At 64.7% G+C, this 55,654-nt stretch carries 57 protein-coding genes and 1 pseudogene (2 of these 58 only partly in view); 28 read left to right on the forward strand and 30 right to left on the reverse strand.

What is annotated here, in order from left to right:
- The 3 genes from P0R31_RS13970 to P0R31_RS13980 all read left to right on the forward strand — a co-directional run.
- Nucleotides 1-2,562: the 3' portion of a PAS domain S-box protein gene (locus P0R31_RS13970; RefSeq protein WP_275514565.1), read on the forward strand. It extends 252 nt beyond the left edge of the window; the window shows 2,562 of its 2,814 coding nt (coding positions 253-2,814); its start codon lies beyond the left edge, outside the window; its stop codon occupies nt 2,560-2,562.
- A 54-nt stretch (nt 2,563-2,616) separates the two neighbouring features.
- On the forward strand, nt 2,617-3,615 hold the full coding sequence (locus P0R31_RS13975; RefSeq protein WP_275514566.1) for a P1 family peptidase: 999 nt from the start codon (nt 2,617-2,619) through the stop codon (nt 3,613-3,615).
- A 154-nt stretch (nt 3,616-3,769) separates the two neighbouring features.
- The gene (locus P0R31_RS13980; protein WP_275514567.1) at nt 3,770-3,982 is read left to right on the forward strand and encodes a KTSC domain-containing protein; all 213 of its coding nucleotides are present in this window, start codon (nt 3,770-3,772) and stop codon (nt 3,980-3,982) included.
- 13 nt (nt 3,983-3,995) lie between these two features.
- Here P0R31_RS13980 and P0R31_RS13985 read toward each other — a convergent pair whose 3' ends face one another.
- A complete protein-coding gene (locus P0R31_RS13985; RefSeq protein ID WP_275514568.1) occupies nt 3,996-4,760 on the reverse strand; it encodes an EF-hand domain-containing protein in 765 nt (254 codons plus the stop codon).
- A 254-nt stretch (nt 4,761-5,014) separates the two neighbouring features.
- Here P0R31_RS13985 and rpe point away from each other — a divergent pair, with 254 nt between their 5' ends.
- From rpe to P0R31_RS14010, 5 genes are all read left to right on the forward strand, one after another.
- A complete protein-coding gene (gene rpe, locus P0R31_RS13990; RefSeq protein ID WP_275514569.1) occupies nt 5,015-5,716 on the forward strand; it encodes a ribulose-phosphate 3-epimerase in 702 nt (233 codons plus the stop codon).
- 47 nt (nt 5,717-5,763) lie between these two features.
- A complete protein-coding gene (locus P0R31_RS13995) occupies nt 5,764-6,363 on the forward strand; it encodes a hypothetical protein (RefSeq protein WP_275514570.1) in 600 nt (199 codons plus the stop codon).
- 90 nt (nt 6,364-6,453) lie between these two features.
- Nucleotides 6,454-6,594 (forward strand): hypothetical protein, encoded by a 141-nt coding sequence (locus tag P0R31_RS14000; protein WP_275514571.1) that lies wholly within the window; start codon nt 6,454-6,456, stop codon nt 6,592-6,594.
- Between the two features lie 5 nt (nt 6,595-6,599).
- Complete coding sequence (locus P0R31_RS14005) at nt 6,600-6,779, forward strand: hypothetical protein (protein WP_275514572.1); 180 nt, start codon at nt 6,600-6,602, stop codon at nt 6,777-6,779.
- A 21-nt stretch (nt 6,780-6,800) separates the two neighbouring features.
- Complete coding sequence (locus P0R31_RS14010; RefSeq protein ID WP_275514573.1) at nt 6,801-6,989, forward strand: hypothetical protein; 189 nt, start codon at nt 6,801-6,803, stop codon at nt 6,987-6,989.
- 26 nt (nt 6,990-7,015) lie between these two features.
- Here the strand turns inward: P0R31_RS14010 and P0R31_RS14015 are convergent, their stop codons facing one another.
- From P0R31_RS14015 to P0R31_RS14035, 5 genes are all read right to left on the reverse strand, one after another.
- The gene (locus tag P0R31_RS14015; RefSeq protein ID WP_275514574.1) at nt 7,016-8,449 is read right to left on the reverse strand and encodes a serine/threonine protein kinase; all 1,434 of its coding nucleotides are present in this window, start codon (nt 8,447-8,449) and stop codon (nt 7,016-7,018) included.
- Between the two features lie 6 nt (nt 8,450-8,455).
- Nucleotides 8,456-9,196, reverse strand: coding sequence for a metallophosphoesterase family protein (locus P0R31_RS14020; protein ID WP_275514575.1), 741 nt, complete (start codon nt 9,194-9,196; stop codon nt 8,456-8,458).
- Nucleotides 9,197-9,313: 117 nt separating this feature from the next.
- Nucleotides 9,314-9,919 (reverse strand): hypothetical protein, encoded by a 606-nt coding sequence (locus tag P0R31_RS14025; protein ID WP_275514576.1) that lies wholly within the window; start codon nt 9,917-9,919, stop codon nt 9,314-9,316.
- Complete coding sequence (locus P0R31_RS14030; RefSeq protein WP_275514577.1) at nt 9,912-10,598, reverse strand: hypothetical protein; 687 nt, start codon at nt 10,596-10,598, stop codon at nt 9,912-9,914. The genes P0R31_RS14025 and P0R31_RS14030 overlap by 8 nt, the downstream gene beginning before the upstream one ends.
- Nucleotides 10,595-11,365 (reverse strand): MotA/TolQ/ExbB proton channel family protein, encoded by a 771-nt coding sequence (locus tag P0R31_RS14035; RefSeq protein WP_275514578.1) that lies wholly within the window; start codon nt 11,363-11,365, stop codon nt 10,595-10,597. Before P0R31_RS14035 ends, P0R31_RS14030 begins: the two co-directional genes overlap by 4 nt.
- Nucleotides 11,366-11,565: 200 nt before the next feature.
- Here P0R31_RS14035 and P0R31_RS14040 point away from each other — a divergent pair, with 200 nt between their 5' ends.
- Together P0R31_RS14040 and P0R31_RS14045 are read left to right on the forward strand one after the other, a co-directional pair.
- Entirely contained in the window at nt 11,566-12,936 is a 1,371-nt protein-coding gene (locus P0R31_RS14040; protein WP_275514579.1) for a sensor histidine kinase, read from the forward strand.
- A gap of 7 nt (nt 12,937-12,943) precedes the next feature.
- The gene (locus P0R31_RS14045; RefSeq protein WP_275514580.1) at nt 12,944-13,597 is read left to right on the forward strand and encodes a response regulator transcription factor; all 654 of its coding nucleotides are present in this window, start codon (nt 12,944-12,946) and stop codon (nt 13,595-13,597) included.
- Between the two features lie 450 nt (nt 13,598-14,047).
- On the opposite strand, the gene P0R31_RS14050 is transcribed toward P0R31_RS14045, so the two are convergent.
- The gene (locus tag P0R31_RS14050; protein ID WP_275514581.1) at nt 14,048-14,635 is read right to left on the reverse strand and encodes a TetR family transcriptional regulator; all 588 of its coding nucleotides are present in this window, start codon (nt 14,633-14,635) and stop codon (nt 14,048-14,050) included.
- Between the two features lie 560 nt (nt 14,636-15,195).
- Between P0R31_RS14050 and purB the strand changes: the two genes are divergently transcribed.
- Nucleotides 15,196-16,503, forward strand: coding sequence for an adenylosuccinate lyase (gene purB, locus P0R31_RS14055; protein WP_275514582.1), 1,308 nt, complete (start codon nt 15,196-15,198; stop codon nt 16,501-16,503).
- A gap of 115 nt (nt 16,504-16,618) precedes the next feature.
- The gene (locus P0R31_RS14060; protein WP_275514583.1) at nt 16,619-17,791 is read left to right on the forward strand and encodes a M20 aminoacylase family protein; all 1,173 of its coding nucleotides are present in this window, start codon (nt 16,619-16,621) and stop codon (nt 17,789-17,791) included.
- A 19-nt stretch (nt 17,792-17,810) separates the two neighbouring features.
- On the opposite strand, the pseudogene P0R31_RS14065 reads toward P0R31_RS14060, so the two are convergent.
- A pseudogene (locus P0R31_RS14065) lies at nt 17,811-19,663 on the reverse strand (caspase family protein).
- 172 nt (nt 19,664-19,835) lie between these two features.
- Nucleotides 19,836-21,743 (reverse strand): acyl-CoA synthetase, encoded by a 1,908-nt coding sequence (locus tag P0R31_RS14070; RefSeq protein ID WP_275514584.1) that lies wholly within the window; start codon nt 21,741-21,743, stop codon nt 19,836-19,838.
- Between the two features lie 219 nt (nt 21,744-21,962).
- Here P0R31_RS14070 and P0R31_RS14075 point away from each other — a divergent pair, with 219 nt between their 5' ends.
- From P0R31_RS14075 to P0R31_RS14105, 7 genes are all read left to right on the forward strand, one after another.
- Nucleotides 21,963-23,042 (forward strand): SecDF P1 head subdomain-containing protein, encoded by a 1,080-nt coding sequence (locus P0R31_RS14075; protein ID WP_275514585.1) that lies wholly within the window; start codon nt 21,963-21,965, stop codon nt 23,040-23,042.
- Between the two features lie 234 nt (nt 23,043-23,276).
- The gene (locus P0R31_RS14080) at nt 23,277-24,083 is read left to right on the forward strand and encodes a Crp/Fnr family transcriptional regulator (RefSeq protein WP_225114210.1); all 807 of its coding nucleotides are present in this window, start codon (nt 23,277-23,279) and stop codon (nt 24,081-24,083) included.
- 187 nt (nt 24,084-24,270) lie between these two features.
- Entirely contained in the window at nt 24,271-25,068 is a 798-nt protein-coding gene (gene murI / locus P0R31_RS14085; RefSeq protein ID WP_275514586.1) for a glutamate racemase, read from the forward strand.
- Nucleotides 25,069-25,128: 60 nt separating this feature from the next.
- Entirely contained in the window at nt 25,129-25,902 is a 774-nt protein-coding gene (locus tag P0R31_RS14090; RefSeq protein ID WP_275514587.1) for an HpcH/HpaI aldolase family protein, read from the forward strand.
- Nucleotides 25,903-26,121: 219 nt separating this feature from the next.
- A complete protein-coding gene (locus tag P0R31_RS14095; protein WP_275514588.1) occupies nt 26,122-26,889 on the forward strand; it encodes an acyltransferase in 768 nt (255 codons plus the stop codon).
- 223 nt (nt 26,890-27,112) lie between these two features.
- A complete protein-coding gene (rpsD, locus tag P0R31_RS14100; protein WP_100231254.1) occupies nt 27,113-27,730 on the forward strand; it encodes a 30S ribosomal protein S4 in 618 nt (205 codons plus the stop codon).
- A gap of 87 nt (nt 27,731-27,817) precedes the next feature.
- Nucleotides 27,818-28,885: a threonine aldolase family protein gene (locus tag P0R31_RS14105; RefSeq protein ID WP_275514589.1), complete on the forward strand. Its 1,068-nt coding sequence runs from the start codon at nt 27,818-27,820 to the stop codon at nt 28,883-28,885.
- Nucleotides 28,886-28,948: 63 nt separating this feature from the next.
- On the opposite strand, the gene P0R31_RS14110 is transcribed toward P0R31_RS14105, so the two are convergent.
- The 4 genes from P0R31_RS14110 to grxD are packed head-to-tail and all read right to left on the reverse strand — an operon-like array spanning nt 28,949 to nt 32,424.
- Complete coding sequence (locus P0R31_RS14110) at nt 28,949-30,208, reverse strand: serine hydrolase domain-containing protein (RefSeq protein WP_275514590.1); 1,260 nt, start codon at nt 30,206-30,208, stop codon at nt 28,949-28,951.
- Nucleotide 30,209: 1 nt separating this feature from the next.
- Entirely contained in the window at nt 30,210-31,496 is a 1,287-nt protein-coding gene (locus P0R31_RS14115; protein WP_275514591.1) for a serine hydrolase domain-containing protein, read from the reverse strand.
- A 43-nt stretch (nt 31,497-31,539) separates the two neighbouring features.
- Nucleotides 31,540-32,094 carry an O-acetyl-ADP-ribose deacetylase gene (locus P0R31_RS14120; protein WP_275514592.1) on the reverse strand — a complete coding sequence of 185 codons (555 nt, stop codon included), beginning with the start codon at nt 32,092-32,094 and terminating at the stop codon, nt 31,540-31,542.
- A 3-nt stretch (nt 32,095-32,097) separates the two neighbouring features.
- Nucleotides 32,098-32,424, reverse strand: a complete 327-nt coding sequence (gene grxD / locus P0R31_RS14125; protein ID WP_126260869.1) for a Grx4 family monothiol glutaredoxin — start codon at nt 32,422-32,424, stop codon at nt 32,098-32,100.
- A 239-nt stretch (nt 32,425-32,663) separates the two neighbouring features.
- On the opposite strand from grxD, the gene egtB reads away from it, so the two are divergent.
- Together egtB and egtD are read left to right on the forward strand one after the other, a co-directional pair.
- Nucleotides 32,664-33,959 (forward strand): ergothioneine biosynthesis protein EgtB, encoded by a 1,296-nt coding sequence (egtB, locus tag P0R31_RS14130; RefSeq protein ID WP_275514593.1) that lies wholly within the window; start codon nt 32,664-32,666, stop codon nt 33,957-33,959.
- Nucleotides 33,960-34,007: 48 nt separating this feature from the next.
- Nucleotides 34,008-34,979, forward strand: coding sequence for an L-histidine N(alpha)-methyltransferase (egtD, locus tag P0R31_RS14135; RefSeq protein ID WP_275514594.1), 972 nt, complete (start codon nt 34,008-34,010; stop codon nt 34,977-34,979).
- Between the two features lie 25 nt (nt 34,980-35,004).
- On the opposite strand, the gene P0R31_RS14140 is transcribed toward egtD, so the two are convergent.
- From P0R31_RS14140 to P0R31_RS14150, 3 genes are read right to left on the reverse strand one after another with little or no spacing between them, the layout of a single operon-like run.
- Nucleotides 35,005-35,382, reverse strand: coding sequence for a hypothetical protein (locus tag P0R31_RS14140; protein ID WP_275514595.1), 378 nt, complete (start codon nt 35,380-35,382; stop codon nt 35,005-35,007).
- A 6-nt stretch (nt 35,383-35,388) separates the two neighbouring features.
- Nucleotides 35,389-36,558 (reverse strand): low temperature requirement protein A, encoded by a 1,170-nt coding sequence (locus tag P0R31_RS14145; RefSeq protein WP_275514596.1) that lies wholly within the window; start codon nt 36,556-36,558, stop codon nt 35,389-35,391.
- A gap of 41 nt (nt 36,559-36,599) precedes the next feature.
- Nucleotides 36,600-36,836: a BolA family protein gene (locus tag P0R31_RS14150; RefSeq protein WP_036012929.1), complete on the reverse strand. Its 237-nt coding sequence runs from the start codon at nt 36,834-36,836 to the stop codon at nt 36,600-36,602.
- Nucleotides 36,837-37,032: 196 nt separating this feature from the next.
- Here P0R31_RS14150 and P0R31_RS14155 point away from each other — a divergent pair, with 196 nt between their 5' ends.
- On the forward strand, nt 37,033-37,392 hold the full coding sequence (locus P0R31_RS14155) for a DUF427 domain-containing protein (protein WP_275514597.1): 360 nt from the start codon (nt 37,033-37,035) through the stop codon (nt 37,390-37,392).
- 106 nt (nt 37,393-37,498) lie between these two features.
- Here P0R31_RS14155 and P0R31_RS14160 read toward each other — a convergent pair whose 3' ends face one another.
- Complete coding sequence (locus tag P0R31_RS14160; protein ID WP_157333785.1) at nt 37,499-37,672, reverse strand: DUF1328 domain-containing protein; 174 nt, start codon at nt 37,670-37,672, stop codon at nt 37,499-37,501.
- Nucleotides 37,673-37,853: 181 nt separating this feature from the next.
- On the opposite strand from P0R31_RS14160, the gene P0R31_RS14165 reads away from it, so the two are divergent.
- On the forward strand, nt 37,854-39,041 hold the full coding sequence (locus tag P0R31_RS14165) for an acyltransferase family protein (protein ID WP_275514598.1): 1,188 nt from the start codon (nt 37,854-37,856) through the stop codon (nt 39,039-39,041).
- Nucleotides 39,042-39,197: 156 nt separating this feature from the next.
- Here the strand turns inward: P0R31_RS14165 and purL are convergent, their stop codons facing one another.
- Entirely contained in the window at nt 39,198-41,408 is a 2,211-nt protein-coding gene (purL, locus tag P0R31_RS14170) for a phosphoribosylformylglycinamidine synthase subunit PurL (protein WP_275514599.1), read from the reverse strand.
- Nucleotides 41,409-41,594: 186 nt separating this feature from the next.
- Between purL and P0R31_RS14175 the strand changes: the two genes are divergently transcribed.
- Both P0R31_RS14175 and P0R31_RS14180 read left to right on the forward strand, forming a co-directional pair.
- Nucleotides 41,595-42,074, forward strand: a complete 480-nt coding sequence (locus P0R31_RS14175; protein ID WP_025037294.1) for a PaaI family thioesterase — start codon at nt 41,595-41,597, stop codon at nt 42,072-42,074.
- Between the two features lie 76 nt (nt 42,075-42,150).
- Nucleotides 42,151-43,113: a DMT family transporter gene (locus tag P0R31_RS14180; RefSeq protein WP_275514600.1), complete on the forward strand. Its 963-nt coding sequence runs from the start codon at nt 42,151-42,153 to the stop codon at nt 43,111-43,113.
- 13 nt (nt 43,114-43,126) lie between these two features.
- Here the strand turns inward: P0R31_RS14180 and P0R31_RS14185 are convergent, their stop codons facing one another.
- Nucleotides 43,127-43,552: a GFA family protein gene (locus tag P0R31_RS14185; RefSeq protein WP_275514601.1), complete on the reverse strand. Its 426-nt coding sequence runs from the start codon at nt 43,550-43,552 to the stop codon at nt 43,127-43,129.
- 167 nt (nt 43,553-43,719) lie between these two features.
- On the reverse strand, nt 43,720-44,325 hold the full coding sequence (locus P0R31_RS14190; protein WP_275514602.1) for a TetR/AcrR family transcriptional regulator: 606 nt from the start codon (nt 44,323-44,325) through the stop codon (nt 43,720-43,722).
- A gap of 137 nt (nt 44,326-44,462) precedes the next feature.
- Between P0R31_RS14190 and P0R31_RS14195 the strand changes: the two genes are divergently transcribed.
- Nucleotides 44,463-44,861 carry a RidA family protein gene (locus P0R31_RS14195; protein ID WP_275514603.1) on the forward strand — a complete coding sequence of 133 codons (399 nt, stop codon included), beginning with the start codon at nt 44,463-44,465 and terminating at the stop codon, nt 44,859-44,861.
- Nucleotides 44,862-45,008: 147 nt separating this feature from the next.
- Here the strand turns inward: P0R31_RS14195 and P0R31_RS14200 are convergent, their stop codons facing one another.
- The 3 genes from P0R31_RS14200 to purQ form a co-directional block, all read right to left on the reverse strand.
- Complete coding sequence (locus P0R31_RS14200; RefSeq protein WP_275514604.1) at nt 45,009-47,057, reverse strand: FG-GAP-like repeat-containing protein; 2,049 nt, start codon at nt 47,055-47,057, stop codon at nt 45,009-45,011.
- A 192-nt stretch (nt 47,058-47,249) separates the two neighbouring features.
- Nucleotides 47,250-48,239: a tripartite tricarboxylate transporter substrate binding protein BugD gene (locus tag P0R31_RS14205; RefSeq protein ID WP_275514605.1), complete on the reverse strand. Its 990-nt coding sequence runs from the start codon at nt 48,237-48,239 to the stop codon at nt 47,250-47,252.
- Complete coding sequence (gene purQ, locus P0R31_RS14210; protein ID WP_275514606.1) at nt 48,236-48,937, reverse strand: phosphoribosylformylglycinamidine synthase subunit PurQ; 702 nt, start codon at nt 48,935-48,937, stop codon at nt 48,236-48,238. Before purQ ends, P0R31_RS14205 begins: the two co-directional genes overlap by 4 nt.
- A 167-nt stretch (nt 48,938-49,104) precedes the next feature.
- Here purQ and P0R31_RS14215 point away from each other — a divergent pair, with 167 nt between their 5' ends.
- Complete coding sequence (locus P0R31_RS14215) at nt 49,105-50,121, forward strand: magnesium and cobalt transport protein CorA (RefSeq protein ID WP_275514607.1); 1,017 nt, start codon at nt 49,105-49,107, stop codon at nt 50,119-50,121.
- A gap of 16 nt (nt 50,122-50,137) precedes the next feature.
- On the opposite strand, the gene P0R31_RS14220 is transcribed toward P0R31_RS14215, so the two are convergent.
- The 3 genes from P0R31_RS14220 to purC form a co-directional block, all read right to left on the reverse strand.
- Entirely contained in the window at nt 50,138-50,524 is a 387-nt protein-coding gene (locus P0R31_RS14220) for a hypothetical protein (protein ID WP_275514608.1), read from the reverse strand.
- Between the two features lie 280 nt (nt 50,525-50,804).
- On the reverse strand, nt 50,805-51,047 hold the full coding sequence (gene purS, locus P0R31_RS14225; protein ID WP_063682443.1) for a phosphoribosylformylglycinamidine synthase subunit PurS: 243 nt from the start codon (nt 51,045-51,047) through the stop codon (nt 50,805-50,807).
- Between the two features lie 14 nt (nt 51,048-51,061).
- Nucleotides 51,062-51,829: a phosphoribosylaminoimidazolesuccinocarboxamide synthase gene (gene purC, locus P0R31_RS14230; protein WP_172782948.1), complete on the reverse strand. Its 768-nt coding sequence runs from the start codon at nt 51,827-51,829 to the stop codon at nt 51,062-51,064.
- Nucleotides 51,830-52,149: 320 nt separating this feature from the next.
- Between purC and P0R31_RS14235 the strand changes: the two genes are divergently transcribed.
- A complete protein-coding gene (locus P0R31_RS14235; protein ID WP_057029475.1) occupies nt 52,150-52,473 on the forward strand; it encodes a DUF1476 domain-containing protein in 324 nt (107 codons plus the stop codon).
- Nucleotides 52,474-52,586: 113 nt separating this feature from the next.
- Here P0R31_RS14235 and cynS read toward each other — a convergent pair whose 3' ends face one another.
- The 4 genes from cynS to P0R31_RS14255 all read right to left on the reverse strand — a co-directional run.
- Nucleotides 52,587-53,075 carry a cyanase gene (gene cynS, locus P0R31_RS14240; RefSeq protein ID WP_275514609.1) on the reverse strand — a complete coding sequence of 163 codons (489 nt, stop codon included), beginning with the start codon at nt 53,073-53,075 and terminating at the stop codon, nt 52,587-52,589.
- A 98-nt stretch (nt 53,076-53,173) separates the two neighbouring features.
- Nucleotides 53,174-54,106, reverse strand: coding sequence for an ABC transporter ATP-binding protein (locus P0R31_RS14245; protein WP_275514610.1), 933 nt, complete (start codon nt 54,104-54,106; stop codon nt 53,174-53,176).
- Between the two features lie 5 nt (nt 54,107-54,111).
- A complete protein-coding gene (ntrB, locus tag P0R31_RS14250; protein WP_275514611.1) occupies nt 54,112-54,951 on the reverse strand; it encodes a nitrate ABC transporter permease in 840 nt (279 codons plus the stop codon).
- Between the two features lie 148 nt (nt 54,952-55,099).
- Nucleotides 55,100-55,654 carry the final stretch of a CmpA/NrtA family ABC transporter substrate-binding protein gene (locus P0R31_RS14255; protein WP_275514612.1) on the reverse strand. 825 nt of this gene lie beyond the right edge of the window, so the window shows 555 of its 1,380 coding nt (coding positions 826-1,380); its start codon lies beyond the right edge, outside the window; the stop codon is at nt 55,100-55,102.

Here is a 55,654-nt window from a genome sequence, read left to right on the forward strand (position 1 = left end):
CAATTTGCGATCCTGCGCACCCGCGCGCTGCTGTGGCTCGCGGGCGGCTATCTCTTCACTGCCGCGGCGGCGCTGGTTCATGCCCTCACCTTCCCAGGGCTGTTCACCCCGACCGGCCTCCTGGGCGCGGGCCGGCAGACCACGGTGTGGCTCTACATGATCTGGCACGCCGGCTTTCCGCTCTGCGTGATGGCATATGCCTGGCTGAAGGAAAAGGACGGTGGGCCCCGGATCCGCGGCGCGGCAAGCAACGCGATTTATGCCTGCGGGCTCGGCGTCGTCGCCGCGATGGCGGTCTTCGCCTGGATCGTCACCGCGCAGCACGATCTGTTGCCGGTCCTGTTGAGCGAGGGCCGGTACACGGCGACCATGATCGGCGTCGTGTCCTTCGTGTGGTCGCTGAGCTTTGCCGCACTGGTCTCGCTCTGGTTCCGCAGGCCGCATACGGTGATCGACATCTGGCTCATGGTGGTCATGTGCGCCTGGCTGTTCGACATCGCGCTGTCGGCGATCGTCAACGTCGCGCGCTTCGATCTCGGATTCTATGCCGGCCGGCTCTACGGCCTCGCCGCGGCGACCTTCGTGCTCGCGGTGCTTCTGATCGAGAATGTCCGCCTCCAGGTGCATACAGCGGGCCTCGTCGGAAGGCTGCGGCAGCAATCGGCCTCGGAACGCGACTATTTCGGCAAGCGCCTCGCGCTGTACGGCGCCGTGGTCGAATCCTCCAATGACGCGATCATCACCAAGTCGCTCGACGGCATCATCACCGGCTGGAACAAGGCCGCCGAAAATCTGTTCGGCTACTCCGCCGCCGAGGCCGTCGGCAAGCCCATCGACATCATCGTGCCGCCGGATCGCAAGGGCGAGATCAGAAGCACCCTCAACCAGATCGCCAGCAACGAGTCGATCGCCCAGCACGAGACGGTCCGCATCCGCAAAGACGGCCGCCCGCTCGACGTCGTCCTGAACATCTCACCGCTGCGGACCGACGATGGAGAGATCATCGGCGCTTCCAAGATCGCCCACGACATCACCGAAGAAAAGCAGGCCAGAGAGAAGCTGCGCCGCGAGACCGAGGAACGCCAGCGCATCTTCGAGACATCGCAGGACCTGATCCTAGTCACCGACGGCTATGGCAATTTCATCCAGGTCAGCCCGAGCGTGCGGAACATTCTCGGCTACGGCCCCGAGGACATGGTCGGGCACAGCGCGATCGAGTTCATCCATCCGGACGATCTCGAGAAGACGCGGAGCGAGATGCGCGCGGCCCGTCGCGGCGCGGTCAAGCGCAGCTTCGAGGCGCGCTACTACCATTACGACGGTCACGAGGTCACGCTGAACTGGATGGGCACGTGGTCGGAGCCGGTGAAACGCCACTTCTTCATCGGCCGCGACCTCACCGACAAGCAGGCGGCCGAAGCCCAGCTCAGGCAGGTCCAGAAAATGGACTCGATCGGCCAATTGACCGGCGGCGTCGCCCACGACTTCAACAACGTGCTGACCGTGATCACGGGCACGATCGGCATTCTGAGCGATGCGGTCGCCGACCGGCCCGAGCTTGCCGCGATCACCAAGCTGATCGACGACGCCGCCGAGCGCGGCGCGCAGCTGACCAAGCACCTGCTGGCCTTCGCCCGCAAGCAACCGCTGCAGCCGCGCGAGATCGACGTCAACGCACTGGCGCTCGAAGCCGCCAAGCTCTTGCATCCGACGCTCGGCGAGCAGATCACCATCATGCCGCAGCTCACCGAGGATGCCTGGCCGACGCTGGTCGACCCGGGCCAGCTCTCCACCGCGATCCTCAATCTCGCGCTGAACGCGCGCGACGCCATGCCCGAGGGCGGCACCCTGGTGCTGGAGACCCGCAACATCTTCCTCGACGACGGCTATGCCAGCATGAACCCCGACGTCGTCGCCGGCAATTACGTGATGATCGCGGTCAGCGACACCGGCACCGGAATTCCTGCCGAGCTGATCGACCGGGTGTTCGATCCCTTCTTCACGACCAAGGAGGTCGGCAAGGGCACTGGCCTCGGCCTCAGCATGGTGTTCGGCTTCGTCAAGCAGTCGGGCGGGCACATCAAGATCTACAGCGAGGAAGGCCACGGCACGAGCGTGAAGATCTATCTGCCGCGCTCGACCGGGGTGCAGGAGACCGAGTTCGAATCGCTCCAGAATGCGCCAATCACCGGCGGTAGCGAGAAGATCCTGATCGTCGAGGACGATGCCTTGGTGCGGCAGTATGTCGTGACGCAGGTCAAGAGCCTCGGCTATACCGCGCTCGAGGCCGCCAACGGCGCCGAAGCGCTCAATATCATCGACAGCGACGAGACCATCGACCTGCTATTCACCGACATCATCATGCCCGGCAACATGAACGGCCGCCAGCTGGCGGACGAAGCGCACAAGCGCCGCCCCGACCTGAAGACGCTGTTCACCTCGGGCTACACCGAGAACGCCATCGTCCATCACGGCCGGCTCGATTCCGGCGTGCTGCTGCTGGCCAAGCCCTACCGCAAGTCCGAGCTCGCCAAGATGCTGAGGACCGCGCTCGCCGGTTGAGCCTGCGGCATTGCTGCGCTATCGCAGATCGTGAATTCTCACCACGAGGCCGCCTTGAAGAATCTTCTCACCGATATCGCCGGCATCCGGGTCGGCCACGCCGAAGATCCGAAAGTCGGTTCCGGCGCGACCGCGATCATCTTCGATTCTCCTGCGATCGCCGCGATCGACGTGCGCGGCGGCGGCCCCGGCACGCGCGAGGATGCCCTGCTCGATCTCGCCAACACGGTCGAGCGGGTCGACGCCATCGCGCTGTCGGGCGGCTCGGCCTTCGGCCTCGACACCGGCGGCGGCGTGCAGGCCTGGCTCGCCGAGCAGGGCCGCGGCCACCGGGTTCGCGAAGCGCTGATCCCGATCGTGCCGGGGGCGATCCTGTTCGACCTGCTCAATGGCGGCGACAAGGCCTGGGGACGCTTCTCGCCCTATCGCGACCTCGGCTATGCCGCGGCGACCGTCGCCACCAACGCGGATTTCGCGCTTGGCAGCGCCGGCGCCGGCTTCGGCGCCACCACCGCGACGTTCAAGGGCGGGCTCGGCTCGGCATCGGCCGTGACGCCGAGCGGAATCAAGGTCGCGGCGATCGTCGCCGTCAACGCGGTGGGCAGCGTCACCGTCGGCAATGGTCCGTGGTTCTGGGCGGCGCCATTCGAGGTGGACGACGAATTCGGTGGACGCGGCCTGCCGGACAAGTTCACCGAGGACATGCTCCGCATGCGCATCAAGGGCGGTCCTGCCGCGAGCGCGCGCGAGAACACCACCATCGGCGCCGTCGTGACCAACGCGGTGCTGACCAAGCCCCAGGCCAAGCGGCTGGCGATGATCGCGCATACCGGCTTCGCCCGCGCGATCTATCCGGTGCACGCGCCGACCGACGGCGACGTGCTGTTCGCCGCCGCTACGTGCGAAAAGCCGATCGAGCCGCTGGTTGGCCTCACCGAGCTCGGCACGATCGCCGCGAACGTGGTCGCCCGCGCGATCGCTCGCGGCGTCTACAGTGCGACGGCCTTGCCGTTTCCGGGCGCGCAGGCTGCCTGGATGGACCGGTTCGGCTAGAGCATGATCCGGAAAAGTGTGTAGCGGTTTTCCGAAAAGATCATGCTCAAACAATAACCTAAAACGCGATGATGATTCATCCTGATCGCATCGCGCTTTAGACGAGAAACGAAACGGCTCCCAAAGCGTTACCCGGCGGACAAGGTGCGCGGCCATGCCCTCTTCCGTGATCCGCTTCTTTCGCTATTCGCCAGAGAAACGCGAGCTGAAGGTGACGTTCGTCAGCGGGCGCCTCTATGTTTATGCGAATGTTCCGCCCGAGGTCGCTGCCGCGTTCGGGGATTCGCGCTCAAAGGGTACGTTCTTCAATCGCGAGATCCGCGACCGCTATGCCTGTCGTGACGTCACGCACGAACTTGCCGGGTAACTTCGGGATGCGCTCACACGCTGATCGACATCGATGAAGTTGCTGATCCCGCGCTGGCCTGCGCCTGGCGCTGCATCATCTGCCCGAACCAATCATAAGGTGAATTGCCGCCGCCTTTCGCATTCGACGAGCTGGAGGCGCCCGGCACCGTGGTCGACATCTTGAAGCCGTCGGCATAGGTGACGGTGGTGGTGGTCGAGCCGTCGGCGTTGGTCGTCGTGGTCGACGTCGAGCCGCGGCTGGATTGCGACGAGGAATCCGAGCCATCGCCCGCGCCTTCCGCGTGATGACGGCCGCCCCTCAACGCCTTCGTCATCTCGCCGAGATTGACGCTGCCGTCCGCATTCGCGTCCATCTTCGAGAACACGTCGTCGGCCTGGGCGAGGTTAGTGCCGCCTGCGCCGAGCGCGTCCTCGAACTCGGACTTGGTGATCTTGCCGTCGCCGTCCCCGTCGATCTGCGAGAACAGATCCTTCAGCGCAGCCTCGCGGCCCTTCGACGTCGAGGATGTCGAGCTCGATGAGGATGTGCCGTCGGCGGACTGGCTCTGCGCCGCGAACAGCGCGTTCATCGTCTCCGCCGAGATCTGCGGATATTTGCCTGCATTGACCGACGAGGTCGCGCCGGTCGTGCTGTTGCTGCCGCTGTCGATCGCGAACGGATTGGTCGGCGCGCTCTGCGAGGGGCCCGTCTTGTGCGCCGCCGACGACGATTTCGCGTTCGTCAGCGACTGGATCGCGTCGAGCGCGCTCGATACCGCACCAAGGGCTAACAACATTGCACAACTCCAACGGGATGCGGCATGCCGCGACCAATGTTCTGCGGCTGAAGTCAGCAAGCGCCATGCCATCGTGAAAAGCTCAACGAAATCCGCATCCGTCGGGTCGTGCAGGCCGCGGGAACATCGGCAATTCATGCCGCCGGCGGCAGAAATTTCCGCCCACAGGAAGCCCGCCCCTCCTGCATTGCCCGCCACAAGAGCCCATGTTAGGCGAGGCCATTCGTCGTCCGTCCGCCCCGGGAAAACGCGCCATGACCCAAGCTTTCGTCCCCCGCCCCCTGGCCATCGCGCCCTCGATCCTGGCCTCGGACTTCTCGAAGCTCGGCGAGGAGGTGCGCAGCGTCGACGCCGCCGGCGCCGACTGGATCCATCTCGACGTGATGGACGGGCACTTCGTTCCGAACATCTCCTACGGTCCTGACGTCATCAGGGCGATGCGCCCGCACACCAAGAAGATCTTCGACGCGCATCTGATGATCTCGCCCTGCGATCCCTATCTGGAGGCCTTCGCGAAGGCCGGCTGCGACCACATCACCGTGCACGCGGAGGCAGGTCCCCATTTGCACCGCTCGCTCCAGGCCATCCGCGCGCTCGGCAAGAAGGCCGGCGTCTCGCTCAATCCGGCGACGCCGATCAGCGCGCTCGAATACGTTCTCGACCTCGTCGACCTCGTGCTGGTGATGTCGGTCAATCCCGGCTTCGGCGGCCAGGCGTTCATCCCCTCCGCGATCGGCAAGATCCGGGACATCCGCGCGATGGTTGCGGGCCGCCCGATCGACATCGAGGTCGACGGCGGCGTCGGCCCCGATGTTGCGGGCGCACTCGCCGCAGCCGGCGCCAACGCTTTCGTCGCCGGCACGTCGGTGTTCAAGGGCGGCACGCAGGACGCTTACAAGGCCAACATCGCCGCGATCCGCAACGCGGCACTTGGGGCGCGCGGCGAGGCGATCTGAGACCATCGCTATCCGAACCGGAGCTGCGGCCGCCGCGACCAAGTGGAATGGATGAACTCCGCGCCACTCCGTTTTCTGCCGGCCTGCTTCGCCTTCTCGCCGAGTCCCTTCAGGACGGCGAGCAAGTGGTCTGGCAGGGGCAGCCCGACGGCATCGCCCGCGCGGCAATGTGGCGATTTCTCTGGTGGATCGGATGTCCCTGGTTGTTGCTGACCGTCATCGCCGCCAGGAACGATTGGATCGACCAAGCGACCCAACCTCTGGCGATGCTTGGAGTTGGGATGATTGCAGCTCCGTTCGTGATGCTGCTGCAAGACCTGCAGACGCTTTATGTCATCACCGACCGCCGCGCGCTGATCGTGCGCACGGCCTGGAGCAGACGCAGCGTGACCGCTACTTCGTTCGACGCCATGGATGAAGTGTTCGAAATCCTCGACATCGGCGGCGGCGTCGGCCACCTCAACTTTGCGTCAGGGCGCTCGACCCGTTCGCCCGATACCGACTACACCGGGCGCTATGGGTTTCGCTGTGTTCGAGACGCAAGGCGCATCCGGGATATCCTCGATCATGCGCGCACTGGCAAATTACGTCGGTCGCAGGCGGGAAGAACTGCGGCTTCTGCGGGTTCTGCGACACGCAAAGCTTAAAATTGTAGCCTTGGTCCGTACTCATCCGGACTTCCCTGATTCGCGCAAATCACTGCAAGTGATTCCTGCCTGTTTTCGCGGGAGCACATCATGACGACGACCCTGGTTTGGACTGGCGTGGCGTTGTGGATTGGTTTCAGTGCGTTTGTGGTGTTCGGTCCCTCGGCCGGACCGGTCGAGGCCCCGGCACGTTCGGCCCGCAACATCCGTCGCGACCGCCACAGGGGCTGACGTCCATGCAGATCGCCCTCGTGAAGCGCCAGCCGAAGCGCAGGTGCCGTATTCCACGGCGCCCGCATCCGAGCCTCGATTATTTCTTCGGCCGCCTCGAGCGCGCCGATGGCACGCTGGACGACAATGCCGGGCTCGACAATTCGGACCTCGACCGTTCGCTTGGCTCGCCGCGCCGACACTGAGACCTCTTTTCCGGACCGCCCATGAAACCGCATTGCCCGAACTGCCTGAAGGAAATGACGAAGGCGTCCGCGTCGCGTAACCTGTTCAATTGCGAGCCCTGCCGCGAGATCATCCAGTATTTCGGCGGCGGCGCGGACCACGGCGAGCCGGGCCCGCAATTCTCCTGGCCGATCCGCCGCAAGCGCGCCACGACCATCCACGCGGCCTGATCCAGCCCGTAAATCGCCCCGCCGGCCTAACCTTCGCCGGCCTCCGGCCCGCCGCCGTCCCCAGCCATCCGCGGCGGCCGCACCACGGTGACGGTGCAGCTCGCCTCCGAGGCCACCTTGGCCGACACGCTGCCAAGCAGGGTGCGGCGGAACGAGCTCTGCCGCGCGCCGATGATGACGTGGTCGACCTGATTGGCCTCGGCAAATTCCAGGATCGCGGCTGCGGGATCGACCGCCTCCAGCACATGAGCCGACAGCCGGCTCTCATCCAGCTTGAGCGGCGTTGCCCAATGCCTGAGCGCGACCAGGCGATCGATATGCTTGTTGGAGCCCTGCTCGTCCAATGTCCGGTCGATCGCGATCCGGTTCAGCTTGAGCACGTTGACGCAGGCAAGCCGCGCCGAGGGCAAGGTGGCGAGGATGCGCTCGGTGGTCACGCGCAGCGCCTCGTTCAGCTCCGGAGCGCCCTCCGCCGTGTCGAGCGCAACGGCGAGGATCGGGCTCGACGCGATCTGGGCTGCGACATCGGATTTCGCGCGCGGCGCCATAGCGCCCTGGTTGAAGCGCCGGCGCCAGACGATGCCGAGGGAATCACGTTTCACCCGCTCCGAGCGCGCGGTGAGCTTGACCTGGTCCGGATAAGCGAGATCGAAGGCGAGCTGGGACGCGGTCGGATAGCGCCACACCGGCTCGATCTCCAGACAGCGCAACACCACCTCCTGAAGCCAGGGCGGATAATCCGCACGAAGCTTCCGCGGCGGATGCGGATCACGCCATAGCCGGCGCCGCATCGCCCGCAACGTCTCGCCTTCGCCGAACGGCCGCTCGCCGGTGGTGAAGAAGTAGAGCAGCACGCCGAGCGAAAACAGATCGCTGCGCGGATCGTCGCGCACCCCGAGCAGCCGCTCGGGTGCCATATAGGGCGCGGTGCCGTAAGGCAGGCGGAATTCCTCCTGCAACAGGTCCGGCAGGTGGTTGTGATGCGACAGGCCGTAGTCGATCAGCACCGCCTCGCCGCTCTCACGGAACATGATGCTGCTCGGCTTGATATCGTGGTGGATCACGTTCTGCCGGTGCAGATCCGCAAGCGCCGTTGCGATCCTGGCGACGAGCTGCCGCGCCTCGTCATAGGGCAGCGGCAGGTCGGGGAGCCGCTTGTACAGCGTGGCACCCGGAATGCGCTCGATCACGACATAGGCTTGGCGGGCGAAATCACCCGTGCCGAAGCAGGCCGGCACGTGCGGCCCCGCCAGCCGCGGCAGGATCATCATCTCCATCTCGAAGGAAACGATCGCGGCGGGGTCCTCGCCCTCCGATACCCGCGGGATCTTCATCAGCAAGGGCACGTCGATATCGGGATGGGTGACGGTCCACAGCGTCGCCATGCCGCCAGCATGAACGCATTCGCCGATCGTAAAACCGTCGATCTCCGCGCCTGATTTGATCAGAGGTTTGGGCATCGGCCTCTAGCGCCCCTGCGAAAGCCGGTCGGCCAGCCAGGACGGCAGCCCGTTGTCGCGGATCCTGCCAGCTGCGGTCGCGATGTCATAGGGCGCGCGGCAATAGGTGATCTGGCACGACTCGGTGTCGAACAGTGCGAAGGCCGCCGACGGATCGCCGTCGCGGGGCTGGCCGACCGAGCCGAGCACGGCGAGCCATTGCCGTCCGCGCAGCAGCTGCACGGGGACGTCGGTCTTCGGCACGAAGCTCGTCATCTTCGCCGTCACCGACATCGAATAGAGCGCCGGCCTGTGGATGTGGCCGCAGAAGGTGACGTGGGCCTGGGTCGCGATCAGGCTCTTGGCGGCGTCCACGGTCGAGCGGACATAGTGCCAGCGCTGGGGATGCGAGGCTTCGGCATGCACGAACAGGCGGCCATCGTCCTCCACCTGCATCGGCAATTCGGCCAGGAAACGCCGCTGCGCGGTGTCGAGGCGGCCGCGGGTCCATTCGATCGCGATCTGCGCCTCGGCGTTCATCGTCTCGGCCGTGGAATTGATCGCCTGGTCATGATTGCCGCGCACTGCGACGGCGCCCTGCGCGACCAGCTCCATCGCGGTGTCCACCACCCATTCCGGATCGGCGCCATAGCCGACGAAGTCGCCGAGCAGGACGAAGCCCTCCGCGCCCTTCGCACGCGCGATCTTCAGGCAGGCCTCGAACGCCTGCCTGTTGCCATGGATATCCGAGAAGACAGCGAGAAGCACGCACCCTCCACCCTCAGATTCTTATTGGAAGCCGATAAGGCCAAATTGAGGGAGGTCAACAGGATGCGCCAGCACTGGGCCGTTTGCCAGCGCTGCTCTGCGGTGATGGTGAAGGGCCTATTGCTCGTCCTTCGGCGGCATCCGGGGCGGCGGAATCGGGGTGAACACCGCGCCTTCCGCGCCGGCCGGCGGGGCATTGAACTCGCCGGTCGAGGAATCGCCGCCGCTGGTCTCCAGGATGGTCTTCGGCGTCACATATTCCCGAACCAGGTCGATCAGGCTGCCGTCGCCGCCGCCGAAATCCGCCGCGCGCCCTCCTTGCGGATGTCCGGCCGCGATCTCGTTCTCGGCGGCGTGGGTCTTGTCGGCCAGCCGGTCATTGTACGGCACACGAAATGCGCGCGGGATGCCGCTCGGGCGATTGTCCTCGTCCAGCGCCTCGACCCAGAGATAGATCGAGCCGGGATCGCCCTCAAGCGAATGCGGCTCGACGATGCGGGCCTTCAGGAGCTTGAACGTGGTCGGCAGCCGGTCCGTGCTGGCCCAACCGAGCAGGCCGCGCATTTCCGTGAAGCTGACGATGTAGAAGGTGCTGGTCACGACCACGGCGACCGCCTTCAGCGACCAGTGCAGTCGCGCATAGACCAGAACGACCAGCAGCAGCGCGCCGATGACTGCATACGCGACCGACAGCGTCAGGATGACCGTTTGCAGGCTAGTCACGGCGGACCCTCGTAGCGTTCCTGCTCACGCCGGTCCTGGGATCGAGATCGCCGCCGTTGCGCCAGCTGCTGCGGAACGTCTCCAGCAGCGATTTCGGCCGCTGATCGACATCGACGACCTTGCCTTCCGCATCGATCCGGAATCGGACCGCGGTCTTCTCGTCGCCGGTGTGGTCGAGCGTGAACTTGTTGTCGAAGATCACCTGCGCGGTCGGATTGAGCTTCTGCACCTTCACACTGGCGGTCACAGGCTCGCCGGTGGTGGCGACGAAATGCGAGACGTTCACGACGTACTCGCCGGCGAGGATGCCACGCACGGTGACGATCTCCTCGCGGATCGGCGAGGCGATCTTCTTGCCGTTGACGATGATGAAATTGTTGGCCCCGCCGCGGTCGTCGCGGTCGAGCGTGAGGAAGCCGGCCTCGCGGTGGCGATACCAGGCGATGTTGCCGGCGGGATCCTGCACGAACAGGTCGAGGTCGTCGGGGTGGTTGTCCGGCCAGTCCAGCGTGATCATGAACTCCGCCTTGGAATCGATCTTGCCGTCCTTGGCGTCGGGGGAGACCGCCAGCAGCGCCAGGAAGAACAGGAAGGCGATCACCTGGAGCGCCTTGAACAGCATCACGCCCAGCGGGTCGAACGGCTCCTCGCGCGGATAGAGACCGAAATCATCCATCATGACGGCGTTCCAGAACCCTTGCGCTCCAGCACCGGCGTCACATAGGTCTCGGTCAGCACCACCGCGTCCGAGAACACCCGCTGGGTCGCGGCGTCGAGCATGTAGTACTGGATGCGGATCAGGATCGAGCCGACAAGGCCGGCCAGCGTCGTGTACATCGCGATCGCCATGCCGTCGCTCATCAAGCCCATCGAAGAGCGCATCGCGACCTTGTCGGCGGCGTCCAGCCCCGCGATCGGCGCCAGCATGATGATGAAGCCGATGATGGTGCCGAGCAGACCTAGCTTCATCAGCGTATCGGAGACGAAGGCCCCGAAGCCATTGGAGCCGCGCAAGCGATCGGCGAGATTACGTAGCAGCAGCGTCTGGTCGACCGGCCGGTAGTCCTGCGCCGCGGCTTTCGTCACCAGGCTCTGGATATGGTCGCGCACCAATCCGCGCGGCAGCACCGCCGCGCTCGCATCCAGCGCCTTGCTGCCGTCCGGTGCCGCCAGCACGGCGCGGCAGCGCCGCGCCGCGGCCCCTTCCCGCGCGATCGCCCGGGTCCGCAGGAAGCAGTGGCCGCAGGTGAGGACGTAGAGCGCCGCGATCACCGCTGAAATGTAGGTGCGGTCCGAGGTCAGCATCAGATGAATCAGGCCGAAGCGCCACAGCAGCACGACGGCGAAGATCGACAGCCCGGTGAAGATCATCCAGAACAGCAGCGCGCTGCGCTCGGATGGATCGGCAGCCTGGCTCGCAATTGGTCCAATCGTTATCGAACTCATGCTGCACCGCTCCTGGCTTGCAGGCACCGGCCTGCAACGTGTCCTCACCGATTAGATCAAAGCCGCCGTTTCAGGTCCAAAGACCCATGCCCAATCCGGCTTGGGAAATTTGCCCGAGCTGCAATCCCTGGCGTTCCCTGCGATTGGCAAGGCACGGCGGCGTTGTTAGGCTGACCTTAGCAAACGTCGGGGGTGATCGCATGCGCCTCGTGCTTCAGCTTGTAGCCCGCCTGCTTCTGATCGTAGCGCTGTGCCTGGGAGCCGCGACCGTGTGGGCCACGTTCGATGCCTATCGCAGCGTCGATCGGGCGACGGCGGCGTCGGCGCAGCGGGTCGCGCAGGCGCTTCAGGCGCTGTATTGGCGCGAGCTGTTGTTGCGCAGCAGCAGGGCGCGCGAGCATCTCCTGCCGGTTCCGGACTGGCGCACGCTGGAGACGATGAAGCTGATCTCGCCCGGCGTCTGCGTCGAGTTCCAGCCCGCGGCGGCCTTCGAGAAGCCGCTCTGCGGCCAGAGCGAGGGGCTGGGCAAGACGCCGCCGCGCTGGTTCGCCGCCATCGTGCCGACCTTCCTCGGCAGCCATGCCGAGGTGGTGCGGCCCGTCAGTCCTCGCGCCGCAGCCGCCGGCACCGTCGTTGCGACGCCCGATGCAACCGCCGCGATCGCGCTCGCCTGGGACTACATCCTCAACGTCATCGACGTCGCGCTGCTGATGGCGGCGGCGATCGCCCTGCTCGCCTCGCTCGCCATCGCGCACGCGCTGGCGCCGGCGCGCGCGATCGTCACCGCGCTTCAGCGCATGGCACGCGGTCAATATCGCACCAGGCTGCCGCGGTTCCGCTCGATGGAGCTGGCGATGATCGGCAGCGCCGTCGGCGAGCTCGGCGGCCGGCTGGAGGAAGCGACCGAGCAGCGCGCCGCGCTGACGCGCCGCCTGATCGAGATCCGCGAGGACGAGCGCCGCGCGCTCGCCCGCGAGTTGCACGACGAGTTCGGGCAGAATCTGTCCGCCATTCTCGCCTTCGCCAACACGATCGAGACGGCGAGCACGAAGCGGCACAAGGATGATGGGATCGCGCAAGACGCGCGCATGATCTCGCAGGCGACACACCATCTGATGGCCTCGCTGCGCGACGCGCTGAACCGGCTGCGCAATCCGCTGCCGGAGGAGCTCGGGCTCGAGGCGAGCCTCGTCAATCTCGTCGACAGCTGGCGCTCGCACAGCGCGGCGCGGCCGGCGATCCAGCTCGATCTCAGGGGCGACCTCACCGACATCAGCGGCCCGGCCGCCACCACCGCCTATCGGGTCGCACAGGAATGCCTGACCAACGCGCTGCGCCACAGTGCAGCGCGCGAGATCTCGCTCCGCGTCGAGCGGCGCGCCGGCGAGGACGATGCGCTGCTGATCCGCGTCGAGGACGACGGCGGCGGCGATGCCGAGCGCGTCGCGCAATCGGCCGGCTTCGGCCTCACCGGAATCCGCGAGCGCGTCACGGCGGCCGGCGGATCGCTGTCGATCCTGCCCGCTCGCGGCGGCCTCAGCGTTGCCGCGACCATCCCGCTCGCTGCGTGAGGCGGGAATGAGCGAGGTTACAGCAACAGGCATCTCCGTGCTGCTGGTCGACGACCATCCGATCGTGCGGCAAGGCTATCGGCGCGTGCTGGAGAGCCAGGGCGATCTGCATGTCGTGGCGGAAGCCGACAACGCCGCCGACGCCTACGGCGCGTTCAAGGCGCATGACCCCGACGTGGTGGTGCTCGACATTTCGATGCCCGGCGCGAGCGGGCTGGAGGCGATCCGCAACATCCGCGCCCGCAGCCCGCGGGCGCGCATTCTCGTCTTCACCATGCACAACGAGGCCGTGCTGGTGAAGTCCGCCTTCGGCGCCGGCGCCTCCGGCTTCGTCACCAAGAGCAGCGAGCCGTCCGCGGTCGTGAACGCCATCCGCAGCGTCGCCCGCGGCGAGCGCGCCATGAGCGATGACATCGCGCACGTGCTAGCGGAGGACAGCCTGTCGCCGACCGGCTCGGTGCTGGATCAGCTCGGTGAGCGCGAGATCGAGATCTTGCGCCAGTTCGCCGGCGGCTCCACCACCGAAGAGATCGCGGCGCATCTCAATCTCAGCGTCAAGACCGTGCAGAACTATCACTACCTGATCAAATCGAAGACCGGCGCGCGCACCGATGCGCAGCTGGTGCGGCTCGCCGCGACCTGCGGTCTGACGAGGATCTAGCAGCAAAGCTGCCGCACAGCCTCATTCATCGAGGTCCTCAAACTGCCGAACGAATTGGAACGGTTCCGATCCGGCTCCGGTTAGTACGTCAGACAAGGAGTAAAGGGTCATGAGTAAGGGTCACCCCAAAGCAGTCGACCATCCCCCCATCATCACAGTAGGCGAGCTCATCGACGAACTTTGCCGCCTGCCGGACACCGCCATCGTCCACTTTCGCTGTCCGATGTTCGATCAGGAGCTGACATTCTACCGGCTTCGAAGGCGGTCGAAGGACGCCGTCGAAATCGCGGTCAACGCTTATCCGGATAGTCCGCCGGTCGTGCCATCGTCCGATCCTGCCTTCCACACGCGAAGACATTCGGCATCCGCACCCTTGCCCCGCGACGGCGCCGCTCTCCAGAAAACGCGAGGTTGATTGACAGCACCCAGGGCTGAACGGGTTCTGCGGCCTTAGGCCGCCTTCAACCCACGCAGCAGCAGCGCCAGCGTCGCATCGAGGCGCGCGGGGAGATCGGCGTCCTTCCATTCCTCGGCATGGGCCGGATGGTGGAAGCGGACGGTCGCATCGAAGATCGCGCGCGCGGTCACCTTGACGTCGCCAACGGCAAACTCGCCCCGCTTCACGCCGTCGGTCAGGATCGCGGCGATCTGGTCGATCATCGTGTCCTTGTGGCATTTGACCGCCGCACAGGCCTCGCGTGCCAGGGTCAGATAGGTCTCGAACATCTCGGGGTCGTCGAGCACACGCGAACGCTTGGCCGCGAACAGCGTACGCAGCCAGCGGTCGAGCCTGTCGGGCGCCGAGCCCTGCTCCTTGGCGATCGCCAGCAGCGGGGCGTCGATGCGGTCCAGCCAGCGCTTGGCAACGGCCTCGCGCAGCGAGGCCTTGCTGGGGAAATGGCGGTAGACGCTACCGTGGCTCACATCGAGCGCACGGGCAACGTCAACCACGGTGGCCTTGGCAAGCCCGTAACGCCTGAGCACGTCCTCGGTGACCTCGAGGATCCGCTCCGGCGTCAAGACAATTGCTTCATTCATGCCAGCACCATGTTCCCGTTAGGGGCTCAGTTACCCGGCACTAGGGCTGCTTCCGAAGCGCCCTGGCCGGTCGTTCGGAAAGCCTATGCCCTAATGAGGCAGTTTTGCAGCTTGCGCCGCGATCTGGCGCGCCACCAGCAAATTGAGCCAATGCCCAATCACGCCGGTGAAATTGAGGATTTCGGTCGTCATTGTCTAAGTCTCCATTCGTCCGCGGTCCCCGCTCTTCAATCCGCCCTCCGATCCGAGCGTGGCTCGGATGTCGGGCTCCCCGGGGCTTGTCGCGGGACGCCCAATCGGAGCGTCCGAGAACGGATATACATGTCTCGCTGACAGATTTCAATATCTGTCAGTCAATGATCCGTGATTGACAGTTAATATCTGCGGCCAGGCGCCGCCATCCCGGCCGGCCGGTGTGGTGGAAAGGTCGGCGATGCCCTTCTTCCGGAGCCCAGACCGTTTGTTTCGCCCTGCCTGCTCTGTTACATCACGGCGTAAAAAGCATTTTGGCCGGCGCCGCCGTTCTCGGGACCGCCCGCCCACCTTCCTGGAGCCGCCCCATGATCCCCCGCTACACCCGCCCGGAAATGGCCTCGATCTGGGAGCCGCAGACCCGGTTCAAGATCTGGTTCGAGATCGAGGCGCATGCGGCGGACGCCCTCGCCGAGCTCGGGACCATCCCCAAGGAGGCCGCCCGGACGGTCTGGGCCAAGGCCAAGGACGCCATCTTCGACGTCGCCCGCATCGACGAGATCGAGCGCGAGACCAAGCACGACGTCATCGCCTTCCTCACCCACCTTGCCGAGATCGTCGGTCCAGAGGCGCGCTTCGTGCACCAGGGCATGACCTCCTCCGACGTGCTTGATACCTGCCTCAACGTCCAGCTCACCCGCGCCGCCGACCTCCTGCTCGCCGACCTCGACAAGGTGCTGGCCGCGCTGAAGAAGCGCGCCTTCGAGCACAAGATGACGCCGACCATCGGCCGCAGCCATGGCATCCATGCCGAGCCCGTGACCTTCGGCCTCAAGCTCGCTTATGCCTATGCCGAATTCACGCGTGCCAAGGAACGTCTGATCGCGGCGCGCAAGGAGGTCGCGACCTGCGCGATCTCCGGCGCCGTCGGCACCTTCGCGCAGATCGATCCGCGCGTCGAAGAGCATGTCGCCAAGGCCATGGGACTCGTGCCGGAGCCGATCTCGACCCAGGTGATCCCGCGCGACCGTCACGCCATGTATTTCTCGACCCTCGGCGTGCTCGCCTCCTCGATCGAGCGCATTGCCGTGGAGATCCGCCACATGCAGCGCACCGAGGTGCTCGAGGCCGAAGAGTTCTTCTCGGAGGGCCAGAAGGGCTCCTCCGCCATGCCGCACAAGCGCAACCCGGTGCTGTCGGAGAACCTCACCGGCCTGTCCCGCATGGTGCGCGCCTATGTGACCCCGGCGCTGGAGAACGTCGTGCTCTGGCACGAGCGCGACATCTCGCACTCCTCGGCCGAACGCATGATGGGCCCGGACGCGACCGTGACGCTCGACTTCGCGCTGGTGCGCCTCGCCGGCCTGATCGACAAGCTGCTGGTCTACCCCGCCAACATGCAGAAGAACCTCGATCGCCTCGGCGGCCTCGTGCATTCGCAGCGCGTGCTGCTGGCGCTGACGCAGAAGGGCGCCAGCCGCGAGGACGCCTACAAGCTGGTGCAGCGCAACGCCATGCCGGTCTGGCGCGGCGAAGGCGACTTCCTTCAGCTGCTGAAGAAGGATGCCGAGGTGAAGACATATCTCACCGACGCCGAGATCGAGGAGCAGTTCGACCTCGGCTATCACCTCAAGCACGTCGACACGATCTTCAAGCGGGTGTTCGGGGAGAGCTGATATCCTCGTCATTCCGGGGCACGCGAAGCGTGAACCCGGAATCTCGAGATTCCGGATTTCGATGCTCCGCATCGCCCTGGAATGACGACAAAACCCACGAGAAACGGATTCCCTCATGCCCATCGTCAATCGCGTTGCCGCCCTCTCCGACGAAATGGCCGCCTGGCGCCATGACTTCCACGAGAACCCCGAGCTGCTCTACGAAGTCCACCGCACCGCCGGCATCGTCGCCGATCGCTTGCGCGAATTCGGCTGCGACGAGGTGGTGACGGGCATCGGCCGCACCGGCGTGGTCGGCGTGATCCGCGGCCGCAAGTCGGCCTCCGGCAAGACCATCGGCCTGCGCGCCGACATGGATGCGCTGCCGATCATGGAGACGTCGGGCGTACCTTATGCCTCAAAGGTCCCGGGCAAGATGCACGCCTGCGGCCATGACGGCCACACCGCGATGCTGCTCGGCGCGGCCAAATATCTCGCCGAGACGCGCAATTTCGACGGCACGGCCGTGATGATCTTCCAGCCCGCCGAGGAAGGCGGTGGCGGCGGCAAGGCCATGGTCGAGGACGGGCTGATGACGCGCTGGAACATCCAGGAGGTCTACGGCATGCACAACATGCCGAACCTGCCCGAGGGCCATTTCGCCACCACGCCCGGGCCGATGCTCGCCTCCTCCGACAACATCCAGATCACCGTCCGCGGCAAGGGTGGCCACGCCGGCGCCGGCCCGCACAAGTCGGTCGACAGCGTGCTGATCGGCTCGCAGATCGTCAACGCGCTGCAATCGATCGTGGCGCGCAACGTCGATCCGCTGAAATCGGCGGTGATCTCGATCACGCAATTCCACTCGGGCACCGCCTTCAACATCATCCCGGAGGTCGCCGAGCTCGCCGGCACCGTGCGCACGCTCGACCCCGAAGTGCGCGATCTCGTCGAACGCCGCATCGGCGAAGTCGCCGACAGCATCGCCCGCGCCTATGGCGGCTCGGCCGAAACGAAATACACGCGGATGTATCCGGTGACGATGAACCATGCCCGCGAGGCCGGTCTTGCCGCCGACGTCGCCCGCGACATCGTCGGCGCCGATCGGGTCAACGACAAGTTCGTCCCCATGATGGGCGCCGAGGACTTCTCGTTCATGCTGGAAGCACGCCCCGGCGCGATGGTGCTGGTCGGCATGGGCGACGGCAACGAGTGCCACCACCCGGCCTACGTCTTCAACGACAACATTCTGGGTCACGGCGCCTCGTTCTGGGCGCGCCTGGTCGAGACGCGGATGCCGGTGGGGTAGCGGGCGGGCACTCGCCGGTTCAGTTGCAGACTTCGACCATGCTGGTACCGCCGCCGGCCGTCATGCCATGAGTCCTGTTGCCCCACGTCTCGAGCCGGCAACCCTGACGGACCGGCCGGCACCCTGCACTGTTGCAGAAGACCTGACCGGTCGCCTGCGGCTTTGACGGCGCGGACTCGCTTGCCTTCCGCTCATCGTCTCGCGGTCTGGAATTGTCGCGCGTCGCAACCGGCTTCTTCTCCTGCGCCTTTTCGCATTCGTTATCGTCGTTGACGCGATACCCGGTCCGGCACGTGATCTTCACGCATTGGTCGCCGTCGGCCTTGAATCCGAAATTGCACACCAGCGGGCAGACCCGTCCCGGCTTGGCCTTCAGCGCGTCGAGTGCGTCGACGCTGGCCAGTTTCACGTCGAACTTGGTGCCGGAATATTTGTTGAACAACGTCAGCGAGCGTTGCGCGGCCGAGCCCCACTCGCTCTCCGCAGACGAGGTCAGGCAGCCAACGCGGCGCAATTCGCTCTGCACCGATTTGGAAAGCTCGGCTGCCGATAATGTGGATGTGGGTCCGGGCGAGAGCGCAGCCACTTTCTGGTTCTCGACTTCGGGCATCTGCCGATCGGCGGCCGGCTTGGCGGCCTGCTCCGCTTTCTCCGAGGCCTGCTTGGCCGCCAACTCGGCCTTGGCCTTCTCCGCCGCCTGTTTCTCGGCCAGCGCTTTCGCGGCCGCCGCCTCGGCGGCCTTGCGCTGCTGCTCGGCCGCTTCCGCCCTGGCCTGTTCGATCTGCTTTTGCTTCTCCGCAGCGATTCGCGCCTCTTCGGCGGCCTTGGCCGCAGCAGCCGCCTTCTCCTGCTCGGCTTTCTGGGCGCGCTCGGCGATCAGCCTTGCCTTTTCCTGCTCGGCCGCCTTGGCCTTTTGCTCGGCAGCCACGCGCGTCTCTTCGGCGCCGATCTTGTTCAACTGTCCCTTGGCGAGGCTGGCATAGAAGCCGTCCGGATAGGTCGCCAAAAAGGCTTCCCAGGCATCGCGCGTCGCGAGCTGGAGCGCGAGCTCGTAGTCCCTGCGAACCGCGTCCTGCGGGTTGGCCTGGGGTCCGGTTGCGGCCGGCTTTACAACGAGCGGCACGTCGTCGCCGCCGAGCGAGCCATAGACATAGGGCTCCTGCTTGTAGCCGGTGGTCTTGAGCACGTCGTCGCGCACGAAGCCGAACGCCTTGCGCAGATCGAGGCCCGGCTTCGGCAGGTGCTCGACGAGCGCGGCGGCGAACGGACTGTTGCGAGAATCGCCGTCGGATGCGGTCGAGCCGGCCTTCGCGGCGAAGGCAATCATCGTATTCGGGCTGGTTGGCTCGACCTTGGCGAGGCCCCGTCCGATCGCTCGCGAGGCCAGCGTGCGCTTCATCGTCTTCGCAAAGGGGTTATCGCGGCAGGCATCGAGAATGATCAGGCGCAGCTGCTTGGCCGGCTCGACTGCGAACAATGCGCGCTCGACAGGGATGGTCTCGTCGAGGACGTCGCCATCCGTCTCCAGCGTCGCGTCGGTCGGAATGAGATAGTTGTTGCCGTCGAGCTCGATGCCGTGGCCGGCATAGTAGATCACCGCCATGTCCGCATCGCGTGACCTGCCGGCGAACTCGCGCAACATGCGCCGCATCTCGCTCGCACTGAGATCCAGCCTGACGTCGACGGAATCGAAGCCCGCCTTCTTGAACATGCCGCCAATCAGCGTGGCTCGTTCGCGGGATTGGTGAGCTTGGGCGCGCTCTTGTAGGCGGAATTGCCGATGACGAGCGCGACCCGCCGATCGGCGTGCGCCGATCCGCAGGCCAGCAAGGTCGCAAAAATCAATAAACCAAACAGCCGAAACGGAATCACTGCAGCCCCCTCGGATGCAATTCCCTGAGACTATTCGGAGCGTCGATGAAAGCCAAATTTTTCTATGTGATGCCTATCACACAAGCTCCTCGATCGCGACTTATAGCTAATGCAGTCAACCCAAGCCCCTCACACGCGGCGCGAGCTTGGTCGATCCGACGTGCCATTACACCTACCCGTGCACCACCTCGTGGCGCATCACGAAGGGTGCGAGCAGTGCGTGCACCTCCCCCTCCACCGCTTCGCGCTGCCCTGCCGGCAGGCCCGTCAGCGTCACGGTCGCGATCGAGCCGTGGCTGCCATGCGGGCCGACCTTCACCTTGCAATCGATGCCGCGCTCGACCAACGGCGCCAGCACCTTGGTGAACACGCGCTGCGCCGCGTCCCAGCGCAGCTGCGGCTTGAACACCTTGCCGACGCCCGTCACCGGCATCGGATCGATCGGGATGACCTGCACCGGGACGGCGGCGCGTTCCGGCGTGCGTTCGCGCACCCAGGCTTCCAGCTCGCCCGGCTCGACCTTTGCGCCGGGCTTCAACTGCACGTAGCCTACCGGCAATTCGCCGGCGTAAGCATCGGGCTGGCCGACTACCGCGGCGAAGCCGACGGCGGGATGGCGGAACATGATCTCCTCGATCGGTGCCGGATCGATGTTGTGGCCGCCGCGGATCACGAGATCCTTGGCGCGGCCGGTGATCCACAGATAGCCGTCGGCATCGAGCCGGCCGAGATCGCCGGAATTGACCCAGACCCCGTCGATGAAGGCACCTTTGTTGTGCTCGTCGTTGAGATAGCCGCCGAACACGCCGGGCCCGGCCATGATGACGACGCCGATCTCGTCCGGCTTGCAGTCGCGGATCAGGCGGCCATCGGCGTCGAGCTGCACTATGCGCACCCGCGCATAGGGCATGGGAAGGCCGACCGAGCCGAGCCGGATCGGCCGGCCAGGATAAGCGAGCGTGTGCACGCTCGAGGTCTCGGTCATGCCGTAGACCTCGACCACCGGCAGCTTCAGCTTCTCCTGAATCGCCGAGCCGACCGCGACCGGAATCGCCGAGCCGCCGCCGGCCGCATATTTCAGGCTCGAGATATCCGCATTCCCCGGCGGCACCGCGAGCGTCGCTGCGAGCACGGTCGGCACGCTCGACAGCGCTTCGGGCTTGAAGCGCGCGACCAGTTGCCAGATGTTCTTCACCGCATTCGGGTTGCGCCAGCCGCTCGGCGACAGCACGACCAGCGAGCCTCCGCCCGACAAAGTCGTCAGCACCTGTGTCAGCGATCCACCGACGTGAAACAGCGGCATGCCGAACAGCAGATTGGCGCCGGGCTTGCCCTTCAGCAGCAGATTGAGCGCCCAGGCCTGGTAGACCTGGTTGGCATGGGTGTGCCGCACCAGCTTCGGCGTGCCCGTGGTGCCGCCGGTGTGGAAATAGGCGGCGATGTCGCTGCCGCGAATCTTGCGTCCGCTGACGAGCCGATCCGACGGCTGCTGCTTGATCAGGTCGCTGAAGGCGAAGATGCCATTGGCCGGATCGCCGCCGCCGAACACCTGCACGATGGCTTTCAGATGCTTCAGCTGCGGGCGGAGCTGCTCCACCTTCTGCCAGATGTCGGTGCCCGGCATCGGCCCGAGCGCCACCAGGATCTTGGTGTTCGCAGCTTCCAGGATTTCGGCGATCTGGTGCGGCTCGAGCAGCGGATTGACCGGGTTGGCGATGCCGGCGGCCTCGGCGCCGAACAGAGTGACGAATGCATCCGGCACCAAGGGCAGCATGAAGCTGATGACGTCGCCCTTCTCGGCGCCGAGCGCGTGAAACATGTTGGCGGCCTGGGTGACGCGCGCGATGAAATCTCGGTGCGTGACGACCAGCGGCGTGTCGGCGGGATCGGCATTTTGCAGGAACTGGATCGCCGCCCCGTCGGGATTGCGTTCGGCACCAAGCCTGATGGCGTCATAGGTGCTCTCGGCCGCGACGCGGTCGGCGTAGGGGACCTGCTCGAATGCCCGGACCTCCTCGTCCGTCAACAGTTCCGGATAGTCGTTGCCAATCAACCGATCGAGCGCGTGGATGCCCGCCATGAATTCCGTCCTCCCTCAGATGCATGTCCCCGCCCAATATCTTTTGACGTTTTGGTTCGGCGGGACTTCGGCCGATGGCCGGCCGAGCACACATACAATGGTGGATGATTTGGCTTTCGTCCATTGCCCCGAAAGGGCGCTTGAACCTCTGCGCCTGATCCGGGGACCAAGAACTGCCACTTCACTCGCCAGCGTCCTGCCGCAAGACAAGAGGTCATCATGACGACGCCCCTGCGGAACCGGATCACGCGGCTGGTCGCTGCGTTCACAATGGTATCCGCGATCGCCCTGCCCGGTGCCTCGCTTGCCGACAGCCAGCTCGATAAGGTTCGCGTTAAGGTCGCGGCCTTCATTGCCGACAAGATGGAGAAGCTGGGCGGATCGCGTATCGTCTACAGGGTGGACACCGATGCCTTGCGGGCGGCGGTCGTCACGGATGTGCGCGACGACGTCTACAAGACCCTGCGCGAGGGCCGCATCGCGTTCTCCGGACTTGCGATCCGCGACGGGGGCGTCGACGTGAAGATCGCTGACGCCAAAGGCCGCGAACAGCTCACGCGCAAGCTCGCCGCGGCGGCGGAGGGGTTGCCGACACACGCGCTCAACGTCACCGACGCCGGCGACGGGCTGCTCAGGCTCGCGCCGACCGATGCCGCATCCGCCGCGCGGCTGCGCGATCTCGTCGAAGATTCCATCGCCATGATCGAGCAACGCCTCAAGGACGCCGGCGTCAAGCTCGCCAGCGTCCAGCCCGAGGGGACGGACCGTATCCGCATCTTCCTGCCTGGATTGATGGAGCCCGAGCAAATCACCGCGATCTTCGCCAGGAAGGTCAAGGTCGGCTTCCGCTTGATCGACCTCTCGATGTCCGCAGAGCAGGCGCAATCGGGCACGCCGCCGGCGGGCACGGAAGTCCTGCTCGGCTTCAAGGACAAGCTTCCTTATCTCGTCGCCAAGGACAGCGCGCTCGAGGGCGGCGATATCAGCTATGCCGGCCCGGGATTGACCGGCGACAGCAAGGAGCCGATCGCATCGTTCCGCTTCAACGGCCGCGGCACGCGGCGCTTCGCCCACATCACGGCAGAGAACGTCGGAAAGCCTTTTGCCATCGTGCTCGACGACAAGGTGATCTCCGCTCCCGTGATCCGCGAGCCCATCACCGGCGGCTCAGGGCAGATTTCCGGCAATTTCACCATGGAAGAGGCCAACAGCGTCGCCATGCTGATGCGCGCCGGCTCGCTGCCGGGCCGCCTTGGCCTGGTCGAACAGCAGGTCGTGCAGCCCGCCACCAAGCCGTAAGCGACGGCCGCTCCCGCCGCCTCCTGGTCCGCGGCGCCGAAACCCGCAAGGCTGCCCGAATCACGGCCGCTTGCGGCCAGGCACGCAACCAACGGGCAATTGCCGAAACGCCCGATCAGGCTAAAATTTGCCCCTTGCGGCACGATGGCCGGAAGCGTCATTCAAGCGGTCGTCATTCGATTTCGGCTATACGGGTGCCGACCAGGACTGAATGCCTTACGTGGGGTTAGTACCATGCCGTCCGGCAGCGCAGACATTTCGTCGATCCTCGACCGCATCCTCGAAGCGGCCACGGACAACCTCAGGATCGCGAAAATCCTGGTCCAGATGGGCCTCGATCCCGACAGCGTCACCTACGAGGCGATCTTCAACCGGCTCTTGGAGATCTTCGTCCACAATATCACGCTCGCCAATCTGTTCGCCGTGGTCGGGGCGGTCTTCTTCGTCGCCACCCTCTTGATGCGGACAATGGTGCCGCTGCGCGTCGCCAACATGATCGGCTGCGCGTTCTTTGCTCTCTTCGGCGCGCTCTCCGCCAACGTCGCGACGTTCCTGCTCTATCTCCTGATGCTTCCGATCAACGCGCTGCGCCTGCGGCAGATGCTGAAGCTGGTCAAGAAGGCGCGGCATGCGGCCGAAGGCGACATGTCGATCGAATGGCTCAAGCCATTCATGACCGAGCGCAGATACCGGCGCGGCGACATCCTCTTCAAGATGCGTGACCCCGCCAACGAAATGTTCCTCACCGTCACCGGCAAGTTCCTGGTCAAGGAGATCAACGTCGAGATCGGGCCCGGGGCGCTGATGGGCGAGCTCGGCTTCCTCACGCCGGACAACCGGCGCACGGGGACGGTCGAATGCATCGAGGACGGCCAGGTGCTGACCATCACCTATGACCGGCTGCTCGAGATCTACTTCCAGGATCCGCAGTTCGGCTATTACTTCCTGGTGCTGACCAGCCAGCGCCTGTTGCAGAACATCGACCGCCTGCAGAAGCAGCTGGCAACCGAGCGCGGGACCACCACCAACAGGATCGCGTGAGCGCCGCGCGGCCCAGGTAAGGTCGCATATCACGACGTGATGTGCGGCATGGGTTCCGGCTCTGCGCAGCAGCGCCGAGAGGCGACGCAGCGCGTCCGGGACACGAGACGCCCCCAGGTCTTTGCGGGATCCGCCGCAAAATCGCCCTAAAAACCGAATGGTAACCATGCCGGGCTAGGGTGGCGACGTGACCAATTCTCCGACGATCCTGGTGTTCGATTCCGGCCTTGGCGGGCTCACGGTGCTCCGTGAGGTCGTGGCGGCGCGGCCCGACGCGCATTACGTCTACGTCGCCGACGATGCCTTCTTCCCCTATGGCCACCACAGCGAGGACGAGATCATCGCCCGCGTCGTGCCGCTGATGGGGGAGCTGATCGGCCGGCATAGTCCAGACCTCGTCGTCATCGCCTGCAACACGGCGTCCACCCTGGTCCTGTCTCACTTGCGCGCCGCCTATTCCGTAGCCTTCGTCGGCACGGTGCCGGCGATCAAGCCGGCCTGTGCGCAGTCCAGGACCCGCCGCGTTTCGGTGCTCGGCACCAAGGGCACGGTGAAGCGCGAGTACACCAAGGCGCTGATCCGCGATTTCGCGCAAGGATGCGAGGTGACACTGGTCGGCTCGCCCGAGCTCGCTTCGCTGGCCGAAGCGGAGCTCAGCGGAGCTCCGATCAGCGACGAAGCCATCCTCGCCGAGCTCGCTCCCTGCTTCGTCGGCGACGCCTCGGATGCGAGCGCGCGCACCGACACTGTGGTGCTCGCCTGCACGCACTACCCGCTTCTGCTCGACCGGATGAAGAAGCTCGCGCCCTGGCGGGTAGACTGGATCGATCCGGCGCCCGCGATCGCCCGCCGCGTCTCCGACCTGCTCGGCCCGCCGACCGGCGGCATCGCGCAGTCCGGCGCCGAGATGATTTTTACATCGAACCGCGTGCATGGTCTCAGCGCCACGCTGACGCCGTTCTTCGGCGGACGCGCGGTGGCCTGAGCTTGCGCCTGGGCGGCGCGCTGCTAGGCTTTGCCGTCGCCATCGTCCCGCAGGTTTTCCATGTCGGTCCCGACTCCGCCGCTCAACCGTCTCCGCCAGCTCTGGCGCGAGGGTCGCCCCGCCTTCGGTGCGATCGCGACCATCCCGAGCGTGCAGATGGTGCAGATCATGGCGCGCTCGCTCGACTGGATCATCGTCGATCTCGAGCACGGCCCGATCGGATTGACCGAAGCCCACGCGATGATCGCCGCGACCACGGGCACGCCGTGCACGCCTCTGGTGCGGATCGCCGCCAACGAGCCGTGGCTGGCGAAAGCGCCGATGGACATCGGTGCCTTCGGCATCAACTTCCCGATGATCACGAGCCGCGCGGATGCCGAGAAAGCGGTGCGCAGCGTGCGCTACCCGCCGCGCGGCGATCGGCTCTGGGGTCCCTTCCACGCGCCGTTCCGCTGGGGCCAGTCGATGCCCGATTACATGGCCTCTGCCGACGACGAGATGATCTGCATGATCACGATCGAGCACGTCGACGCGGTCGATCGCATCGACGAGATCATGGCAACGCCCGGTATCGACGTCGCGGTGATCGGTCCCGGCGATCTCGCCACCTCCATCAACAAGCGCGGCCGGATGGACGATCCGCAATTGCTGGACCTGATCGCGCGCGCCGAGGCCGGCATCCTCAAGAGCGGCGTGCCGATCGGCGGGGTGGCGCGCACCGCCGACCAGGCCAACGCGCTGATCGACCGCGGCTACCGCGCGATCGCGCTGGGCTTCGACTGGTCGCTGTTCCAGCGCGGCATCATGGCGGCCTACGAGGGAGTCAGGCGCTGAACAAGCCGATTGACGCATGACGACCGGCGCCGCCAGGACCGCCAGATCTAGATATAAACAATTGAAAATAGATGATTTTTTGGTCTAAGGAGGTTCATCTTCCGCGATGCCTGCTGCGGCGAACCGACCGGCCCCAAGCGGGTGGGTTCGTGCTAGAGCGAGCGGGCGGGCCCCGCTCGCTGCACATATTTTGATCTTTTGATTTGGAACCGGAGGCCTATGCGCGGGACGCCCAAGACCATTTCGCTGCGGCGCCGTCTGATCTGCGACCTCATGCACGCCTCGATGGGCGTACCTTTCGTTTCGCTGGCCCGTTCGCTCAATATCCGCCCCCTGCTGGAGGCCCGTGCGGACGCAGCCGCGCCCGCCGGCTGGGCCGCGATGTTCGTCAAGGCTTTCGCCCTGGTTGCAAAGGACGAGCCGATCCTGCGCACCGTTTACGTCAAATGGCCCTGGCCGGCCCTTTATGAGCTGCCCAAGAGCGTGGCGACGGTCGCGATCGCGCGCGTCGATGATGGCGAGGAATGCGTTCTGCCGCAGCGGATCGCAGGTCCCGAGGACCTTTCGCTGGCAGCCATCGATGCGGAGATCCGACGCGGCAAGACGGCCCCGATCGAGGACGTCCCGATGTTCCGAAAGATCATGCGGGCGACGCGCCTGCCGCTGCCATTGCGGCGCCTGTCCTGGGCCGTCGGTCTGAATCTCGGCCGTCAGCGCGGCAATTGGTTCGGCAGCTTCGGGGTGAGCTCGGTGGCTGCCTATGGCGGCGGCGAGCTCCACCCGATCACGCCGGGCCCCTTTGTCCTGAGCTATGGGCTGGTCGAGTCGGACCAGACCATCCATGTCGTGATCCGCTGGGACCACCGCGTCACCGACGCCGCCCCGATCGCGAGAGTCCTGACCCGGCTGGAACAGGTCCTGAACACTGAAATTGCTGCGGAATTGCGGGCGGCGGGGTCAAAGCCGGTCCGGGTGGTCAGGACGTGAGAATACCGTCGTCGCACGCCCCGGACTGATAAGCTAAAGATTTGACAGGCAACCCCAAAGTCCCCTAAAAGCCGCCTGCTCGCGGGCCGGTTTCGGCCCGCGAAGCGTTTCGCGACCCGTGGTCCTCTTCCCTTAAGCTTTGGGGATCGGACCTGTCGGTGCCGGGATCATCCCGTCACACAGGAGGGCGCGTTTCCTCAAACCATGACCTGAAGAGGACGCGATGACTAAGCGCAGTGAGGCGAAGTACAAGATCGATCGCCGTATGGGCCAGAACATCTGGGGCCGCCCGAAGAGCCCCGTCAACCGCAGGGAGTACGGCCCCGGCCAACATGGCCAGCGCCGCAAGGGCAAGCTCTCCGACTTCGGCGTCCAGCTCCGCGCCAAGCAGAAGCTGAAGGGCTATTACGCCAACATCAGCGAGCGCCAGTTCCACGGTATCTATGTCGAGGCGAGCCGCCTCAAGGGTGACACCGGCGAGAACCTGATCGGCCTGCTGGAGCGTCGTCTCGACGCGGTCGTGTATCGCGCCAAGTTCGTCTCCACGATCTTTGCCGCACGCCAGTTCATCAACCACGGCCACGTCAAGGTGAACGGCCGCAAGGTCAACATCTCGAGCTATCAGCTCAAGGTCGGCGACGTGGTCGAGGTCAAGGAAGCCTCCAAGCAGCTCGCCCACGTGCTCGAAGCCAGCCAGCTTCCCGAGCGCGAGGTCCCCGACTATCTCGAAGTCGACCACGGCAAGATGACCGCGAAGTACGCCCGCATCCCCGGCCTCTCCGACGTGCCGTTCCCGGTGCAGATGGAGCCGCATCTGGTCGTCGAATTCTATTCGCGCTAAGATCTGAAGATCGAAAGGCCCCGGTTCGCCGGGGCCTTTTTGCTTAAGAGCCACACTTCAGTGGCCGCACTGCTTAGGAGCCGTCGCATGCTCTACACCCCTCCCCCGATCGATCCCAAGGCGCCGCCGGTGCGCATCAATCTGCTCTCGGACACGCAGACCAAGCCGACGGCGGGGATGCGCGAGGCGATGGCGCGGGCGGAGGTTGGCGACGAGCAGGTCGGCGACGATCCGACCGTGAACGCCCTGTGCGAACGTGTGGCCGATCTGCTCGGCAAGGAGGCTGCGGTCTACATGCCCTCCGGCACCATGTGCAACGTCACCGCGACGCTGGTGCATTGCCGCCCCGGCGACGAGATCCTCGCCCATGAGACCGCGCATATCATCGCGCGCGAAGGCGGCGCGCATGCCGCAATCGGCGGCTTCCAGGTCACCCAGCTCAAGGGCCCCGATGGCCAGTTTACGCCGGAGACCCTTCGCAAGGCGCTGCATCCGCGCACGCGCTACCAGCCGCCGCAGACCGTCGTCAGCGTCGAGCAGACCGCCAATATCGGCGGCGGCACGATCTGGAAGAAGGCGGTTCTCGACGAGATCGTCGCGATCGCCAGGCAGCACGGCCTCGTCACCCATATGGACGGTGCGCGCCTGCTCAACGCCACCGTTGCGAGCGGCATCTCGCCGCGCGACATGACCGCGGGCTGGGACTCGGCCTGGATCGATTTTTCCAAGGGCCTGGGCGCACCGATCGGCGGCGTGCTCGCAGGTTCTCGTACGTTCATTGACGCGGTCTGGCAGTGGAAGCAGCGGCTCGGCGGCTCGATGCGGCAGGCTGGCATCTGCGCCGCCGCCTGCATCTACGCGCTCGATCATCACGTCGAGCGCCTGGCCGACGACCACGCCAATGCGCGCGCGCTCGCCCGCGGCCTGTCGCAGATCTCAGGCATCGAGGTGCAGGAGCCCGAGACCAATCTCGTGTTCTTCAAGCCCGACGGCGCCGGCATTCCCGGCGACAAGATGATCTCAGCGCTGCGCCAGCGCGGCGTGACGCTCGCGATGATGGACGGCCGCATCCGCGCCTGCACACATCTGGACGTCAATGCGGGCCAGATCGAAGAGACGATCGGATACGTGCGCGAGATCGTGCGCGGGGCGTAGTCAGAGCGTTTTCGAGCGAAGTGGATACCGGTTCGCGTAAGGAAAACGCGTCAAAGCGAGAGTCTACCGCCCCATCGCCTGATAGATCAGCGTCTTCAGCTCGCGCTGGATCCGGCCGCGCTGCGACGGGGTCTGCACCATGAAGATTCCGAACAGATCGTCTTCAGGATCGATGAAGAAGAAGGTGCCGCCAACGCCGTCCCAGCGATATTCGCCGAGCGGCCATTTCGTGCCCGGCGGCACCGCGATACGCACGGCGAAGCCGAGGCCGTAGCCGCTGGTCTCACCCGGATAGTAGTTCTTGTCGCGCTCGACGCGGGTTTCGGGACCGATATGATCCGACGCCATCAAGGCGATGGTTTCCGGCTTCAGGTAGCGTCGACCTTCAAGCGTCCCGCCGTTGAGCAGCATTTGCGAGAAGCGCGCATAGTCGCCGACCGTGCCGACGAGGCCGCCGCCGCCCGACTCCCATCGCAGCGGCTTCCTGATATCGCGAACCTGCGTGATCGGGCTGATCGCCCGATCCTGCGGCATCGGCTCGGCGATCCGCGGCCATTTGGCGGGGTCGGCGACGTCAAACGCCGTGTCCTTCATCCCGAGCGGGTCGAGCAGCCGCGTCTTCGCGAACTCGAACAGCGATTCCCCCGAGATCACCTCGATGATGCGCCCGAGCACGTCGGTGGAGTGGCCGTAGTCCCAGATCGTACCGGGCTGTTCGGCGAGCGGCAGCGCGGTAATCTTCGCGACGAATTCGGCATTGGTCGAATTCCTGTCGAACAGTCCGGCGTCGGCATAGAGCTTGTTCACCATGTCCCCGCCATAATAGCCGTAAGGGATCCCGGCGGTATGCCGCATCAAATCCTCGATCGTCACCGGGCGTTTGAGCGGCTCCAGCTCCAGCGAGACCTTGTCGTCCTCGGCCTTCTTCTCGACGCCGACCTTCATGCCGGCAAAGGCCGGAATGTATTTCGAGACGGGATCGCTGATCGCAAGCTTGCCCTCCTCGACCAGCATCATCGCCAGCACCGAGGTGATCGGCTTGGTCATCGAATAGAGGCGGAAGATCGTGTCCGCGCTCATCGAAAGTTGGGTCGCGACGTCGCGGACGCCGAAATTCTCGCAGTAGACCGGCTTGCCGTGTTGCTGGAGCAGCAATATCGCCCCCGGAAATTTGCCGGTCGCGATCTCGTTCCTGATGTAGTCGGACACTCTTGCCAAGCCTTCGGGCGTGAATCTGTGCGCGCGGGCCTCCGAGCCTGCCCGCGCAGTTACGGCGCCGAACAAAAGAACGAGCGCCGCGAACAGCGCGCGGCGCCCGTTCATCTCACTTCTCCATGGCTTCATAGACCAGCTGCTTCAACGTCCGCTGCACGCGCTGGCGCTCGCTCGGGGTCTGCTCCAGCAGCACGAAGAACATGTCCTGCTTGGGGTCGATCACGAAATAGCAGCCGGAGGCGCCGTCCCACTTGAGTTCGCCGAGGTTGCCGGGCGGCGGCGGCTTGGCGTTGCCGGGCTCGGTACGGACCGCAAGCCCGAGGCCGAAGCCAAAGCCGTCGCCGGGGAAATAGAAATAGTCGCGCTCGACGCCGGAGCCGGGGCCGACCTGATCGGTCGCCATCAGCTTGAACGTCTCGGGCTTGAGGATGGTCTTGCCGTCGAGACTGCCGCCATTGAGCAGCATCTGCGAAAAGCGCTTGTAATCCGCCATGGTCGTGACCATGCCGCCGCTGGCGAACTGGATCTTCTTGACGACCGTCGGATCATTGATGCGGCCGACGCGGAAATCGGCATCGTTCGGCACTGGCTGGGCCAGAAGCTTCTGCTTCGCGGGGTCCGTGACCAAGAAGCCGGTATCGACCATGCCGAGAGGATCGAGCAGCTTCTCGCGCATGATGTCGATCAGGGGCTTGCCGGCGGCGACCTCCATCACACGCGCCAATACGTCGGTCGAGTGGCCGTATTGCCACAGCGCGCCCGGCTGGTTGTGCAACGGCAGCCTGGCGATGCGTTCAGCGAACTCGGCCAGATCGAAATCGCCGGCATAGATGTTGGCCTCGCGATAGGCCTTGCGGACCAGGCTGTCGCCGTAGAAGCCGTAGGTGATGCCCGAGGTGTGCGTCATCAGATCGTGCACGGTCATTGCCCGCTTCGGCGGCACCAGCTCGAGCGCCTTCGTGCCGTCCTCGGCCTTCTTCTCGACACCGACCTTCACGTTGGCGAAGGACGGGATGTATTTCGAGACGGGATCATCCAGCTTGATCTTGCCCTCCTCGACCAATTGCATCGCGACCACCGCTGTGATCGCCTTGGTCATCGAGAACAGGCGGAAGATGGTCTTGTCCGTGATCGGGGCCTTGCTGACCACGTCCTGAACGCCGAAGACTTCGTGATAGACCGGCTTGCCATGCTGCTGGATCAGCACGTTTGCACCGGCGATCTTGCCGGTCGCGACCTCGTTCTTGAAGAACTCGGTGATCCGGCCGAGCTTCTCCTGATTGAAACGCGCCCCGGCCGGAATCTCGTAAGTGCCCTGCGCGCGCGCCGGCGACATCGCGGCAAGCGACACCAGCGCGCCGCAGGCGAGCGCACGCAATCCAAATCGTGAAATCATATCCCCTCCCCGGAACATGGCGCCTCGGAGTGTACCGACCAGCTCAATCGGCACAAGGGCCGCCCTGTCGCGCAAGCGCCTCGGCATGAAGCCTGGCGCTCGGCTCGGAGAAGCAGCAGAACACGACGCGAGCGGCGGTCGGCGCCAAAGCCAGCCCTTCGATCGTCGTGCGCACGGCGATATCGGCCGCCCGGTCGGCAGGAAAACGGTAGATGCCGGTCGAAATCGCGGGAAATGCCACCGAGGTCAGCTTGTGCTTGCCGCAAAGCTCCATGGACCGCCGGTAGCAGGAGGCGAGCAGATCGTCCTCGCCGAGCGTGCCGCCATTCCACACCGGACCGACGGTGTGGATCACATGCGCGGCCTTGAGTCGATAGCCCCTGGTGATCTTCGCGTCGCCCGTCTTGCAACCGTGGAGCATGCGGCATTCGGCGACGAGCTCGGGCCCGGCTGCCCGGTGGATCGCGCCATCCACGCCGCCCCCGCCAAGGAGCGACGTGTTCGCGGCATTGACGATGGCGTCGACGCCGAGCGTGGTGATATCGGCGACGATGACCTCGAGCTCCGCGCCGCCAATCCGGCGCGTCAGCAGGGCCACGTGTCAGGCCGCGACGACGACGCCCTTCTCGGAGAGGAGCTGCTGCAATTCGCCGGCCTGGAACATCTCACGGACGATGTCGCAGCCGCCGACGAACTCGCCCTTGACGTAGAGCTGCGGGATGGTCGGCCAGTTCGAATATTCCTTGATGCCATTGCGCAGCTCGGCGGATTCGAGAACGTTGAGGCCCTTATAGCCGACACCGATATGGTCGAGGATCTGGACCACCTGGCCGGAGAAACCGCACTGCGGAAATTGCGGCGTCCCCTTCATGAACAGAACCACGTCGTTCGACTTCACTTCATTGTCGATGAATTCCGCGATGCTCATATCCGTGTCCTTCTGGGGCAGAGCCCTCACCAATTGCTTCGGGCCGGCTCAGCCGATTTAACCCGATACCTACCCATATATGTAGCCCAAACCGTTGTGCATCCAAAGTAAAATGGCGGCGACGGGTCCCCGGCGGGCCGGATTGACCCAGCCCGGTCCATAGGCTGATGACATCAATATCATCGCCGCGGAGGACTTTCATACCGTAACGGAGCCCCTATCTAGGACGAACCCTGTTCATGGAACCGGGTCGTGCGAACAACGTTCTCTTGTCCTGTCTGGAGAAAAACGTGACGAAACAAGCCTCAGCCACGGCCTCCCTGCGTTCGTCACCGTCCTCCCGCGAGGACGACCTCGCCCAGCGGCTGGAAGCGGCGTTCTCGACTGTCCGCAATGAGACCGAACGCCGGGCAGCACCGCTGTCGCCCGAGGACCAGCAGATCCAGTCCATGCCGGATGCCAGCCCGACCAAATGGCACCGGGCCCATACGACCTGGTTCTGGGAGCAATTCCTGCTCGGCGAGCACGCCCGCGGCTACCGGCCCTTCCACCCCGATTTCGCGTTCCTGTTCAATTCCTATTACGTCAGCGCCGGGCCGCGACATGCCCGCAATCATCGCGGCGACATCACTCGTCCCAGCGCCGACGAGGTCGGCGCCTACCGCAAATACGTCGATGCGGCCGTCGGCAAATTCTTCCGCGAGGCGGGCGCGGACAAGCTCCGCGCAATCGCGCCGCTGGTCGAGGTGGGGCTCAATCACGAGCAGCAGCATCAGGAGCTGATGTTCACCGACATCCTGCATGCCTTTGCGCAGAACCCGATCTATCCGGCCTATGACCCGGCCTGGCGCTTTCCGACTGCGGCGCGCGGCGGCGATGACTGGCTGACGCTGAACGAAGGCATCCATACCGTCGGCCATGTCGACGACGGCTTTCATTTCGACAACGAGAAGCCGGCGCACCGCGCCCTGGTCGGCCCGGTCAGGATCGCCCGCAATCTGGTCACCAATGCCGAGTGGCTCGCCTTCATGCAGGACGGCGGCTACCGGACCGCAACCCTATGGCTGATGGACGGCTTTGCCGCGGCTAGCAAGGAAGATTGGCAAGCCCCCGGCTACTGGCGCGAGGTCGACGGCGCATGGCAGGTCATGACGCTCGCCGGCCTCATGCCGGTCGATCCGGACGCGCCGGTCTGTCACGTCAGCTATTACGAGGCGGATGCGTTCGCGCGCTGGTCCGGCAAACACCTGCCGACCGAGATGGAATGGGAGGTCGCGGCGCGCACCGGCCAGCTCAACGACGCCTTCGGCCTCGTCTGGCAATGGACCCGCAGCTCGTACGCGCCCTACCCCGGCTATCGCGCCGTCGAGGGCGCGCTCGGCGAGTACAACGGCAAGTTCATGGTCAACCAGCTGGTGCTGCGCGGCTCGTCGCTTGCAACTCCGCAAGGCCACAGCCGTATCACCTATCGCAACTTCTTCTATCCGCACCACCGCTGGCAGTTCACCGGACTGCGGCTTGCCGATTACGACTAAAAATTCCGACGACAGATGCGCGCCGGACAGCGCGTTCAGGAGAGTATCATGAATGTGCACGCCAGCGCTTTGGCCGAGGCCCATCTTCCCGACGAGCAGACCACCGCTTTTGCCCGCGAGGCCATCGAGGACCTCTCGCAGCAGCCGAAAAAGCTGTCGCCCAAATATTTCTATGACGCGACCGGATCGGAGCTGTTCGAGGCGATCACCAAGCTGCCGGAATATTATCCGACGCGCACCGAGCTATCGATCCTGAAGCAGCGCGGCAGCGAGATCGCGAAGATCATTCCGGAGCACGCCGCGCTGGTCGAGTTCGGTGCCGGCGCGACCACGAAGGTGCGCCTGCTGCTCGATCATTGCAAATTCGCAGCCTATGTCCCCGTCGACATCTCCGGCGACTTCCTGAAGGCACAGGCGAGCGGCCTGAAGCGGGACTTCCCGGCGCTCGGCATCTATCCGGTGGCGGCCGATTTCACCACGCCGTTCGAGCTGCCCAAGGCGGTCACCTCCATGCCGAAGGTCGGCTTCTTCCCCGGCTCGACCATCGGCAATTTCGAGCCGCAGGAAGCGCAGGCCTTCCTGAGAAGCGCGCGCCAGATCCTCGGCAAGGGCGCGCAGATGATCATCGGCGCCGATCTGGAGAAGGACGAGCGGATCCTCTTCGACGCCTACAACGATGCGGCCGGCGTCACCGCGCGCTTCAACCTCAATGTGCTGGTGCGCATCAACCGCGAGCTCGGCGGCAATTTCGACCTGTCCGCCTTCACCCATCGCGCGATCTACAACCGCGAGCGGCACCGCATCGAGATGCACCTGATCAGCAAGAAGAGCCAGATCGTGCGCCTGCTCGGCACCAGCTTCTCGTTCCGCCCGGGCGAGAGCATCCACACCGAGAACAGCTACAAATACAGCATCGCGCGTTTTGCCGCGCTGGCCCAGGGCGCGGGCTGGCGCGTGCGCGAGAGCTGGACGGATGCGGCGAAGATGTTCTCGGTGCACGCGCTGGAGGTGGCGGAGTAAATCGGCAGCCGTCGTTTGGCCGGTCTCAATCGAGCGGACACGATTCTACCGACACAAGCCCTTGGTTCCGGATCACGGCACGGAAGCTGTGGGTGCTAGCCTTGCCGCATGACCAGGAGAAATGCTCACCATCTCGCTGGAGTGGCTCGCCGAGCCAGAAAACCACCTTTGAGACGTGGTCGCCTGGCTTGACACGATCGAGCCACTGCGGCGGATAGGCCCAATGCCCGCAATCGCCTTGCCAGTAGCACGCCGGCATGATGCAGCGTCCGGCGGCTGGAGCAGGCTTTCCTCCCATGGCACGGCAGGTGGACGGGATTTGGCCAAGCGCCCAGCCCTGCGTCGCCTCCTCGACGATAAGTATCGCAGCCAGCGCCGCGCCGACGATGATGAGGTGTCTCATACCCGCCTATTGCTCGGTCCCCAGCGACACCGATTCCCACACCGCCACCAGGATCAGGATCATCGTCGTCGCGACCGAGAGCCAGAGCGGCGACACGTCCGAGGCAAACCAGCTCAGCGCCAGCAGCAGCAAGATGCCGATGCCGTGCGAGAGCTGGAGGAAGCCGCGGATCGCCAGCTTGAACAGGATTGTGCCGATCAGAAAAATCAAGGGCCCACCGATCGTGCTCACGATCGTGCGCATGTCTGAATGGCCGGTCGGATGCTTCAGCACCAGTTCGTCCGACACGGCCGTCAGGATGATGCCGGCGACGATCGGTGTGTGCAGGTAGGTGTAGGCGAGCCGCGCCAGGCGGCCGGATTCGGCGGACTTCGAGATGCGCTCGGAGCCGGCCTCGGCGCCCTTGTGAAAATAGATCCACCACATCGCAATCGCGCCAACCAGCGCGGAGACGAAGGCGAGGATATTGCTCGCGTTCCATGCCAGTTCGGCGAATGTTGCGCCATTGACGATGATGGCCTCGCCGAGCGCGATGATGACGAACAGACCGCAACGCTCGGCCATATGGCCGCCTTCGACCGCCCAGGCCTCAACGGAAGAAAAGCCCAGCTTCGGAACCCAGAACCGCGCCGCCGGCGAGATGTATTCCCAAATCACCGCCGCGATCCACAGCCATAGCCGCCTCTCGCCCTCGGCCAGGCCGCCCGCGATCCACAACGCCGCGGAGATCGACAGCCAGGTCAGGATGCGGATCGCGTTATGCCGCACCGCTGTTCGATGCAGCGGCGTTGCGAGCAGCCAGAACGCGGTACGCCCCACCTGCATGGCCGCATAGGCAATCGCGAACCACAGGCCACGCCCCTCGAAGGCGGTCGGTATCGTGGTCGACAGCACGAGGCCGCCCAGCATCATCGCAAAGAGCAGGAGCCGGACCGGGGTCAGCTCGGGATTGAGCCAGTTGGTGACCCAGGCGGTGAAAACCCACAGCCACCACACCGCGAGAAACAGCACCGCGACGTGCACAGCGCCGAGCGGCGTGAAATGGTGCAGCAGCGTGTGCGATATCTGCGTGACCGCGAAGACGAAGACAAGGTCGAAGAACAGCTCGACGAAAGTGACGCGGCTGTGCTGGTTCGGCGCGCGGAACATCGCGCCGCGCGGGTTGTCCGCAGCCATCATCGTCCCCCGTGGCGCTGGTCAGGTCAGGTGCAGCTTCGTCAGTTGCCTGGCACGCCGGTCTGCAGCGCCAGCGCGTGCAGCACGCCGCCCATCTGGCCGCGCAGGGACTGGTAGACGATCTGGTGCTGCTGGACGCGCGATTTGCCACGGAAGGATTCCGAGATCACGGTCGCGGCATAGTGGTCGCCGTCGCCGGCGAGGTCACGGATGGTCACCTCGGCATCGGGGATCGCTGCCTTGATCATCGCCTCGATATCGTGGGCGTCCATGGGCATTCGGGTCTTGCTCCTTATCTCGGCTGCAAAGCAGCCTCATCATCGAATCGCTGCCGGGGGTCCCCTCGCCGGCAAGGCAAACTTAGCGTGAACGGCCTTCTAGGTCACGCTTTCCGGCACTATATCCCTGATCCCATCAGGACAAAGGCACGACAAAGTGCCGCGCGCGGCAGATTGATCGAAAAGGCGTGAAATCATGAAGCTTCCAGGGCCCGACCACCCGATCACCATCACCCCAAATCCCCGGCGCGTCCGCGTCACGGCGGGCGACATCGTGATCGCCGAGACCCGCAAGGCGCTGACCTTGAAGGAGGCCAGATATCCGGCAGTGCAATATGTACCGCGAGAGGACGCCAACATGGCCCTGTTGGAGCGTACCGACCGTGTCACCCATTGCCCCTACAAGGGGGACGCGAACTATTACAGCGTCAAGGCCGACGGCAAGACGCTGGACAACGCGATCTGGACCTACGAGACACCCTTCCCCGCGATGACGGAGATTTCAGGTCATCTCGCGTTCTATCCGGACAAGGTGAAGATCGAGGAAGTGGGATAAGCGCCGCAACCCCCAATCGTCATGCCCGGGCAGCCACCGTCTGTCCGCGGTAAGGCGTGGATGGCCGGGTCGAGGCCGGCCATGACGGCAAAGAGGGCTCAATCAGCTACGCCTTGAAGATCGTGAGCCCCAATATCAGCAGCACCAGGAAGATCACGACGAACACGTAGAACAGGAAACGGGCGATGTCGGCGGAGGCGGCCGAGATGCCGGTGAAGCCGAGCACGCCGGCCACGATCGAGACAAGCAGGAAGATCAGCGCCCATTTCAGGATCGTCATCGCCAGCTCCGAACTGCCGCGTCTCACGGCCTGCGCTGTTTGCGGCGAACGCTAACATCGCTGCGAGGAACTGGTTCCTGGAGGTGGTCGGGGGCGACCTACCGAACAAACTGCCCTTGCTGAATCGAGTTCCCGGCGGCACAGTCCAGCCGGGATCAGGAACGCGATCGGGGCGGCCACGATGACGATGTCACAATCAGCGACGATCGGCGCGGAGGTGCATGCCGCGCCCACGAGCAAGGTGCGCAATTTGGCGATCGATCGCGCCCGCACCTTCCTCACTCTGGTGGTGCTGCTGCATCACGCGGTGATCCCCTATACGTATTTCGGTCATACCGATCCGACCTATTTCTTCGGCTTCGACATGATCGTGCTCGCCACCGACAGCTTCTTCATGGCGATGTTCTTCTTCCTGTCGGGACTGTTCGCCTGGTCTGGCATCGCCCGGAAGGGAGTCCGGAGCTATTTGGCAGATCGCCTGCTTCGGCTTGGCGTACCCTTCGCGATCTGCGCCTTTACGGTCATTCCACTCGCCTACTACGCGATTTCCCTGCGGCAGCATCCCGAGATCGGTTTTGCGGAATTCTGGTGGAATATGGTCACGAAGGGCCCGTGGCCGAGCGGGCCGATCTGGTTCCTTTGGGTCTTGTTCGCCTTCGACCTGGTGGCCTGCCTTTTGTACCGGCTGTCACCCAATCTGCTCGATCCGATCAATCGCCTCTCGCTACACGGTCGCCGCCGGCCCGCCGTGTTCTTCGCGGTCATGCTGGCGGTCACCGCCGCGTTCTACATTCCCGGGCTGGTTCACTACGGACACAGCAGCTGGTTCGAGTTCGGGCCGTTCTCGGTGCAGCACGGGCGCGTGATGCTGTACGCGACCTATTTCTTTTTCGGCGCCGGCATCGGCGTTGCGCAAATGGACCGCGGGCTGCTCTCTGTCGACGGGCGCATGGCAAAGGTCAGCTGGGACTGGATGGTCCTGGCGATCGTTCCGTATTGCCTGTTGTGGGGGCTGATCTTCATCAAGCGCGAAATACTGGGCAACCCGTCGCCGTTGCCGGATTGGTATGAAGCGCTTTATGCGATCTGCTTCACCGTCTTCAGCGTGGCCATCATGTTTCTGATCCTGGCCCTTTTCCAGAGATTCAAGCAATCAGGCTCGGCCAGGCTGCTCGATCCAATGCAGGGCGACGCGTTCGGCATGTTCCTGGTGCACTATCCGATCGCACTGTGGCTGCAATACTGGCTGTTCGACTATGACCTGCCGGCGATCGTCAAGGCCACGATCGGGTTTGTACTCACCGTCGCGGCGAGCTGGGCGCTGACGCGCGCGTTGCGGCAGATCCCGGGCGCGTCACGCGTGTTGTGAGGCGCGGTCTCTCCACTCGTCGTTGCGAGCCACCGGGTCCGCGCTTAGCGCGGCCCGATGACAGGCTCCGCGAAGCAATCCAGAATCCCTCCGCGGAGGTAGTCTGGATTGCTTCGTCGCTTCGCTCCTCGCAATGACGGAGTGTGTGGCAGCGCCTTACGCCGCCTTCCCGCCCATATATTCCGGCAGCCAGCGCTCGAACGAGGCCCGCAGCGTGTCGATCGTAACCGGCGCCTCGCCCGCGATCGCGATGGCATTGCCGCCGGTGGTGCCGATCCGCACGCAGGGCACCTCGCAGCCGCGCATCTTGGCAAGCACGCGGCCAGCTTCGGTTTCCGGCACGGTGACGAGATAGCGCGCCTGGTCCTCGCCGAACCAATAGGCGTGCGGCACCAGCGCGGTCGGCGCGGCCAGCAGCTTGGCGCCGATGCCGCCCGCCATCGCCATCTCGGCCAAGGCGATCAGGAGGCCGCCGTCGGAGAGGTCGTGCACGGCGGTTGCGGTGCCCGCATGGACCATGCCGCGCACGCAATCGCCGTTGCGCTTCTCGGCGGCGAGATCGACCGGCGGCGGCGCCCCCTCCTCGCGGCCGCAGATGTCGCGCAGATAGACGGACTGGCCGAGCCAGCCATGGGTCTCGCCGATCAGGAGGATGGCCTCGCCCTCGGCCTTGAAGGCGAGCGACGCCGACTTGGTGAAATCGTCGAGCAGGCCGACACCGCCGATCGAGGGCGTGGGCAGGATCGCGCGGCCGTTGGTCTCGTTGTAGAGCGAGACGTTGCCCGACACGACCGGGAAGTCCAGGGTGCGGCAGGCTTCCGAGATGCCCTTCAGGCAGCCGACGAACTGGCCCATGATCTCGGGCCTTTCAGGGTTGCCGAAATTGAGATTGTCGGTGATCGCGAGCGGCTTGCCGCCGACCGCAGTGATGTTGCGCCAGGCTTCCGCGACCGCCTGCATCCCGCCTTGATAAGGATCGGCCTCGCAATAGCGCGGCGTGACGTCAACGGTGAGCGCCAGGCCCTTCGGCCCGTCCTGCACGCGCACCACGGCGGCATCGCCGCCGGGACGCTGCATGGTGTTGCCGAGGATGACGTGGTCGTACTGCTCCCAAACCCAGCGCTTTGAGCACATGTCGGGCGTGCCGATCAGCTTCTCCAGCGCAGGCCCGAGGCCCATCGGCGCCGGCACGTCGCGGGCGTGCACGACCGGCAGCGCGGCCGAGGGGACATGCGGACGGTCGTAGACCGGCGCCTCGTCGCCGAGCTCCTTGATCGGCAAATCGGCCATGACGTCGCCGCCATGCTTGACCACGAAGCGCTTGCTCGGCGTGGTGTAGCCGACCACGGCGAAGTCGAGGCCCCACTTCCTGAAGATCGCCTCGGCTTCCTTCTCCTTCTCGGGCTTGAGCACCATGAGCATGCGCTCCTGGCTCTCCGAGAGCATCATCTCGTAGGCGCTCATGCCGGTCTCGCGGGTCGGCACCGCGTCGAGGTCGAGGTCGACGCCGAGGTCACCCTTGGCGCCCATCTCCACCGCCGAGCAGGTCAGCCCGGCCGCGCCCATGTCCTGGATCGCGATGACGCAGCCCTTCTCCATGATCTCGAGGCAGGCTTCGAGCAGCAGCTTCTCGGCGAAGGGATCGCCGACCTGCACGGTCGGGCGCTTCTCCTCGGACTTGTCGTCGAACTCGGCCGAGGCCATCGAGGCGCCGTGGATACCGTCGCGGCCGGTCTTGGAGCCCAGATAGACGATCGGCATGTTCACGCCGGAGGCCGCCGCATAGAAGATCTTGTCGGAATCGGCGAGGCCCACCGCCATGGCATTGACGAGGATGTTGCCGTCGTAGCGGGTGTGGAAGCGCACCTGGCCGCCCACCGTCGGCACGCCGAAGGAATTGCCGTAGCCGCCGACGCCCGCCACCACGCCGGAGACGAGATGCCGCGTCTTCGGGTGCTCGGGCGCGCCGAAGCTCAGCGCATTGAGGCAGGCGATGGGGCGCGCGCCCATGGTGAAGACGTCGCGCAGGATGCCGCCGACGCCGGTGGTCGCGCCCTGATACGGCTCGATATAGCTCGGGTGGTTGTGGCTCTCCATCTTGAAGACCACGGCCTGGCCGTCGCCAATGTCGATCACGCCGGCATTCTCGCCGGGGCCCTGGATCACCCAGGGTGCCTTGGTCGGCAGGCCGCGCAGATGGATGCGCGAGGATTTGTACGAGCAATGCTCGTTCCACATCGCCGAGAAGATGCCGAGCTCGGTGAAGGTCGGCGCCCGCCCGATCAGCTTCAGGATGCGCTCGTACTCGTCGGGCTTGAGCCCGTGGGCGGCAACCAGTTCGGGGGTGATCTTGGGTTCATTCTTCATGGATTCGAGGCTTTCGGCGGCGGTTTGGCCGTTCTTAGGAACATCGGACGGCTTCGAAAAGCCCTTTATGGCGCATTTTCCCGCTGTCCCACGTTTTGCGCCCGGGGCGCCCGCGGGAACGGGAATTGCACGGCGCGGACGGATCGGATTTAAGGTCTGAAGACCCGCAATTGAAGGCCTATTTCCTTGCACGAATTGACCAAAGCGCCACCGCCGCGTCGCCCCGACCTCCATGTCGCCACCGAGGGCGAATTTGTGGGCTGGCGGACCTGGATTCGCGACAGTTTTGAGTCCCATGTCGGCCCGTTCTGGCACCGGATCGAGGCGGACGGCAGCGTCCGCAGCGCCTTCCGGGTCGAGAAGAAGCACCTGAACGGCTCCGGCAACGTCCACGGCGGCTGCTACATGGCCTTCGCCGACTATTCGCTGTTTGCGATCGCCACCCATGTCCTCGACAGCCGGGCGGTGACGACCAACTTCGCCTGCGAATTCCTCGACGCGGCACGCGAGGGCGAGCTGATCGAATGCACCGGCGAGGTCACCCGCGCCGGCGGCTCGCTGATCTTCCTGCGCGGCAAGATGATGTCCGGCGAGCGGCTGCTGCTCACCTTTTCCGGCACGATCAAGCGGATGAAGCGGAAGGCGCTCCCTCAGCCAAACGCATAGCTCGACGCCTTCCCTTTTCGCACGCCCTCGCCCAGACTCCTCGGCAAGCGCTTTTGCGCCGGGGAGCAGGAACAAGGTGCCGCAGAGCACATCCGAGGCGGGTCGCGCGACGGCGGCCGCATCAACGCAATTGCCGTCCATCGCCACCGGCGCGCGCAGCTGGCGCGATTATGCGCTGCTCCTTGCGCTAGCCTGCTGCTGGAGTTCGACCTATCCGCTGACCAAGCTGGCGCTTCCCACGATCCCGCCCATCACCTTCATCTCGGCGCGCTCGCTGATCGCGGCCGCCTTCCTGTTCGCGATCCTGTGGATGCGCGGCACCAGGATCCCCACCGAGGCGAAAGCCTGGAAGCTGTTCGCGACCCAGCAATTGATCAACTCGACCTTCCCGTTCCTGATCATCACCTGGTCGCAGCAATATGTACCGGCCTCGAACACGGTGGTGCTGGCCTCGACCACGCCGATCTTCGCCTTCCTGATCACCTCGTTGATCACGCGGCACGAGCCGGCGACGCTGCTCAAGCTCGCCGGCGCAATCCTCGGCCTTGCCGGTACCGTCGCCATCGTCGGCCTCGACGCGCTGCGCGGGCTCGGCAGCGAGATCGTGGCGGAGATCGCGATCCTGCTCGCCACCATCTCCTTTGCCTGCGCGACGATCTTCGGCCTCCGTCTGTCCGAATACGATCCGATGGTGGTGGCGGCCGGCTCGCTGCTGTTCGGCGGCCTCGTGCTGCTGCCGCCCTCGTTGCTCATCGACCAGCCCTGGACGCTGCAGCCGACGCCGACCGCGATCATCGCCACCATCGTCATGGGCATCGTCTCCAGCGCGCTCGGCCTGATGCTGTTCTACGTCTGCCTCGGCCGCCTCGGCACGCTGACCACCAACGCCCAAGGCTATTTGCGCATCCCGATCGGCGTCGGCCTCTCGGTGCTGCTGCTCGGCGAGAGCGTGCCGTCGAACCTCGCACTGGGGTTATTGCTGGTGATGGCCGGTGTTGCGGCGATGACGGTGCCTGCTGAGCGGTTGAAGTGGTGGTAGCCGATGGCGATGGTCAATCCGCCGGAATAAAGCGGAGGGTACCTGCACGGCGCGTCGGTTTGCCGGTGTCGTTGGTGTGATTGACGCCGTCCATGACGGGCACCTCAGGAAAATCGAACGGACTTACCCCGTCGAGGCAAGCGACGTTGACAGCATACAGATTCTGGTCCGATCGACGCTGATGATGCGTGTAGATTCCGCAGCGGGAACAGAAGAAATGCTGCGCTGATCCGGTATGGAAGCGGTAGCTCGTCAGCGCATCCTCGCCCTTCAGGAACTTGATGCCGCCCATCTCCGCCATGACGACGACCGCACCGCGCATCCGGCAGTAAGAGCAGGTGCAGCGGCGGATCGAATTGAAACCGTCGCTCAGCGTCGCCTCGAAACGCACCGCCCCGCAATGGCACTGACCAGCCCGGACGTTTGTATCACTGTCCATGCATGCTTCCTGGCGTTGGTGCGAACGACGAAGCCGTCTCGGCGACGTCAACGGGCAGGAACGTATCTCTCAAATGTGGGCCGAACAATCAAAAGGAATCGCCCAAGGCATCGGAACAACTCGCGCGAGCCCGACTCCTCACGCCGAGGAGTCAGTCGCCGCAAAACCTAGGCAGGTTCACGCGCCTCGCGTAGCAATCCACTCGCCAGCGCTCGAAACGCGTCAACGGCCTTGCTCAGCACGCTCTTGGGATCGTCAGCTGCCGCGACCCACAGGGCGGCGCTGAGCGCAGCCCCGTTCAGCAACCGTCCCGCCGCTTCGACATCGACCGGCTTCACGATTCCCTCCTCGATCAGCGCACGGATCGTTCGCATGGTGATATCGAGACAGGCGTTCTCGCCGGGCCATTTGGAGGGATCGCCGAGCACCGCAGGTCCATCCAGAAGCATGATCCGCTGGATCTCGGGATCGAGCGCCATCTTGATATAGGCGCTTCCCTCCGCCAGCAGGCCCAGCCAGGGGCTGGGCGCTTGCTCCCGGACGATGCGGAGCCGCTCCGCCATTTCACCGTCGATCTGCTCGACGACGGCCCAGAGCAGCCCCTTCTTGTCTTCGAAGTTGTGATACAGCGCGCCCCGCGTCAGACCGACGGCCGCAGTGAGTTCGTCCATCGACGCGTCTGCATAGCCCTGCGTGGCAAATGCCTCCCGCGCGGCGCGGATGAGCTTGGCCCGATTTTCCGCCATGGCCGCGGCGCGCTTTCCCTTTGCCATGCCCTGCCCCTCTTGACATACGCCTCGTATGTGAATGATATCTCACATACGAAACGTATCTGAAATTGCCGTGACGCGCCACCCGTGGAGCGCCCACGGTCCAACCGCCCCCATCCATGGATTGAAAGGTTCCTGCCATGCCCCAGCGAGAGGCAATCTTCCCCGCCAACCGCCACGCGCTCTACCAAGTGCATCGCTACTCCGCGGCGATCCGCTCCGGTGACCTGCTGTTCGTGTCGGGGCAGGTCGGCAGCCGCGAGGACGGCTCACCCGAACCGGTGTTCGAGGACCAGGTCCGGCGCGCGTTCGCCAATTTGCGCGCGGTGCTCGCAGCCGGTGGATGCACGCTGGACGATGTCGTCGACGTCACCACCTTCCACACCGATCCGGCGAGCCAGATCGAGACGGTGATGGCCGTCCGCGCCGAGGAGATCGGCGAGCCGCCCTATCCGAACTGGACCGCTGTCGGCGTGAACTGGCTGGCCGGCTTCGGCTTCGAGATCAAGGTCATCGCCCGCATTCCTGCGGCCGCGTAACGCCTTGTCAGCGGCTTAGCGCGGGCCGCGAGCAAGCGACGCGGCAATGACTTGGCGTTGCCCACGAACGGCTTCCGCTATTTCTCGACATCGAGCGTCGCGAGCGGCTGCAACAGCTCCGGCGCACCGAATTCGTCAACCAGGACTTCAAGCCGATACGAGATAGCCCAGCTGGATGGCGAGAGCGTCGTCAATCCCCGTCTGCACGATCTCAGCTGGTTGAAAGCTTCCGTTGCCGTTTCCATAGAGGACGCCGACAGAACCGCCATCGTCGAGCGCGGCGATATCGAGGCCGCCGTCGCCATTGATGTCACCGACCGCGATCGAGACAGTTGTTTGATCGCCGCTCGGTGACGCACCGTTGGACCAATTGGACGCCGGCTGGAACGTACCGTCACCGTTGCCCAGCATGGTGAAGACACTGCTCTTCACGTCATGCGTCGCGCCGACGATGTCGAGCTTGCCATCGCCATTCAGGTCGGCCAAGATCAGGTCGGTGGTTTCCTCCGACTGATAGGCAATTGAATTCAGCGGAATACCGCTGGAGAGCGATATAGCCGTTTGTAAAGTGCCGTCGCCGTTCCCCAGCAGCACGCTCATGGAGTGGGGTGTCTTGCCCGGCGCGAAGTTGTTGTCGTCAAATCCCCCGGTGACGACATCGAGCCTGCCGTCACCGTTGACGTCGCCGACGGCAACCGCTTCGGTCATTTCGTGCTCGACGACGATGTTTCCCGTCGAATAGATCGTGGCCTTCCCAAAACTGCCGTCGCCGTTCCCGAGCAACATGCTGACGCTGTCGGTCGTGTTGTCCTCCGTCGACGACCCTGCCGCGCCGACGGTCACGATGTCGAGCTTGCCGTCTCCATTGAAGTCGCCACTCGCCAGCGCGTAGGTGTTCTGCGACCGCGAGGCGTAGACGGTCCCGGTGCTAAAGGGCATGCCGTCCTGGAAGGTGCCGTCGCCGTTTCCAAGGAGCACGCCTAGGCTGCCGTCGGACGATTCAAGGCCGAACCCTGCAGTGGCGATGTCGGGCACACCGTCTCCGTTGAAGTCGGCGATATCGAGCGCGAATGTGTATTCGTGGTTCGGCCCCAGTGTTGTGCCAGTATGATAAGCGGATCCCGAGCCAAAGGTCCCGCCGCCTTGCCCGAGCAGCACCCCGACGCTGGCGCTCGAGTTGGTGCCGAGGCCGGCAAGGCCGGTGGTCACAATATCGGACAAGCCGTCACCATTGAGGTCGGCGATTCCGATCGCTGTCGTGTATTCGAGCGTGCCGTTATAATAGCTCGTCCCGTTGTGATAGAGGGCCGGAGCCTGGAATCCGCCGGCCTCGTCGTGAAGCACAACGGCAAGGGAGCCCGGGTCCACCACGATGTCCGTGAACTCCGCCCCCACCACGATATCGAGGTGCCTCGGCTCGTCGGCGCCATGGATGGTCACATCGATGACTTGATGCGCCGTGCCGTCCGCGGAGCTGACCGTCAGTTGGTCGTGCCTGACGTCATTGGCGGTCAATGCCTGGACATTGGCCGCGCCATTGTCGAGCGTATAGCTCCAGACGCCCGTCGTTGGGTCGAACGCGAACGCCCCATAGGTGCCTGCCAGGGAAGCAGGCATCTGGAACTCGCTCTGACCGTGATCGGGATCGGCGACGGTCAGCGCGCCATGTGCCGTCTGCACAGCGCTGTCCTCCGTCACCGTTCCGGTCGACGTGCCACTGATCGTGGCAGCATCGTTGACGCCGTCGATATGGACGTGGATACGAGCCTCACTCAACCTGCCGTATCCCAATCGGATCGCGTACACGAAATCGTCGTCGATGACGTCCCCGGCCGCCATGGAGTTGAAATCAGTCGCCCCGAGCGCGGATAGCGAATGGCCGAGATCGAGTTCGATCTGGCCGTGATTGATGCGAATCAGATTGCCGTTATCGGTGGTTTCCCAGGGCGAGGTCTCGTCGGGACCAACGTCCTTTGCCAAAAGGGCCCAATCGAACCGCCAGTCGCCACCGTCGTCGATCGAATAGAGCCTTGCGGCATGGCTCGCGCGATCATTTGCGAGGACGTCCAGCGACAGGATACCAGTCGTGACCTGTTCGGCTTGTGCCTGATCCTCGGTCAGTCCGAAAACGTCATTGACGGCGTGATGATGGACGGCGTGAGGGAACTTCCAACGCCAGGCAGAGCCGAAGTGCATGAGGATGTTTCCATGTTGTCGAGTGGTTCACCTCCTCAGCCGCCATGAATGTACACACAGATTGCGACCACTTTTGTGCACGGGCGTCTCCGACAACCCTGATCGACCGGATTTTTGGTCAGACGCCATCGATGCGCCGCGGCAGCCGCGGCGCTTACGAAAAATGAATGATTATTGGTGGAAGGCGCGCCGCTACTTGTTGGCGTCGTCCGCCAGCATCTTGCGGTACTTCTCGACGTCGCGCGTCACGAGCTTTTGCAGCACGTCGGGCGCGTGCTCGTCGGCATCGGGCGCGACGGTCGACAGGTCGGCGAAGCGCTTCTTCACCGCCTCGGTCTCGACGGCCTTGCGCGCCGCTGCGTTCAGCTTGGCGATCACGGCCGGCGGCGTGCCCTTGGGCGCGAACAGGCCGTTCCAGCCCTGCGCCTCGAACTCGGGCAGGCCCGCTTCCGCCGAGGTCGGCAGATCCGGCAGCGTGGCCAGCCGAACGGTCGAGCCGACCACGAGGCCCTTCACCAGCTTATCGTTGATCGACTGCGACACCGAGGCGGCCGCGTCGCAGACGCCGTCGATCTGGCCGCCGACCGCGTCGGTCAGCGCAGGCGCAGCGCCGCGATAGCCGATCAGCGTCGCGTCGATCCCGGCGGATGTGACGAAGCTTTTGCAGATCAGATAGTTCGAGGAGCCGACTCCGGCGTGGCCGAGATTGATCTTGCCCGGATTGGCCTTGGCATAGGCGATGAACTCTTTCAGGTCCTTCGCCGGAAAGTCCTTGCGCAGCGCGATGATGCCGAACGTCTTCGCCACCATCGCGATCGGCACGAAGGAATCAGGCGTGAACGGCAGTTTTGGATAGATCGTGTAGGTCGCGGCATTGGTGCCGGCATTGCCGATCGCAATCGTATAACCATCCGGCTCGGCGCGGGAGGCCCGCGCCAGCGCGGTCGAACCGCCGGCACCGGCAACATTCTCGATCACGATGGTCTGGCCGAGCGCGATGCCCATCTGCTCGGCCACCGCGCGCGCGATCACGTCCGAGGTGCCGCCGGCCGCGAACGGCACGATCATGGTGATGGGACGCTTGGGATAATCCTGCGCGGATGCGCAAGTCGCGACCGAAAATGTCGCGAACGCCAGCGCCGCGATCGCGGCGAGCGCACGCTTCACGACGAGCGAAATCACGCGGCTTTTTCCAGATGCTGGGCCAGACCGGCGAACAAGCCGCGACCATCGGTGCAGCCCATGATGTCTTCGACGTGGTTTTCCGGATGCGGCATCATGCCGAGCACGTTGCCCCGGTCGTTGACGATGCCGGCGATCGAATGCGCCGCGCCGTTGATGTTGGCGGCCTCGTCGACCACGCCCTCAGCGGAGCAGTAGCGATAGAGCACCCGCCCCTCGCCTTCGAGCCGCTTGATGGTCTCTTCGTCCGCCTCGTAATTGCCCTCGCCATGGGCAACGGGCACGCGGATCACCTGGCCGGCATTGTAGCCGCGGGTGAATGGCGTGTCGGAGCGCTCGACGCGCAGATGCACGTCGCGGCAGATGAATTTCAGCCGCGCATTGCGCATCAGCACGCCCGGCAAGAGGCCGGACTCGCAGAGGATCTGGAAACCATTGCAGACGCCGAGCACGAGGCCGCCCTTGGCCGCATAGTCGCGCACCGCATCCATCACCGGCGCACGCGCCGCAATCGCGCCACAGCGCAGATAATCGCCGTAGGAGAAACCGCCGGGCACGACGACGAGATCGGTGCCTGATGGCAGCGAGGTCTCGGCGTGCCATACCATCGCGGGCTCGCTGCCGGAGATCAGCCTCAACGCGCGCGCCATGTCGCGCTCGCGGTTGATTCCGGGAAAGACGAGGATGGCGGCTTTCATGGCAGGGGTTCCGACGCGGCTGGGAATCGAAGCTGGCCAACGGGCCAATTCGCGAACAGACATAACCATTTGACGGGGATTTTACCAGTGCTAGCGTTGCGGAGCGCCCTTGTACACAGGCCATAGCCGCGCGCCTTTGGCCGCTCGATTTGCCCGGGATTGAAGCCATGAACGTCCCGTCGCTGCCCGCGTCCCTCTCCGAACCGGTATCCGCCGAGGGCGTCGTCGCCGCCGGCGCTTATGTCGACGGCCGCAGAGTTGCCAATATCGCCATCAGCGAGGCCTCGAGCTGGCGGGCCAAGCCCGGCCATGTCGTGTGGATCGGGCTGCACGAGCCCGACATGGCGCTGCTCGGCGCGGTGCAGAAGCAGTTCGATCTGCACGACCTCGCGATCGAGGACGCCAACCACGCCCATCAGCGGCCGAAGATCGAGCAATATGGCGAGGCCCTGTTCATCGTCGCGCGCACCGCGCAATTGATCGAGGGACGCATTGCCTTCGGCGAGACCCACATTTTCATCGGCGAAGGCTATCTGGTCTCGGTGCGCCACGGCGCTTCGACCTCCTATACTCCGGTGCGCGAGCGCTGCGAGAGCTGTCCGCGGGCGCTCGCGCGCGGCGAGGACTACATCCTCTATGCCATCCTCGATTTCATCGTCGACAATTACTCGCCCGTGCTGGAGAGCATCCACGACGAGATCGAAGGCATCGAGGACGACGTGCTCTCCAAGCAGATCAGCAAGGCGCAGATCGAGCGGCTCTACATGCTGCGCCGCGACCTGTTGCGGCTGAGGACCGCGATCGGCCCCCTGGTGGAGGTCTGCCGCCGGCTGGAGCATGACGACCTGTCGATGGTGCGGCAGGCCATGCAGCCGCTGTTCCGCGACGTCACCGACCACGTCCGCAACATCCAGGAGCGCATCGATTCCATGCGCGAGGTGCTGGCGTTTGCCTTCGAGGCAAGCCTTTTGGTCGGCCAGGCCCAGGAGACGGCGGTATCCAAGAAGCTCGCATCCTGGCTCGCCATCATCGCGGTCCCGACCGCGCTCGCCGGCATCTACGGCATGAACTTCAAGCACATGCCGGAGCTGGAATGGGAGTACGGCTACTTCATGCTGCTCGGCGTGATGCTGACGGCGTGTGGGTCGCTGTACTGGCGGTTTCGGCGGGCGGGGTGGCTGTGAGCGAACGGCACGGCACTCAGCGCTTTGATGGCGCCAGCACCAGCATCACCCCGATGGCATATTGCGCATAATTGTCGGAGCTGGCCTTCTCGGTGGCCGCCGAACTGATCAGGCTGGCCGCTCCTCGATCGCCGAACAGGTAGCCGCTGACCTGGTATTCCTTCGTGCCGTCAGGCTTCACCATCAGTCGCCGCGCTTTGAACAGGCGCGGCATCTTGGCGCCGCTGTCGCCGTCAATCCCGAGAATCGAGATTTTCTGGCCCGGCGTCCGCTGCTCCAGAGCCCTCACGATTTGCGTCTGCTCTTCGCGAAATTGCTCGAGCGTTATCGCGTTGCCTGGAGCATAGAACCGGTAGCTCACCTTGGATTGCGCACCGCACGAAGGCTGCTCGCAGAGGAACATGTGAACGTCGTCAGGCCTCAGTTCGTAGCGGAACCCGCTGACAGAGAATGGCGGGCCTCGCTCCGGCTGAGGTTTCGGGACCTGGGCGACAGCCGCGCCGCTCGCAAGGACCAACCCAGCGAGCAGCGACAACGAGAGAACGCAAAACCGCATCGGATCTGCCAGGGCCGCTTCGGTTGAAAGCTCGGCGCGGGTTGCGGATCACAGTCGTATCCGACGGATGCGCCGCGACGAAGATGGGAAAGAGATTGCGGTCCCGGCAAGACTGGGACCACGCGCCTCACCCGATCAGCTCGACCCGATAATTTTCGATCACGGTGTTCGCCAGCAGCTTGTCGGCGGCTTCCTTCAGCGCCGCCTCGGCCTTGGCCTTGTCGGCGCCGGCGAGCTCGATGTCGAACACCTTGCCCTGGCGGACGCTGGCGACGCCGTCGACGCCGAGCGACTTCAGCGCGCCTTCGATGGCCTTGCCTTGCGGATCGAGGATGCCCGTCTTCAGGGTAACGGTGACACGTGCCTTCACGTCGATAGCCCTCTTCAGCTCTTCACCAGCACCGGGCCGGTACCCTGGGGACGCTCGTTCTCCATGAGGATGCCGAGGCGCTTTGCGACTTCCGTATAGGCCTCGAGCAGACCGCCGAGGTCCCTGCGGAAACGATCCTTGTCGAGCTTCTCGTTCGACTTGATGTCCCACAGCCGGCAGCTGTCCGGCGAGATCTCGTCGGCGACGATGATGCGCATCATCTCGTTCTCGAACAGGCGCCCGCACTCCATCTTGAAGTCGACCAGGCGAATGCCGATGCCGAGGAAGAGGCCGGTGAGGAAGTCGTTGACGCGGATGGCGAGCGCCATGATGTCGTCGATCTCCTGCGGCGTCGCCCAGCCGAAGGCCGTGATGTGCTCTTCCGACACCATGGGGTCGTTGAGCTGGTCGTTCTTGTAGTAGAACTCGATGATCGAGCGGGGCAGCTGCGTGCCCTCCTCGATGCCGAGGCGCTGCGACAGCGAGCCGGCGGCGACGTTCCGCACCACCACCTCCAGCGGCACGATCTCGACCTCACGAATCAGCTGCTCGCGCATGTTGAGGCGGCGGATGAAATGGGTCGGCACCCCGATGTCGTTGAGGTGCTGAAACAGGTACTCCGAGATCCGGTTGTTGAGGACGCCCTTGCCCTCGATCACCTGATGCTTTTTCGCATTGAACGCGGTGGCGTCGTCCTTGAAGTGTTGGATCAGGGTACCGGGCTCGGGGCCTTCGTAAAGAACTTTTGCCTTGCCTTCATAAATGCGACGCCGACGGCTCATGGGGATGTACCGTGTTTTGTTGAAATCCATGAATTTGGTGTGCTCCGGTTGACTAGGATTACGACCCACAGCGGAGCTGCCGTGAACGGCCAGGAACCCATCTATAACCCGTTGGAAACAGAACGGGAACCAAGCCTTAGGCAACCTATCCGATTGGCTGTCCGAGCACAATCGATCCGGCCGTCCGGCACCAACTTATACCGTCTTGCCTGCGGCTTAACGGCCCGTTGTTTTGCCGATTCGTGCTATCTATGTAGGCATGCAGCCGGGTCGCCGCAACGGAAGGCTCCCGCTCCATTCAGCGAGGATTTGGAACAGGCATGAGCGAGTTCGATAAACGCCAGGAAGGCTTCGAGAAGAAGTACGCCCTCGACGAGGAGCAGAAGTTCAAGGCGGAGGCCCGCCGCAACCGGCTGCTCGGCCTGTGGGCAGCCGAGAAGCTCGGAATCACCGGTGATGCCGCCACCGCCTATGCCAAGGAGGTCGTCGCGGCCGATTTCGAGGAGGCCGGCGATGCCGACGTCCTGCGCAAGCTGACGGCCGATTTCGCCGCCAAGAACGTCGTCGTCACCGAGCAGGCGATTCGCGCCAAGATGAGCGAGTTGCTCGCAGTTGCCGCCGCCGAGGTGAAGGCGGGGAAATAAGCGCCCGCGCGTCTCCCCCACACACCGTCATTCCGGGGCGGCTCGCAGAGCCGAACCCGGAATCTCGAGATTCCGGATCGCCGCTGACGCGGCGTCCGGAATGACACCAAACCTCACCCCTCCTTGAAGCCGTACTCCGGCACGTTGCCGCTGGCGCCGTAATATTTATACGGCAGGAACTTGCCGCTCATGGTGATCTTGACGCGGTCGCCCTTGGGGTTGGCGACGCGCTCGATGCCCATGTCGAAGTCGATCGCCGACATGATGCCGTCGCCGAACTCCTCCTCGATCAGCGCCTTCCAGGCCGGACCGTTCACCATCACCATCTCGTAGAAGCGGTAGATCAGCGGGTCGGTCGGCGGCATCGGCGTGCCGGTGCCGCGCATCGGCACCTCGTTGAGCATCGCAACTTCCGCCTTCGACAGGCCGAACAGCTCGCCGGCATTGGCGGCCTGCGGTTTTGTCAGTTTCATCTGGCCCATGATCGCGCCGACGATCAGCACCTCGGAATAGCCGCCGATCTTTTCGCAGATGTGTTTCCAGCTCCAGCCCTTCTCGCGCTTGATGTCGAGCAGCTTCTCGGTGAGGTCTTCGCGTTTCATTAGGGTCTCCTCTTGGTTAGATGCCAGTGCGCCCGGGCCAAAGCGCGAAGCGCGTCCTCAAATAGAATGTCCCGGGCATCCACGTTCTTGGTCACGTCTCAGGAAGACGTGGATGGCCGGGACAAGCCCGGCCATGACGTTTCTCTGGGCGCTTCAGGCTTCGCATCGGATGCAATCGAAAGGCCGGGCTTGCCGATCTGCACCGTCGGCACGTTGCGCGGATCGTGATCCGGCTTTTCAGTGGTGAAGGTCTTGCTGCGCGTCACCAGGAAATCGATGATGTGGTTGCGCAGCGCGTAGTACAGCGGATGGCGGTGCAGGTCGGTGCGGCCGCGATCCCGCGGCAGCGGGTTCTCGACCACCTCCGCCAGCACCGCGCCGGGACCGTTGGTCATCAGGAAGATCTTGTCGGCGAGATAGATCGCCTCGTCGACGTCGTGGGTGATCATGAACGCGGTCTGCCCGGTCTCCAGGCAAATGCGCCGCACCTCGTCCTGCAGCGTGCCGCGCGTCAGCGCGTCCAAGGCCGAGAACGGCTCGTCCATCAGCATCATCTTCGGCGTGATCGACAGCGCCCGCGCGATGCCGACGCGCTGCTTCATGCCGCCCGACAGCTCCGAGGGACGCTTGTGCTCGGCACCGGAGAGCCCGACCAGATCGATGAACTTCTGCGCATGCGCCCTCACCTTGGCGCGGTCCCAGCTGCGCCATTTCGAGCTGACGGCATAGGCGACGTTGCCGAGCACCGTGCGCCAGGGCAGCAGCGCATGGCTCTGGAAGATCACGGCGCGGTCGAGGCTGGTGCCCGAGATCGCCTGACCGTCGACGATGACCGCGCCCTCGCTCGGCGCATCGAGCCCGGCGAGGATGTTGAGCACCGTGGTCTTGCCGCAGCCGGAATGGCCGATCACGCAACAAAACTCGCCGCGCGCCATCGAGAGCCAGAGGTTCTCGAAGATGGTGGTCGTCGCGCCGCCCGCGCCGGGATAGCGCTTGGCGATGCCTTCGATCGAGATGAACTTGTCGGCCATCGCCTCTACTCCGGAAACGTGACCATGCGCGTGAAGCGCGCGAGGATCTGGTCGAGCAGCATGCCGACGATCCCGATCAGGAGGATCGCGATGATGACGTTGGTGATCGACAAATTATTCCACTCGTTCCAGACGAAGTAGCCGATGCCGGTGCCGCCGACGAGCATCTCGGCAGCGACGATCACGAGCCAGGCGATGCCGATCGAGATGCGCATGCCGGTCAGGATGGTCGGGGCCGCTGCGGGCAGGATCACGGTGAAGGCGCGCCTGACGGTGCCAACCTCCAGCGTCCGCGCGACGTTGATCCATTCCTTGCGCACGGTTGCGACGCCGAACACCGTGTTGAGCAGCATCGGCCAGATCGAGCAGATGAAGATGACGAAGATCGCCGAGATCGAGGAATCCTTGATGGTGTAGAGCGCGAGCGGCATCCAGGCCAGCGGCGAGATCGGCTTCAAGACCTGGATGAACGGATCGAGCGCCTTGCTCAAGAGCGGCGACATGCCGATCAGAAAGCCGAGCGGGATCGCCACCAGCACGGCCAGCAGATAGCCGGTGCCGACGCGCGCAATGGAATAGCCGAGCTGGATGCCGAGCCCCTTGTCGTTCGGCCCGTTGTCGTAGAACGGCCGCTTCAGATGCTCCCAGAGTTTTGCACCGACATCGAGCGGCCCGGGCATTGCCGATTTGCCCTGCGTCGCCGTGAGCCCCATCAGCTTGGCGTATTCCGGGCTCATCGTCGTCACCTGCGCGGTCGAGCGCGTGGCGAGATGCCAGATGCCGAGAAAAGCGGCGAGCAGCACGAGGGAGACGAGGCCCGCGCGAAGGCGGAGGGAGGTGGTCATCATGGATATCCCCGGTATCGTGTCCCGGGCGCGGCGCAGCGCGAAGCGATGCGACGCAGAACCGGGACCCAGGCGGCACGACTCGGTCCCGGCCCTGCGAAGCAGCACTGCGTGCTGCATCGCGTCCGCGACACAAGAGTGCCCCTCATCACGACGCCTTCTTGATCTTGAAGCTCGCGACGTAGTCCTCCGGCTTGGCCGGATCGAAAGTCTTGCCCATCACCGCGAACGACTTGTAGGCACTCGCCGGCGGCGACAGGCCCATCTCGGTCATCAGCTTCTTGGTATCGGTCGCCAGATACACCTGCTCGGCCACCGCCTTGTAGTCGACGTCGCCCTTGATCTGGCCCCAGCGCTTCATCTGCGTCAGCATCCACACCGCGAAGGACTGCCAGGGGAACGGATCGAAATCGACGCGCTTGGGATCGGTCTTCACCCCGCCGAGGCCGTCGGCATAGGTGCCGGTCAGGACCTGCTCCAGCACGGTAACAGGCGCGTTGATGTAGTTCGCCGGCGCGATCGCCTCCGCGATCTGCTTGCGGTTCTCCGCCTTCGACGCGTAGGCGGTGGCATCGACGATCGCCCGCGTCAGCGCCGCGAAGCTGTTCGGCGCTGACGTGATGAAGTCGCGGCTCGCGGCAAAGCTGCAGCAGGGATGACCGTCCCAGATCTCCTTGGAGAGCAGATGCATGAAGCCGACGCC

The sequence above is a fragment of the Bradyrhizobium yuanmingense genome (assembly GCF_029167105.1).
Classification (GTDB): Bacteria; Pseudomonadota; Alphaproteobacteria; order Rhizobiales; family Xanthobacteraceae; genus Bradyrhizobium; species Bradyrhizobium yuanmingense_A.

Excerpts from the sequence above, each read along its gene's own strand:
- P0R31_RS14040 (WP_275514579.1), top strand. The coding sequence starts at position 11,566 with ATGCGCCTCGTGCTTCAGCTTGTAGCCCGCCTGCTTCTGATCGTAGCG.
- P0R31_RS13980 (WP_275514567.1), top strand. The coding sequence starts at position 3,770 with ATGCCCTCTTCCGTGATCCGCTTCTTTCGCTATTCGCCAGAGAAACGC.
- grxD (WP_126260869.1), bottom strand. The coding sequence starts at position 32,424 with ATGAGCATCGCGGAATTCATCGACAATGAAGTGAAGTCGAACGACGTG.
- P0R31_RS14160 (WP_157333785.1), bottom strand. The coding sequence starts at position 37,672 with ATGACGATCCTGAAATGGGCGCTGATCTTCCTGCTTGTCTCGATCGTG.
- P0R31_RS14090 (WP_275514587.1), top strand. The coding sequence starts at position 25,129 with ATGTCGGTCCCGACTCCGCCGCTCAACCGTCTCCGCCAGCTCTGGCGC.
- P0R31_RS14185 (WP_275514601.1), bottom strand. The coding sequence starts at position 43,552 with ATGGACAGTGATACAAACGTCCGGGCTGGTCAGTGCCATTGCGGGGCG.
- P0R31_RS14050 (WP_275514581.1), bottom strand. The coding sequence starts at position 14,635 with ATGAATGAAGCAATTGTCTTGACGCCGGAGCGGATCCTCGAGGTCACC.
- egtB (WP_275514593.1), top strand. The coding sequence starts at position 32,664 with ATGGAACCGGGTCGTGCGAACAACGTTCTCTTGTCCTGTCTGGAGAAA.
- P0R31_RS14060 (WP_275514583.1), top strand. The coding sequence starts at position 16,619 with ATGCCCATCGTCAATCGCGTTGCCGCCCTCTCCGACGAAATGGCCGCC.
- P0R31_RS14075 (WP_275514585.1), top strand. The coding sequence starts at position 21,963 with ATGACGACGCCCCTGCGGAACCGGATCACGCGGCTGGTCGCTGCGTTC.
- P0R31_RS14030 (WP_275514577.1), bottom strand. The coding sequence starts at position 10,598 with ATGATGGATGATTTCGGTCTCTATCCGCGCGAGGAGCCGTTCGACCCG.
- P0R31_RS14195 (WP_275514603.1), top strand. The coding sequence starts at position 44,463 with ATGCCCCAGCGAGAGGCAATCTTCCCCGCCAACCGCCACGCGCTCTAC.
- P0R31_RS14070 (WP_275514584.1), bottom strand. The coding sequence starts at position 21,743 with ATGGCGGGCATCCACGCGCTCGATCGGTTGATTGGCAACGACTATCCG.
- rpe (WP_275514569.1), top strand. The coding sequence starts at position 5,015 with ATGACCCAAGCTTTCGTCCCCCGCCCCCTGGCCATCGCGCCCTCGATC.
- purC (WP_172782948.1), bottom strand. The coding sequence starts at position 51,829 with ATGAGCCGTCGGCGTCGCATTTATGAAGGCAAGGCAAAAGTTCTTTAC.
- P0R31_RS14045 (WP_275514580.1), top strand. The coding sequence starts at position 12,944 with ATGAGCGAGGTTACAGCAACAGGCATCTCCGTGCTGCTGGTCGACGAC.
- P0R31_RS14035 (WP_275514578.1), bottom strand. The coding sequence starts at position 11,365 with ATGAGTTCGATAACGATTGGACCAATTGCGAGCCAGGCTGCCGATCCA.
- P0R31_RS14000 (WP_275514571.1), top strand. The coding sequence starts at position 6,454 with ATGACGACGACCCTGGTTTGGACTGGCGTGGCGTTGTGGATTGGTTTC.
- purL (WP_275514599.1), bottom strand. The coding sequence starts at position 41,408 with ATGAAGAATGAACCCAAGATCACCCCCGAACTGGTTGCCGCCCACGGG.
- P0R31_RS14080 (WP_225114210.1), top strand. The coding sequence starts at position 23,277 with ATGCCGTCCGGCAGCGCAGACATTTCGTCGATCCTCGACCGCATCCTC.
- P0R31_RS14105 (WP_275514589.1), top strand. The coding sequence starts at position 27,818 with ATGCTCTACACCCCTCCCCCGATCGATCCCAAGGCGCCGCCGGTGCGC.
- P0R31_RS14015 (WP_275514574.1), bottom strand. The coding sequence starts at position 8,449 with ATGCCCAAACCTCTGATCAAATCAGGCGCGGAGATCGACGGTTTTACG.
- P0R31_RS14200 (WP_275514604.1), bottom strand. The coding sequence starts at position 47,057 with ATGCACTTCGGCTCTGCCTGGCGTTGGAAGTTCCCTCACGCCGTCCAT.
- purB (WP_275514582.1), top strand. The coding sequence starts at position 15,196 with ATGATCCCCCGCTACACCCGCCCGGAAATGGCCTCGATCTGGGAGCCG.
- P0R31_RS14245 (WP_275514610.1), bottom strand. The coding sequence starts at position 54,106 with ATGGCCGACAAGTTCATCTCGATCGAAGGCATCGCCAAGCGCTATCCC.
- P0R31_RS14095 (WP_275514588.1), top strand. The coding sequence starts at position 26,122 with ATGCGCGGGACGCCCAAGACCATTTCGCTGCGGCGCCGTCTGATCTGC.
- rpsD (WP_100231254.1), top strand. The coding sequence starts at position 27,113 with ATGACTAAGCGCAGTGAGGCGAAGTACAAGATCGATCGCCGTATGGGC.
- cynS (WP_275514609.1), bottom strand. The coding sequence starts at position 53,075 with ATGAAACGCGAAGACCTCACCGAGAAGCTGCTCGACATCAAGCGCGAG.
- P0R31_RS14115 (WP_275514591.1), bottom strand. The coding sequence starts at position 31,496 with ATGATTTCACGATTTGGATTGCGTGCGCTCGCCTGCGGCGCGCTGGTG.
- P0R31_RS14140 (WP_275514595.1), bottom strand. The coding sequence starts at position 35,382 with ATGAGACACCTCATCATCGTCGGCGCGGCGCTGGCTGCGATACTTATC.
- P0R31_RS14220 (WP_275514608.1), bottom strand. The coding sequence starts at position 50,524 with ATGTTCCTCTGCGAGCAGCCTTCGTGCGGTGCGCAATCCAAGGTGAGC.
- P0R31_RS14155 (WP_275514597.1), top strand. The coding sequence starts at position 37,033 with ATGAAGCTTCCAGGGCCCGACCACCCGATCACCATCACCCCAAATCCC.
- P0R31_RS14215 (WP_275514607.1), top strand. The coding sequence starts at position 49,105 with ATGAACGTCCCGTCGCTGCCCGCGTCCCTCTCCGAACCGGTATCCGCC.
- P0R31_RS14165 (WP_275514598.1), top strand. The coding sequence starts at position 37,854 with ATGACGATGTCACAATCAGCGACGATCGGCGCGGAGGTGCATGCCGCG.
- P0R31_RS14235 (WP_057029475.1), top strand. The coding sequence starts at position 52,150 with ATGAGCGAGTTCGATAAACGCCAGGAAGGCTTCGAGAAGAAGTACGCC.
- P0R31_RS13985 (WP_275514568.1), bottom strand. The coding sequence starts at position 4,760 with ATGTTGTTAGCCCTTGGTGCGGTATCGAGCGCGCTCGACGCGATCCAG.
- P0R31_RS14150 (WP_036012929.1), bottom strand. The coding sequence starts at position 36,836 with ATGCCCATGGACGCCCACGATATCGAGGCGATGATCAAGGCAGCGATC.
- P0R31_RS14145 (WP_275514596.1), bottom strand. The coding sequence starts at position 36,558 with ATGGCTGCGGACAACCCGCGCGGCGCGATGTTCCGCGCGCCGAACCAG.
- P0R31_RS14190 (WP_275514602.1), bottom strand. The coding sequence starts at position 44,325 with ATGGCAAAGGGAAAGCGCGCCGCGGCCATGGCGGAAAATCGGGCCAAG.
- P0R31_RS14005 (WP_275514572.1), top strand. The coding sequence starts at position 6,600 with ATGCAGATCGCCCTCGTGAAGCGCCAGCCGAAGCGCAGGTGCCGTATT.
- P0R31_RS14110 (WP_275514590.1), bottom strand. The coding sequence starts at position 30,208 with ATGAACGGGCGCCGCGCGCTGTTCGCGGCGCTCGTTCTTTTGTTCGGC.
- ntrB (WP_275514611.1), bottom strand. The coding sequence starts at position 54,951 with ATGACCACCTCCCTCCGCCTTCGCGCGGGCCTCGTCTCCCTCGTGCTG.
- P0R31_RS13995 (WP_275514570.1), top strand. The coding sequence starts at position 5,764 with ATGGATGAACTCCGCGCCACTCCGTTTTCTGCCGGCCTGCTTCGCCTT.
- egtD (WP_275514594.1), top strand. The coding sequence starts at position 34,008 with ATGAATGTGCACGCCAGCGCTTTGGCCGAGGCCCATCTTCCCGACGAG.
- purQ (WP_275514606.1), bottom strand. The coding sequence starts at position 48,937 with ATGAAAGCCGCCATCCTCGTCTTTCCCGGAATCAACCGCGAGCGCGAC.
- P0R31_RS14010 (WP_275514573.1), top strand. The coding sequence starts at position 6,801 with ATGAAACCGCATTGCCCGAACTGCCTGAAGGAAATGACGAAGGCGTCC.